We start from the raw sequence: 55,905 nt of genomic DNA, 5'->3' as shown, positions 1-55,905 counted from the left end.
CCGCCGCCGTTGACGAAGCGCAGGTCGGCGACGGCGCGCACGGCGCGCACGATCGCGGCCCTGCGCCGGGCCAGTTCCAGGGCCGAGCGGCGCTGGACCGCGCGCAGCAGGCGGCCGTAGAGGGGGCGGCCGGGCGGGTCGTCGCCGACCCCGGCGATCTGTGCCTCGTAGGCCATGATCCCGTCCAGGAGCAGCTCGGGCCTGGCCAGGACGGCGCGGGCCAGGGCCGCGGCCTGGGCGGGGGTGCGTACGGGGGAGCGGTGGGCGCCCACGCGGGCGCGCGGGCCGAGCGGCTGCCAGCTGGTGTCGATGTCCAGGCAGACCCGTACCGGAGGCGCGCCGGGTCCCCGGGAGGCGTCGGCGACGGCGGCGCTGATCAGGTCCAGGTGGGCGGTGTCGTCGACCATCAGGGTGACGGCGCGGGCGGCGGCGGGATCGCGGACGAGCCGGGCCAGGGCTCCCCGGTCCACGGTGGGGTAGGCCACGAGGACGTCGTCGCTCACCGGGTCGTCCCCGGTGGCCAGCCACAGCGCCTCGGGCAGGGTGAAGGCCATCACGCCCGCGTAGCCGGGCATGGCCAGGACGGTGCGCAGCAGTGCGCGGCTGCGCACGGACTTGCTGGCGACGCGGATCGGTGTGCCGTGGGCCCGGCGGGTGAGGGCGGTCGCGTTGGCGCGCAGGGCGGCCAGGTCGACCATGGCGAAGGGGGCGTCGAGTTCTCGGGTGGCGGCCTCGTACGTCTCGCTCAGGCTTGTCATGCCCTGAGAATGCCAGAACATGAATCCCTTTCATATTCCCCCAGGGAGAGGGCACCCGCCGGCCGCCCGGCGGCCGATATCCTTGGATGCCACGGCTGAGCAGCCGGTCCGATCCCGGGAGTGGTTCTTTCCATGAGTGAGCGTGAGTACGTCCTGACCCTTGCGTGCCCCGACAGCCGGGGTATCGTCGCCGCTGTGGCCAACCTGCTGTCCGACCACGGTTGCAACATCACCGAGAGTCAGCAGTACGGCGACCACTACACGGGCCGCTTCTTCCTGCGCATGCAGTTCGTGGCCGAGCGGGGCGGGAACGGGGTGGCCGGGGAGGACGTGCTGCGCGCGGCCTTCGCCGCCCTGGCGTCCGAGGTCGGCGGCGGCGACGCGTTCGTGGAGTGGACCCTCAGCCCCCGGGACGTGCGCCCGCGCGTGATCGTGATGGTGTCCAAGTTCGGCCACTGCCTCAACGACCTGCTCTACCGCCAGCGCAGCGGCCTGCTGGACGTCGACATCGCCGCGGTGGTCTCCAACCACCCGGATCTGGAGTTCCTGGCCGACTCCTACGGGGTGGACTTCCACCACCTGCCGATCACCGCCCAGACCAAGCACGAGCAGGAGGCGCGGCTGCTGGAGCTGGTGGACTCCCACGACGTGGACCTGGTCGTGCTGGCCCGTTACATGCAGGTGCTCTCCGAGGAGCTGTGCGCCAAGATGTCGGGCCGCATCATCAACATCCACCACTCCTTCCTGCCCAGCTTCAAGGGCGCCCGCCCCTACCACCAGGCGCACTCCCGCGGCGTGAAGCTGATCGGCGCGACCGCCCACTACGTCACCGCCGACCTGGACGAGGGCCCGATCATCGAGCAGGAGGTGTCGCGGGTGGACCACACGCACAGCCCCGAGCAGCTCACCGCGATCGGCCGGGACCTGGAGTCGGTGGCCCTGGCTCGCGCGGTCAACTGGCACGCGCAGCGCCGGGTCCTGCTCAACGGGGACAAGACGGTCATCTTCGGCTGAGGCCCGGCGCGGCCCGTGGCGACACGGGCCCGCACCTTTTTCGGACAGATGGGGGCGCCTTCGGGCGCCCCTTGCGTTTTCTTGCTCCTCCGTGGTTCCCCACGCGTTTTTGGGGCAGGAATGAGAGTACTCTTACCTCTTCTGATCAGCGAAAACACACTGTATGTCACTTGTCGACTACGTAGTGTTTGTATATGGTGTGATCAGTTCGCAACCTTCCAGCCGTTCAGGCGGAATGTCAACGGGGTTTCGGTCTGACATTCCGGAGGAGTGCGCCCGCGGCGCGGGCCGCTGTCCTCCGGGACCGGGGCCGCACCGCGGAACGCACGTAGGGGGACCAGTGACGGACACGAGGACCGAGGCCAAGGTGCCGGGGGCACGTGAGTCGGGCCGGAGCGAGGCCGGGAAGGAGGAGGGCGGGCGCACGCAGATCGCCGACGGCGTGGTCGCCAAGATCGCCGGTATGGCCGCCCGGGAGATCGGCGGCGTCCATGCCATGGGCGGGGGCACCTCCCGCGCCGTCGGCGCGGTCCGGGACGCGGTGACCGGCGGGAGCGAGCGGAGTTCGGCCTCGCGCGGCGTCTCGGTCGAGGTGGGCGAGCGCCAGGCGGCCGTCGATATCGACCTGGTCGTGGAGTACGGCGCCGCCATCCAGGACCTGGCCGCCGCCGTGCGGCGCAACGTCACCTCGGCCGTGGAACGCATGACCGGCCTGGAGGTCACCGAGATCAACATCCGGGTCGACGACATCCACCTGCCCGACGACGACCGCGAGGACGAGGGCGAGTCCGCGCCCCGGGTCCAGTAGCCGTGGCACGAGACGGGGATCCCGGAGAGCTGGCCCGGCGCTTGGCCGAGGAGGCCGCCGCCTTCCCGGACGTGGTGGAGCTGTCCTCGGGGGCCTTCGGAACCCTGGCCACCCCCGTCCCCGGCGGACGGGTGCCCGGGGTCGCGGTGCGCCCCGACAGCGTCGAGGTCGGGGTCGTGGTCCGCTTCGGGCGTCCCCTGCCCGAGCTGGCCGCCGAGCTACGCCGGGGCCTGGCCCCGCTCGCCGGGGGCCGGACGGTCCACATCAGTGTGGAGGACGTCGTCGCGGGCCTGGGGGACGGGGTCCGCGCGCGCGGTTGACACAGCAGCAGAGGCTGGACAAGAGGGGGAAGCCATGTGGCCCATCGTTGGCCTGGCCTACGGGACGGTACTGGGGCTCGCCGCCGCCTTCGGCGGGTTCACGGCCTTCGCGCTGGTCCTGATCCTGGGCTTGGCGGGGTTCGTCGCCGGCCGGGCGATGGAGGGCGAGATCGACCTCAACGCGATGTTCGCCCGGCGCTCGGCCTGACATGCGGGAGGCGGGCGTGAGGGGGGTGGGCACCGGCGCGGTGCCCCGACAGCGACAGCGGCCGTACGGGGCTCCGGCTCCGGGTCCGGACGCGCGGGGCCGCGACCCGGGCGGGCGCACCCTCATCGAGCACTCCGTGGTGGAGAAGGCCGCCGCCCGCGCCGTGCGGGAGGTACCCGGGGCGCTGGTGGTCCGCTCGCGCACGGCACGCGCCCGGGTGAGCGGTGAGGTCGTCCTGCTGCGGCTGCGGATCGGCGTCCACTACCCGCGCTCCGCCCGCGAGGTCGCCGGGCGGGTGAGCGGGCACGTCAGGCGCCGGATCGAGTACATCACCGGCAAGAGGGTTCATCACATCGACATCGAGATCGCGGAGTTGGTGCGCTGACATGACCACCGTGGAAGAGGCACTCGGACGCCCGGACCAGGGCGTCGACCGCAGGGCCAGGCGGGTGGCCGTCCACACGTTCCGTCCGCGGCGGTCCTGGCCCGCGGTGATCACGGGTTTCGTGATCCTCGTGGTGGCCGTCGTGGCCGCCGCCGAGGTGATCTCGGCGCTGGCGGGCAGTCCGCTGCGGCTGATCCCGGTCGGCGCCGCCACCGGTTACGCCGCCACCGCCACCTGGTCCAGCCCCTCGGTGCAGATCGCCTCGGCGGTCCTGGCGGTGATCGGCCTGACCCTGATCGTCCTCGCCCTGGCACCGGGGCGGGGGCGCTGGACCGCCCTACGCACCGACGACCCCGCCCTGGTGGTGGGGTTGACCCGGCCCGCGCTGCGCCGCGCGGTGGTCGCCGCCGTGCAGGACGTGAGCGGGGTGGACGAGGCGCACGTGACGGTGCGCGGCAACAGGATCCGGGTGCACGCGCGCACCGGGATGCGCGACGCGGCGGAACTGCCCACGGAGGTGACCGCGGCCGTGGAGCGGCGGTTGGAGGAGCTGGCGCCGCTGCGCAGCATGCGGATCGCCACCCACGTGCGGTACGCGGAGGGGTGACCATGGCTGGTGACAGGGCGCGCAGGTCGGCCCGGGGGAACCGCTGGGGACTGGCGGTCGTGGGCGTGCTGCTGCTCGCCCTGGGGCTGGCGTCGCTGGCGGCCGGGCGCGGGCTGTTCGGCGCGGACCTGGCCGACAGCGCGCTGCTCGGCCCGGGGACCCGGGAGGCGCTCTCCCAGCGGTGGGTGCCCTACGCGGTGGTCGCGGCGGCCTTCGTGGCCGGGTTCCTGGCCCTGCGCTGGCTCATGGTCCAGGGGCTCAACGACACCGTGGGGCGCCTGGTCCTGGAGCGGAGCGACGAGGGCCGGGTGGAGATATCCGAGAGCGTGGCCCGGGGCGCCCTGGAGCAGGAGATCGCCGAGTACCCGGGGGTGCGCCGCGCGCGTGCCCGCCTGACCGAGTCCACCGACGCCCCGCACCTGCGGCTGGCGCTGACCCTGGACGAGGACGCGGACGTGACCGGGATCTGGCTGCGGGTGAGGGCGGAGGCGCTGGCCAACCTGCGCCAGGCGCTGGACCTGGAGCAGGTGCCCGCCGTCGTGCGGATGTCGATGACCGCCCCGGCCAGGAACCCCCGGCGCAGCCTGGCGTGATCCGGCCCGCCGTCGCGGGTGCCTGTCAGCTTCACCACATGAGCCGAAAGACCTTCGTCAACCTGTCGGCCGCGAGCCTCGACGCCACCCGGGAGTTCTTCAGCGCCCTGGGCTTCGAGTACGACGAGGCCCGCTCCTGTGACTGGGCGCTGTGCGTGGCGGTCAACGGCGACTTCTCCGTCCTGTTCCTGGCCGAGCCCTACTTCGCGGACTTCGCGCCCTCGGGGGTGGCCGACCCCTCCGCCGGGAACGAGGTCGTCACCACCCTGGGCGCGGACAGCCGCGATGAGGTGGACCGCATGGCCGAGGCCGCCGCCGTGGCCGGGGCGACCGGGGCGGTCACCGCCGAGCAGACGGGGGTGTACTCGCGCTCCTTCACCGACCCCGACGGCCACCGCTGGGAGTTCCCGTACACGGACCCGGAGGCGGCGCCCTCCTGACCCGGGACCGTCCGAGCCGCGGTGTACCCCTGGGACATGGCTGGGACCGCGAAGCGGGACGGGGGAAGGGACCGGAAGGCCCTGGTCGCGGGACGGGCGGTGCGCCATGCTTCACCCATGGGTGAGGACCGTTGCCCCCACGACCTCCTGCCCGGCCAGTGCGGGCTGTGCCGACCCGTTCCCCGTGGGCTGGCCGAGCGTGTGACGGTCACACCGGGCGGGACGGTGTTCCACCTGTCCCGGCGCTGCGAAGCGCTGGTCGAGGGGCAGCGCAAGGCCGCGCGCATGGGTCTTGAGGTGCACGATCCGCAGGTGGTGCCCCTGGAACGGGTCGTGCACGACCGTCCGCCGTGTGTCCACTGCTTTCCCGACTACGCACCTGAGGGAACCAAGCTGTGCTGGGTGCGGCACGAGGGTGCCTGGTACAGGGGACTGATCACGCGCTGGCGCGGACGCGGCGCCGCCGGGCTCTGGGAGGCCGACGTGTCCTACGTGGTGGACGTCGCCCTTCTGGAGGCGGTCGTCGACGAGCGGCGGCTGCGTTCGCGCGAACCCGGGCAGGGGTCCCCCGGAGGCCGGGCCCCGGTCAGCACTCGATGACGTTGACGGCCAGGCCGCCGCGCGAGGTCTCCTTGTACTTGTCGTGCATGTCGCGCCCGGTGTCCCGCATGGTCTTGATGACCTTGTCCAGGGAGACGAAGTGGCTGCCGTCGCCGCGCAGTGCCATGCGCGCGGCGCTGATCGCCTTGACCGAGGCCAGCGCGTTGCGCTCGATGCACGGCACCTGCACCAGGCCGCCGATCGGGTCGCAGGTCAGCCCCAGGTTGTGCTCCATGGCGATCTCGGCGGCGTTCTCCACCTGGGCGGGGGTGCCGCCCAGCACCTCGGCCAGCCCGGCGGCGGCCATCGAGGAGGCCGAGCCCACCTCGCCCTGGCAGCCCACCTCGGCCCCCGAGATCGAGGCGTTCTGCTTGAACAGGATGCCGACCGCGCCCGCGGTCAGCAGGAAGCGCACCACGCCCTCGTCGCCGGAGCCGGGGCTGAAGTGCATGTAGTAGTGCAGCACCGCTGGCACGATCCCGGCCGCCCCGTTGGTCGGGGCGGTCACCACCCGGCCGCCCGCGGCGTTCTCCTCGTTGACCGCCAGGGCGTACAGCGTGATCCAGTCGCTGCCGCGCATGGGGTCGGAGTCCACGTTCGTCGGCGCCAGCAGGCCGGACTCGTCACAGTTGCCGCCCAGCTGCCGGTACAGGCGGTGCGCCCGCCGGGGCACCTTCAGCCCGCCGGGCAGGCTGCCCTCGGTGGTCACGCCGCGGCGCACGCACTGGCGCATGGCCGTCCACAGGGTGAGCAGACCGGCGCGGATCTCCTCGGGGGAGCGGCCGAAGGCCTGCTCGTTGGCGAGCATCACCGCGCTGATCGACATCCCCGTCTCCGCGCAGACGGCCAGCAGCTCCTCGGCGCTGTCGAAGGGGTGGGGGAGCACGGTGTCGTCCGGCTTGATCCGGTCCGCGCCCGCCGCGCGCTCGTCCACGACGAACCCGCCGCCCACGGAGTAGTAGACCTTGGCGGCGAGTTCGGCCCCGGAGGCGTCCAGTGCCGTGAAGCGCATCCCGTTCGGGTGGTCGGGCAGGCTCTCCTTACGGCGGAAGTCCACGTCCACGGCCGGGTCGAAGGCCACGGTCGGGCCGGAGGGGCCGCCCAGGGACAGGGTGCGCTCCTCGTGCACGCGGGCCAGGAGCGCGGGCACCGCGTCCACGTCCACATGCTCGGGGGTGTGCCCCATCAGGCCCAGGACCACGGCGGTGTCGCTGCCGTGGCCCTTGCCGGTCAGGGCCAGGGACCCGTACAGCTCGGCCCGTACCCGGGCCGTGCGGCCGAGCCGGTCGCCCAGTCCGGTCACGAACGTGCGGGCGGCCTTCATCGGGCCGACCGTGTGCGAGCTGGAGGGCCCGATCCCGATCTTGAACAGGTCGAACACGCTGATGGCCATGGCTGTCCTCCTCGTTGAGTACAGGGCCCGGTGCGCCGTGCGGGGCCCTGGAGCCCCGCACGGCGGAGCTCTACAGGTTCGGGTAGAGCGGGTACTTCGCGGTCAGGGCCCGTACGCGGGCGCTCAGGGCCCCGGCGTCGAACTCCGGCTTGAGCGCCTCGGCGATGACGTCGGCGACCTCGGCGAAGTCCTCGTCGCCCAGCCCGCGGGTGGCCAGGGCCGGGGTGCCGATCCGCAGACCGGAGGTGACCATCGGCGGACGCGGGTCGTTGGGCACCGCGTTGCGGTTGACCGTGATCCCGACCGAGTGCAGGCGGTCCTCGGCCTCCTGGCCGTTGAGCTCGGAGTTCACCAGGTCCACCAGGACCAGGTGCACGTCCGTGCCTCCCGAGAGCACCTTGACGCCGACCTCGGCCATGTCCGGCCGGGTCAGGCGCTCGGCCAGCAGCTTGGCGCCCGAGACCGTGCGGCGCTGGCGTTCGGCGAACTCCTCGCTCGCGGCGACCTTGAACGAGACCGCCTTGGCCGCGATCACGTGCTCCAGCGGGCCGCCCTGCATGCCGGGGAAGACCGCGGAGTTGATCTTCTTGCCCAACTCCGCCTTGGACAGGATCATTCCGCCGCGCGGGCCGCCCAGGGTCTTGTGCGTGGTGGTGGTGACCACGTCGGCGTGCGGCACCGGGTTGGGATGCAGCCCCGCGGCCACCAGACCGGCGAAGTGCGCCATGTCCACCATGAGCAGCGCGCCGACGGAGTCGGCGATCTTGCGGAAGCGGGCGAAGTCCAGCTGGCGCGGGTAGGCCGACCACCCGGCGACGATCATCTTGGGCCGGTGCTTCTCGGCCAGCGCCTCGACCTCGTCGTAGTCGACGGTGCCGTCCTCCTCGCGCACGTGGTAGGCCACCGCGTTGAGGATCTTGCCGGAGTAGTTGATCTTCATGCCGTGGGTCAGGTGACCGCCGTGGGCCAGGTCCAGGCCCAGGATGGTGTCGCCCGGCTTGAGCAGCGCGAAGTACACGGCCGTGTTGGCCTGCGCGCCCGAGTGCGGCTGCACGTTGGCGTGCTCGGCTCCGAACAGCGCCTTGGCGCGGTCGATCGCGAGCTGCTCGACCACGTCGACGTGCTCGCACCCGCCGTAGTAGCGGCGGCCGGGGTAGCCCTCGGCGTACTTGTTGGTCAGGACGGTGCCCTGCGCCTCGATGACCGCCTGGGGTGCGAAGTTCTCCGAGGCGATCATCTCCAGGGTGTCGCGCTGGCGGGCCAGCTCCGCGTCGACCGCGGCCGACACCTCGGGGTCCAGTTCGCCCAGTGTCTTGTTGAGCGTGTTGTCAGTAGCCATCGGGGGCCTACTCCTCGCCTTCGGTCAGCTTGGTGTACTCCTCGGCGGAGAGCAGGTCGGAGGGCTCCTCGGAGACCCGCGCCCGGAACAGCCAGCCGTCTCCGAAGGGCTCGGAGTTGATCTTCTCGGGCTCGTTCTCAAGCGCCTCGTTGACCTCGGTGACCTCGCCGCTGACCGGTGAGTAGATCTCGCTGACGGACTTGGTGGACTCCACCTCCCCGCACGACTCGCCGGTGGTGACCTCGCCGCCGACCTCGGGCAGCTCGACGAAGACGATGTCGCCCAGCGACTCGGCGGCGAACGAGGTGATCCCGACGGTGGCGATGCCGTCCTCCACCCGGACCCACTCGTGTTTGGCGGTGTAACCCAGCTCCGTGGGAACGCTCACTTCAACTCTCCTTGGAGGTGTTCGTTTTCCTGCCGCGCGCCCGTACGGCTGCCCGGCCCGGCCTACGCCCGGTCGCGCCCCGTCCGTGCAGGTCCCCCGTGGGGATCCCGCCGCACCGGGCGCGTGGGCCTTCGGGGTGTGAAGGCCCTGCTACGACCGCCGCTTGTAGAACGGCAGGTCGACCACGTCGACGTCCTCGCCCCGCCCGCGCACGTCCACGGTGAACGCGCCGGTGCCGGTGTCGAGGTCGCCGTCCACGTAGGCCATGGCGATGGGGCGGCCCAGGGTGGGAGAGGGCGCGCCACTGGTGATGGTTCCGACGGCGGTGCCGTCGCGGAGCACCTCCTGGCCCCTGCGCAGCGGGCGGCGGCCGCGCGCGAGGAGACCGATGAGGCGGCGGGGGCGGGCGGTGCGGGCGGCCTCCTCCAGGGCCGCGCGGCCCACGAAGTCGCCCTTGTCGAACTTGACCACGCGGCCCAGCCCGGCGTCGAAGGGGGTGAGGTCCGGGGTGAGCTCCTGGCCGTACAGCGGCATCCCCGCCTCCATGCGCAGGGTGTCGCGGGCCGAGAGCCCGGCGGGCACCAGGCCGTGCCCGGCCCCCCGCTCCATGAGGGCCTCCCACACGGCGGGGGCCCCGTCCGCGGGCCGGACGAAGATCTCGAAGCCGTCCTCGCCGGTGTAGCCGGTGCGGGCCAGCAGCACGGGCGTGCCGGCGACGGTGTGCTCGTACCCGGCGTAGTAGCGGATCCCGTCCAGGTCCGCGTCGGTCAGCGGCGCCAGGATCTCCACGGCGCGCGGGCCCTGGACGGCGATGAGGGCGTAGTCGGCGGACTCGTCGGCGACCTCGACGTCGAAGCCCGAGGCGCGCTCGGCCAGGGCGGAGGCCACCACCGGCACGTTGGCGGCGTTGGCCACGACGAGGTACTCCTCCTCGCCCAGCCGGTAGACGATGAGGTCGTCCAGGACCCCGCCGTCCTCGGCGGTGATCATGGTGTAGCGGGCCCGGCCCACCTTGACCTGGGACAGGTGCCCGACGAGGGCGTAGTCGAGGGCCTCGGCGGCCTGCGGGCCGGTCAGGCGGATCTCGCCCATGTGGGAGAGGTCGAACAGGCCGGCGGCCTCGCGCACCGCGGTGTGCTCGGCGGTCTCGCTGCCGTAGCGCAGCGGCATGAGCCATCCGGCGAAGTCCACGAGCGTGGCCCCCGCCTTCTCGTGGACCTCGCGTAGCGCTGTGGCGCGCGGCGCGGCTGCGGGCTCTGACATGGGTACTCCCGAGAGGATGGGCGTCGTGACATGCGTGGCGTTGCCATCCTCCCCCTCTGTCATCGGTGCCTGAGAGCTTCGCCACGTGATCGGCGTGGCTTGCACCTTCGGCGAGGGACGGCGCGTCCCTGCTTTCCAGAGTGGTCTCGCCCGTACGGTCCACTGTGCCTGAGAGGTTGTCTTCGGGGAGGGATTGCTCCTTCGGCGGCCCGCGCTGGATACGCGGGCACTCTCCCGTACGGGGTCAGCAACACGTTCAGCCTAGCAGCGGGCGCACACCCCGCCCAAGGGTGCCCGGGGCGCCCGGGGAGGGGCCCGGTCCGGTGCGGATAACGGACCCGACCCCGGCGCGGATCCGGTCCCGACACCCGCGCCGATCCCGCCTGTGGGACGGGGGCGCGGGTTAGCGTTGCCGGGACGGGCTTTCGTCGTGTGGAGGGATGGCGAGTGCGAACCGACGTCGAACACCGACAGCGCGGGGGAGGGGCGGCCCTTCGTGCGGGACTGGCCGCGGTGTGCGCCCTGGGCCTGGTGGCCGTACCGGCGTGCGCCGCGGCCGACCGGGACGAGGGGGCTTCCGGCTCAGGCGGCCCGGCCCAGGGCATGGCCGAGCCGCTGCCCCTGGTCCGGGGGGACGTGCCCGCCGTGGAGCGGGAGGAGTTGGAGACGGTGTTCTCCGAAGCGGGGGTCGTGGGCACCCTGGTGCTCTACGACGTGCGCGAGCGGACGGCCACGGTGGTCGACCCGGAGGAGGCCCGCGAGCGAGCGGCGCCCGCGGCCACCTTCGCCGTCCCGCACACCCTGATCGCCCTCCAGACGGGCGCGGTCGGGGACGTGGACGAGGTGCTCACCACCGGGGAGCCCGCGGCGCGGCGGGAGCGGGCCGCGAGTTTGCGCGAGGCACTGCCCGCCGCCGACCGGGACGTCTACCGGGAGGTGGCCCGCAGGCTGGGGCCCGAGCGGACGGCGGCCTGGCTGGACCGGTTCGACTACGGCAACCGGTCGGTGGGCGGCGCGGAGGACGCGGAGCGGTTCTGGCGGGAGGGCCCGCTGGAGATCTCCGCCCTGGAGCAGACTTCCTTCCTGGCCAGCCTGGCCCTGGGCGAGCTGCCCGTGGACACCGAGCACCGGCTGACGATCCGGGAGGTCTCCGCTGTGGAGGAGGGCGGGGACTACACCCTGTACGCCGTGCCCGAACGGGCCGCCGGTGGTGACGGCCCCGGCTGGTGGGTCGGCTGGGTCGAACGCGACGAGGCGCTGTACACCTTCGCGCTGCGGGTCGAGGCGGAGGAGGGGAAGGAGTCGCCCGAACGCCTGGGCCGCGAACTCCTCGTGCGGACGGAGGTCCTGCCCCCCGAGGCGGCGCGGAACTGACCCGGCCGTCCGGGGGCGGACCCGGCTGGTGCGGCGACGGGCGCTGGGCGGCCGGCCCCGGACGCACCGGTGGCCGGGAGGGCGCACCCCTCCCGGCCACCGGCGCGCGCGGTCCGCTAGTTCGCGTTCTTGCGCCGCTGGCGCACCGACTCGGCGAGCTGGGCCAGCACGTCGGCGGTGGTGTCCCAGCCCATGCACTTGTCGGTGATCGACTGGCCGTAGGTCAGGTCGGCCGGGTCGCCCAGCTTCTGGGCGCCCTCGACGATGAAGCTCTCCAGCATCACGCCGATGATGCCCTTCTGGCCCTCGGCGACCTGGGCGGCGATCGCGGCGGCCACGCCCGGCTGGCGCTTGTGGTCCTTGCCGCTGTTGGCGTGGCTGGCGTCGATCATCAGGCGGCGCGGCAGCCCGGCGCCCTCGATGACGTCCAGGGCGGCGTTGACCGGCTCGGCGTCGAAGTTGGGGCCGTTGCGCCCGCCCCGCAGGATCACGTGGCAGTCCGGGTTGCCGTCGGTCACGACCACCGAACCGGCGCCGGTCGGGTCCACCCCGAAGAAGGTGTGCGAGGCGGCGGCCGCCCCCACGGCGTCCACGGCCACCTGGACGTCGCCGTCGGTGCCGTTCTTGAAGCCGACGGGGGTGCTCAGGCCGCTGCTGAGCTGGCGGTGCACCTGGCTCTCGGTGGTGCGCGCCCCGATGGCGCCCCAGGAGACGACGTCGGCGATGTACTGAGGGGTGATGGGGTCGAGGAACTCGGTCCCGGCGGGCAGCCCCAGGGAGTTGATGTCCAGCAGGAGCTTGCGGGCGGTGCGCAGGCCCCGGTGCACGTCGTAGGTGTCGTCCAGGCCGGGGTCGTTGATCAGGCCCTTCCACCCCACGGTGGTGCGCGGCTTCTCGAAGTACACGCGCATCACGACGCACAGGTCGTCGCGCAGGGAGGGCGCCAGGTCGGCCAGGCGGCGGGCGTAGTCCATGGCGGACTCGGTGTCGTGCACCGAGCAGGGACCCACCACGACCAGCAGGCGGTCGTCATCGCCGTCCAGCACCCGTTTGACCTCGGCGCGCGCGTCCTCGACCAGGGCGCTGCGCTCGGGGCCCAGAGGGAGCTCGGCCAGCAGGTCCCGGGGGGCGATGAGTGGCTTGTAACTGGCCACCCGTGTGTCGTTCGTGGTCGGCATGGTGCTCCCCTTGGATCCTGTCTGTTCTTTTTCGCTGCCGTCGTGAAAGCTGCCGCCAAAACAGTAGCGTGCCGGGTCGCGCGCGGTGCGCGCGCGTCGCCATTCCACCGCGGACGCCGGTGACGGAAAACACCGGAAAGGCCGGGCGCCCCGAAAAGACGTCTCGCCATGTGGGACGGTTTCTGTGCGCGTCGCCCGTGGAGTTTTTCCGGAAGCGGTTCGCGCACGGCTGTGCGCGGACCGGTCGGCGGCCGTCGCCGGGCTCAGCCCTTCAGGCCCGGGAGGTCCTCCTCCCAGTACTCGCGCGGGTTGCGCGCGTCGTCGGTGACCGCACCGCGCTCCGCCTCGGCCTGGCGCAGCTGCACCCGACGGATCTTACCGGAGACGGTCTTGGGCAGGTCGGCGAACTCCAGGCGGCGCACCCTCTTGTACGGGGACAGGCGCTCGCGCGCGTAGGCCATGATCGACCGCGCGGTCTCGGAGTCGGGGGCCACCCCCGCGGCCAGAGCCACGTAGGCCTTGGCCACCGCCAGCCGCAGCGGATCGGGCGAGGGAACGACGGCGGCCTCGGCCACGTATTCGTGCTCGACCAGAACGCTTTCGAGTTCGAATGGTGAGATGCGGTAATCTGAGGCCTTGAACACATCGTCGGATCGGCCGATATAGGTAATGTAACCGTTCGAATCCCGACTGGCGATGTCCCCGGTGCGGTAGCGGCTCCCGCGCTTCACCTCACGGGTCAGCTCCGGGGAGTCGGCGTAGCCCTTCATCAGCCCCACGGGCTCCTCGGTGGTGTCCACGCAGATCTGTCCGGTGTCGGACGGTTCCTCGGTGGCCTGGTCCGCCAGCACCACGCTGTACCCGGGCATCTCCCGTCCCATCGACCCCGGCACCACCGTCTCACCGGGACCGTTGCCGAGCAGGATGGTGGTCTCGGTCTGCCCGAACCCGTCGCGCACGGTGATCCCCCACGCCTCGCGCACGCGGTCCACCACCTCGGCGTTGAGCGGCTCGCCGGTGGCCACGGCCTCGCGCAGCCCCACCTTCCAGGAGGCCAGGTCGGTCTGCAGGAACATGCGCCACACGGTGGGCGGTGCGCACAGGGTGTCCACCCCGCGCCGCACCACCTCGTCCAGCAGCCGCTCGGGGTCGAACCGGTCCTGGTTGACCACCAGCACCGTCGCCTCGGCGTTCCACGGCGCGAACACGCTGCCGTAGGCGTGCTTGGCCCAGCCGGGCGCGGACACGTTGAGGTGCACGTCGCCCGGCTGCACGCCCAGCCAGTACATGGTGGACAGGTGTCCCACGGGGTACGAGCGCTGGGTGTGGGTGACGAGCTTGGGCCGGGCGGAGGTGCCGGAGGTGAAGTACAGCAGCAGGGGGTCGTCCGGGTGCACGGGGTGCGGCGGGTGGAAGTCCAGCCCGGCGTGCTCGGAGTCGGCGTAGGCCAGCCAGCCCTCCACGTAGCCGACGCAGATCCGGGTCCAGTGCCCGCTCATCCCCGCGAACTTCTCCGTCTCCGCCGCCGAGCAGACCACGTGCGCGATCTCCCCGCGCTCCAGCCGGTCCATCAGGTCGGTCCCGGACAGCGCGGTGGCGGTCGGGGCGACCACGGCGCCGAGCTTGATCGCGGCGAGCAGGGTCTCCCACAGCTCCACCTGGTTGCCCAGCATGAGCAGGATCCGGTCGCCCGCGCGCACACCCTGGTTGTTCAGCCAGTTCGCCACCTGGCTGGAGCGCTCCGACATCTGCCGGTAGGTGTACCGGGCCTCGCTGCCGTCCTCCTCCACGATCCGCAGCGCCGTCCGGTCCGGGCGCCGCTCGGCGACCTCGTCGAAGTAGTCCAGCGCCCAGTTGAACTGCTCCGGGCGGGGCCAGGTGAACTCCCGGCGCGCCCGCTCCTGGTCCTCGCGGTGCGTGAGCAGCAGATCCCGTGCGGCGCGGAACTCCGCCGCACCCGCTTCGGCCTTCTCCCTCGACATCTGTGGCGACCTCCGGTTCAGGGGACAGGGCACCGGCCGCACCGACCGCCTCCGCCGCGCGCGGGGGCGGTGAACGGCTGTTGTCCCGCAGGTCCTACCCGGGATGGGCGGCCCCGACGCCTGGGCGGCGCGACCCTAGGATGGGTGGCCGTTGGTTGGAACGGAACCCCTCCGCCGGGGACCCCCCGGGGAGGCACGCGTTCGAGAAAGGCCCTTCGCCTGTGCGTACCCTGTACCCGCCCATCGAGCCCTACGACTCCGGGATGCTCGACGTGGGCGACGGACACCGCGTCTACTGGGAGCTGTGCGGCAACCCCGCGGGCAAGCCGGTGGTGTTCCTGCACGGAGGCCCCGGCGGCGGCTGCGGCCCCGACCACCGCAGGCTCTTCGACCCCGAGCGGTACCGGATCCTGCTGTTCGACCAGCGCAACTGCGGCCGCTCCACCCCGCACGCCAGCCAGATGGACACCGACCTGTCCACCAACACCACGTGGACGCTGGTGGGGGACATGGAGCGGCTGCGCGAGATGATCGGCGCCGAGACCTGGCAGGTGTTCGGGGGCTCCTGGGGCAGCTGCCTGGCGCTGGCCTACGCCCAGCGGCACCCCGATCGGGTCAGCGAGCTCATCGTGCGCGGCATCTTCACCCTGCGCGAGGACGAGCTGCGCTGGTTCTACCAGGAGGGCGCCTCGCACCTGTTCCCGGACCTGTGGGAGTCCTACCTCGCGCCCATCCCCGAGGAGGAGCGCGACGACCTCATCGCCGCCTACGCCCGCCGCCTGGAGTCCCCGGACCGGGAGGAGCGGCTGGCCGCGGCGCGCGCCTGGAGCGTGTGGGAGGGCTCCACCGTCACCCTGCTGCCCAACCCGGGGCTGCGCGAGCAGCACGCGGACGAGGACTACGCGCTGGCCTTCGCGCGGATCGAGAACCACTACTTCGTCAACGGCGGGTTCCTCGCTCCGAACCAGCTCATCGACGGTGCGGAGAAGATCCGGCACATCCCCGGCGTGATCGTGCAGGGCCGCTACGACGTGTGCACCCCGATGCGGACCGCCCACGACCTGCACCGGGCGTGGCCGGAGGCCGACTTCCACGTCGTGGACGACGCCGGGCACGCGTTCAGTGAGCCCGGGATCCTGCACCACCTGATCGAGGCCACCGACCGCTTCGCGGGCTGAGCGCCCGGAGGGGCCGCGCGGCGCGCCCGCGCGGCCCCTCCGGGCGCCGGTCAGTCCCGGTACCAGCAGGGGTCGGTGTCGATCCCCTCCAGCTGGGCGCGGGCCAGGTGGCGCGACAGGTTCCACGAGGCGAACCCGTCCTCCTCCTCCAGGCGGCTGTCCAGGAACATCAGCGGGCAGTGGTCCGGGTCCCGGGACAGCTCCAGCAGGGCGGGTACCGCGTCGGCGGACAGGCCGCGCAGGTACCAGGAGTCCCCGTCCGACATCCGCTCCTCCGGGGAGTCCCCCGTGATCTCCGTGCCCGTGTGGCTCTCGGCGATGCGCAGGTCCGGGTTGCCGTACGCGAACACGGCCAGGGCCGCACCGGTCAGCGCGACCGTGACGCGGGGCAGCCAGGCGGCCGAGCGGCCCAGGGTGTCGAGCGCCCCCGCCGCGAGGACCAGTCCGAACACCCCCGCGCTCCACAGGATCCACGCCTCGGCGGTGACCCGCAGCCGGGTCAGGCCGAAGGTGTCGATGTACAGCTGCAGGCGCATCATCGCCGAGGCCAGGATGACCAGGGTGAGCAGGCACAGGGCGCCCAGCAGGGCGTTGCGCAGGACGCGGGTGGCGGCCGGCCGGGAGGGCAGCAGGCGCACCGCCACCCCGATCACGCCCAGCACCAGGGCGCTCACGGTCACCAGCTGGAAGAAGCCCTGGCGGGCGTACTCGGCGTAGGTGACCCCCGCGACGCGCTGCACGTGGTCGTCGCCGCCGAACATCGCGACGGCCTGCACGGCGAGGAAGAGGGTGAACAGAGCGACCAGGGCGCCGAGCGGGATCGTCCAGACCCACACCGGGAGGGGCGGCTCCCCGGTGGGGGCGGCCGCCCCGGACACGGCCGGGGACCGGGCCGCGTGGTGGCGGCGGGCGGTCAGGACGGCGGCGCCGGTGAGGAGGACGGCCGCGGCCATGGCGAACAGGTCGCCCAGAAGGGTGAGGGTGAGGGGGCCGTCACCGGCCAGCGAGCGGAGGAAGTCCTCGATGTAGCTGGCGAACACCGCGTCGGCGAGGACGAACAGCAGGCCGAAGACGGTCAGCAGGACGGCCGTGACCACGGCGGTGAGCAGGACCGGCGCGACCATCCGCCGGTACCGGGCGCCGCGCAGCGGGGCGGTGAGGAACCCCGGGGTGGCGGGAAGGTTGCGGAACAGGGCCAGGGAGCCGGTGACGACGCCGACCGCGCCCCGGCGGGAGGCGGGGTTGCGCGCGGCGAAGGCCATCGAGGCGAGGAGGAAGGACGCGGTCAGGGTCCAGAGGAGCACCCAGCCCGCGTCGCGGAACACGGCGGTCAACAGCAGGACGGCGGCGAGCACGCCGTAGACCGCCGACCAGGTGTAGGCGTAGCGGTCGGGCCGGGGCTCGGGGGAGGGGGCGGGGCCCCGGGCGGGCGGTGCCGCGGCCTGCTCCGGCTTCGCGGCCTCCACCGGGTCCGCGGGGTCTCCTGGTTCCGCGGCCTCCTCCGCCTCCGCGGCCTCCTCCGCCTCCGCCTCCGCGGTTCCGTCGGCGGGCCGAGCCGACCCGGAGCCGTCCGGCTCGGGGGCCCCGGGCGCCGTCCGCGCGGCCTCCTCCGTTCCGCTCTCGGGGATGGCGGGGCGCACCATCAGCGCGGTGAGCGCGGTCAGCCCCGCCACCACACCGGTGATGGCCAGGCCGATCCCGGGCCGGTCGAGGGTGGCCAGCAGCGCGGCCACCACGCCGACGCCGAGCACGGCGGCCGGCAGCCAGCCGGGTGTCGGGGGCAGCGGTGCCCGGCGCGGCCGGTCGTACATCCGCTGGTACTGCTCGTACCGCTGGGCGTAGGTCATCGTCTGGGGCGCGGGACCGTGGTGGTACCCCGCGTGGGCCCGGGCCCCGGACGGCGGGTACGGCTCCGGAGGAGGCCCCGGCTGCCGGGGTGCTCCGGCCGCTCCCGGCGAGTCGGCCGGTGCCGGACCGCTCGCCGCCCGGTCGGCGGGGTCCGGGGCGGTCTCGCTCTCACTCTCGCTCACGACGCGTTCCTTTCCCGACGGCACCGAACGGTCCGGCGCCGTCAGGGGTGGGACTACCGCCGGTCCGCTTTGGTTGCGGGAGATGTCGGTTCTGTCGGGCGGACTCCAGGAGTAGGCGGGGCCGGAAGCTTCTGCGCCGGGCCCCGCCCGCCCTAGGGTCGGAGTGGCACACACCCTTCTTCCGCGCGAGGAGCCGACGACGATGCGAGTCCAGGTCGACTACGACCAGTGCGAGAGCAACGCCCTGTGCATGTCCGCCGCCCCGGAGGTGTTCGAGGTCCGCGACGACGACTTCCTCCACCTGCTGACCGAGGAGCCCGGCGCCGGGTCCCACGAGCGGGTCCGCCAGGCCGAGCGCCTGTGCCCCAAGCGCGCCATCACCGTGCTGGAGTGACCCCGGCGGCGGCCAGGGCCTCCTCCCACGTGGTCGGCTTCTCCAGCAGGCCCCGGTAGCGCATGGTCCTCGGCGTGGAGCGCAGCCCCAGCACACCGGTGAGCATCCCGTCCCGGCCGAGGAGGGCCACGAATTTTCGGTCCTCCGGGGAACCGTGCACGAAGGCGACCTCATCCGCCGGGGTACCCTGCCCCAGCAGTTGGATCTTCATCTTGTATTGGTCTGACCAGAAGTAGGGCACCGGGGTGAAGGGCGTGCGCCCCTCGCCCGCGAGCAGGTTGTGCGCGGCGGCCTCGCCCTGCTCGGCCGCGTTGGTCCAGTGCTCCAGCCGGACCCGGCCCCCGTAGCGCGGGTGCGGCCAGTTCGCCAGGTCGCCGACGGCGTACACGTTCGGAACCGAGGTCGCGGAGTAGGCGTCGCAGGCCACAGAGCCGTCGGGCCGCAGCTCCACCCCCGAACCCCGCAGCCACTCGGTGTTCAGCCGCACCCCGATCCCCACGACCACCAGTGAGGCCTCCACGGCCGAGCCGTCGGCCAGGCGGACCCGCTCCACCCGGCCCCGGCCCTCGAAACCGGTCACGCCCGTGCCCAGGCGCAGGTCCACGCCGTTCTCCCGGTGCAGCTCGGTGAGGACCCGGCCGACCCTGGGGTCCACCACGCGGGTCAGCGGCGTGGGAGCCGCCTCCACCAGCGTCACCTCCATACCCACCGCGCGGGCACTGGCCGCCACCTCGGCGCCGACGAACCCGGCGCCGACCACCACCAGGCGGCCCCCGGAGCCGAACGCGGCCCGCACCGCCTCGGCGTCGTCCAGCGTGCGCAGCACGTGCACCCCGGCCAGGTCGGTGTCGGGGCGGCGCGCCCGCGCGCCGGTGGCGATCACCAGACCGTCGTAGCGCAGCGCCCGCTCGGTGCCGTCCGGCCCCGCCACGCGCACCTCGCGGGCGGCGGTGTCCAGGCCCACGGCCCGGCTGCTGGGGCGGAAGTCAAGGTCGAGCGCGTCCACGGCCGCGTCCTCGCGCAGACGCAGCGCCCGGTGGCCCGCCAGCCAGCCCGGGCCGCCGCCCGAGGGGTCCAGCCCCACACCGGTCAGGACCTCCTTGGACAGAGGCGGTCGCGAGTAGGGGCGGTGCGCCTCCTCGCCCACGAGCGTGATCCGCCCGTCGAAGCCGCGCTCGCGCAGCGCCTCGGCGGTGTGCAGCCCCGCCATTCCGGCGCCGACGACGACGATGTCGTTCAGGGTGTCCCGCACGGTGCTTCCCTTCCGGTACTGGCCCCTCGGCCTGGTCAGAGCGGGCGGACCTCGCCCACGGGGGCGCCGCCCCCGAGGACGTCGACGCGCAACCGGTCACGGACGGGGGAGACGTCCACGCCGAGGGTCCTCAGGGCGTCGAGTGCGACCAGCGTACGCGCACGCTCTCCGGCGTCCCCGTCGCTGATCTTGACGGCGACGGCCTCGCCGGTGGCGGCGCTGAGCACGAGGACGCCGTCGGCGCCGATCTTGGAGACCAGCCCGGGCATCCGCGTCATGAGGTCGGTGTCGACGCGGTCGCTGCCCGCCACGTACAGCGGGTGCGCGCTCATGGCGTCCAGGACCGCGCGCTCGGGGCTGTCGGCGGGGGCGGTGCGCATCCGCCACAGGCCGCGGGCCAGCCCGGCGAGGGAGACGGCCAGCTGGGGCGCCCCGCAGCCGTCCACGGCGGTGTGCGCGACCGGTTCGCCGCACAGGTCCTCGATGGTGCGGCGGACCAGTTCCTGGAAGGGGTGCTCCGGCTCCAGGTAGTCCTTGGTGCTCCATCCCCCGGCCACGCAGGCGGCGAGCATCCCCGCGTGCTTGCCCGAGCAGTTCATCAGGACGCGCTCGGGCTCGCGGCCGGAGCGGACGAACTCCGTCCGGGCCCGCTTTCCGGAGGGGACGTCCGGCGGGCAGCCCAGGTCCTCGGCGGTCAGCCCGGCGGCGGCGAGGATCCGTTCGGTCTCGGCGACGTGGACCTCCTCACCGCTGTGGCTGCCCGCGGCCACGGCCAGGGCGGCTCCCTCCAGCGGCGCCCCCGCGCGCAGCATCGCCAGCGCCTGGAGGGGCTTGGCGGAGGAGCGGGGGAACATGGGCTGGTGGACGGGCCCGCGCGCGTAGGAGATCCGGCCGTCCGGGGACAGGCCGACGACCGCGCCGTAGTGGACGCTCTCCAGCATTCCGGAACGGACGACCTCCGCCAGGGGGACGTACTCGGGCAGCGGCCTCTGGGACATGCGGGTTCTCCTCGCCGTTGAGGTCGGGGTTGGGTGTGCGCGGAGTGTCCTGGTGGAAGAGGACACGAGTAGGAACGTTACATAATCCGCCGTTCTTCCGATCGCCCGGCGGGTGCGCGGGCGGCGCCGGGGCCGGGAACACGTGGGGAACCCCCCTTGCGCGCGTGCGCGCGGTCCGGTGTCGGACGCGGGGAGTAGGGTCTTGCCGTTGGACACCAGCACGAACAGCCGGTCGGCCCGGCGGGACGAAGGAGTGGGGCACGCGATGGGAACGCTGCGGACGGGCGCGCTGACCCGGCGCAGGGTCGGCATGCGGGCGGCGGACCTGGAGTACGCGGTGCTCGACATGGAGACCACCGGCCTCGAACCGGGCCGGGGCGCGCGCGTCGTGGAGGTCGCGGTGGTCCGCGTGCGCGGCGACGGCAAGCTGGTCGAGGAGTTCAGCACCCTGGTCGACCCCGGCGGCCCGGTGGGCGGCCAGGAGTTCCACGGGATCGGCGCCAGCGACACCGTCGGCGCCCCCGCCATCGCCCAGGTGGTGCCGCGGCTGACCGAGCTGCTCTCCGGCGCGGTGGTGGTCAGCCACAACCTCGACTTCGAACGGCGCTTCCTCGAGGCCGAACTCGTGCCCGCCGGCCTGCCGGGCGGCCAGGCCGGACTGTGCACGCTGCGCGCGCTGCGCTCCCAGGTGGAGCTGGACCGCTACTCGCTGCCCCGGGCCTCCCACCGCCTCAGCGGCGACTGGCCGACCGGCCAGCACACGGCCCTGGGCGACGCCCGCGCCTGCGCCAAGCTCCTCGCCGAACTGCTCACCAACGCCCCGGGCGAGCTGCGCTACAGCGGGCCCGCGCCCCGGCGCCTGGCGGTGCCGGAGCGGTCCGCCGCCGTCGGACCGGTGCGGTGGAAGCCGCGCACGGCCCCACCGCCCGGGGGCCTGCCGCCGCTGAGCCCCTGGCGGGCGAGCTGGCGGCCCCGGGAGCTGGACCCGGCGCTGTGCGGAGGGGCCTTCGACGAGGCCGACCGCGCCGCGGCCGAGACCGCCGCGCACCGCGACAGCCGCGCGCGCGAGCGGCTGGCCGTGGCCGCCGCCGTCACGGGGGGCATCGCGGCCACGGCGGCGGGCGGCCTGCTGGCACGCCTGGCGGCCGTGCGCGGCGCGGGGGCCTGAGCGGGGCGGGGCGCGGTGGACCGGGCCCCGGCCCCGCGTTCACCGGCGCGTGCTCACAGCCCGGACAGGGTGAGGAAGAAGGCCACGATGAGGGCGCTGCCGCCCACCGTGGTGAGCAGGGCCTTGCCCTGTTCGGTGAGCCGTGCCGACACCAGCCGCACGCGCGGGGGGACCGCCGCGCGCGGTGCGGCGGCCACGCCGCCGCGGCGGCCCGGACGCGGCGGCGCGGACCGTCCGGGCACGTAGCGGGGGACCTTGTTGAACATCGCGATCGACACCAGGGCGGCGCCGAGGAGGATCAGCACGAGCGACACGTCTGCGGTGGCCTCACACTCGGTCGAAGGGACGACCGCCCGCGGGGGACGGGCGGGGCACCGATTCTCGCCGATGTCGCCGTACTGTCGCGACGGAATATCGCCTTGCCAACGTTGTGGCGCGGATTAGGGGCTGGCCCTTATGACCGTCCGTTCAGGAGCCGACACACGGGGTGGGTGAAGCGGACGGCCGGGGCAGGACGGTGTCGACGGTTTCGGTCTCCACCCCCAGGGCGCGGAGCACGAACCGGGTGACCAGGGCGTGGGTCTCGTCCAGGCCGACCTCCCCGCTGACCAGCGGCAGGCGCTGGGAGCCCACCATGGACAGGGTCAGCCGCGCGGTGGGCTCGGCGGGCAGGGGGTCGAACTCGCCCGCGGCGGTGCCCTCCTCCAGGATCTCGGTCAGCAGGCGCTGCATGGGCGCCACGTGGGCGGCGAGCGCCTGGTAGGCGTCCGGGCCGAGGCTGGCCCCGAGTTCGGCGGCGGGCGGGTGGGGGTGGGCGACGATGCCCTCCAGCTGGAGGCGGACGAACGCCGACAGCCGCCGTGCCGCCGACACCCCCGAGGGCAGTTCGCGCCGGTACCGCTCGACGAACGCGCTGTTGACCTGCTCGGTGAAGGCCAGGAGCAGCGAGGGTTTGTCCGGGAAGTAGTTGTAGAGCGCGGTGCGGGTGATGCCTGCGGAGTGGGCCACGTCGGTCATGGAGATGCGGTCGATCCCCTGGGTCCGGATCAGCTCGTCCACGGCCTCCATGATGCGGTCCCGTGTGCGGGCACGGTGGGCTGCGATGGTCGGTGCCGTGATCTTGGGCATCCTCCTATGGTGTCACGGCGGCGGCGACCCCCGGCATGGTTCGGCGGTGCGGGGCCGGGGACACCCGGTGCCCTCGCGGGCGCTCCGGAACCCGTCAGGCGGCCCCGGGCGCGTGGATCCGGCCCAGGTCGGCGAACACCTCGGTGTTGAGCTGGTAGGCCAGCCGGGTCTCGGCCACCATCCGGGCGGCGGCGCCGTCGTCCAGGTCCAGGGAGTCCAGCCGCTCCCGGTACCCGGCGCGGAACCCGGGCAGGCCGCCCAGCCCGTCGAAGACGTAGAAGGCCACCCCGGCCTCGTCCGTCAGCCCGTAGGCCCGGGCGGCGGCGCGGCGGATGAACTGGCCGCCGGACACGTCGCCCATGTAGCGGGTGTAGTGGTGGGCGACGAACCCCGCGGGGTGGTCGGCCATCTGCGCGATGCGGGCCGCGTAGGTGCGGGTGGCGGGGGTGGGGGAGATCCGTGCGCGCCAGTCGGGGCCGAGCAGGTGCTCCAGGTCGCGGACCAGCGCGGGGACCCGCTCCAGTTCCGGGCGGTGGAACCTTCCGGCCACGGGGTCCTCCGCCAGGAGCCGGCCGGTCTCCTCCAGCGCGACGTAGGCGAAGTAGTGCTGGGCGACCATCGCGGTGTACCCGGCCAGGGGCAGCGTGCCGTCCATCAGGGCCTTGGCGAACCCGTGGTCCTCGGCGGCCCGGTGGTCGTCCCAGGTCGCCCTGCGCAGGCGGTCGGAGAAGGGTTCGGCGGAGTCGGGGGCGGCGGTCGTGGGGGCCTGGGCCGATGCGCTCATGCGTGGCGTCCGCCTTCCGTGTCGCGCTTTTAGTGACATCATGTCATTTAGAGTGCCGCTGTCAAGAGGGATACGACACACTGTCGTTAAGATCCGGACGAGTCGGGCGCCGCCCCGCGCGGGCCCCGCCGGGGCGGCGGGGCTGGTCGGGCCGGCGCCATGGTCCCCGGCCGCGGACCGCGCCGACCTGTGACTTCCGGGAGGTGTGATCAGGGATGTCGGATAGGCTCCGGGAGGATCCGGAGGCCGCCGTCCCGCTCCGAGGGTGCGCGTGGACGGCCCGGCACCGGACGAAGGGCCCGTCGGCACGCCCGTCCCCCACGGGGAACGGACCCGCCCCCGGGGACGTGTCGGCCGCGCGGTCGCGTCCCGCGGCGTCGGATGCTCCTCGTCACGGTCGCTGGTCAACAGGTCGCCGGGGCGATTATCGTTTGGGTGTCGTGCGGTCCGAACCGCCGGAAAGAGCCCCGGGTGTCCCCTCGGGGCCCTGCGGCGCGACAGAGCACCCCGAGGACCGGCAGACCAAGGGCGATGAGTGGATACCAGGAGAACAGGGCACGATCCCGTGACGGTGATCGGCGGGGGAGCGGCGCAGACCGCTCCCGCCAAGGGTGCTGCCCCGCGGGGCAGCACCTTCCTGGGCGACGACACGACCCTGAACGACCGGGTGGAGGCTGCTGTCGAATCCGTTGACGTCCTGCTGGTCGAAGACGACCCCGGCGACGCTCTCCTGGCCGAGGAACTGCTCGCCGACACCGCCCTGACCACGCGTATCACCTGGGTCTCCACCCTCGCCGAGGCCCGCGGGCACCTCAAGGACTTCCGCGGCTGCGTGCTGCTGGACCTCAACCTCCCCGACGCCTCGGGACTGGACCTGCTCCGCGAGGTCCTGGACGGTGCGCCGGGCGCCGCCGTCGTCGTCCTGACCGGGCTCGACGACGAGCACGAGGGCGTGGCCGCCGTCGCCGCGGGCGCCCAGGACTACCTCGTCAAGGGCCAGGTCGACGGCTCCCTCCTCGGCCGCAGCCTGCGCTACTCCCTGGAACGGCGCCGCGCCGACGAGAACGCCCGCCAGCTCCGCGAGGCGCGCATCCGCGCCCGCGAGAACATGCGCCTCGAACGCGGCCTGCTGCCCCAGGTCCTGCTCCAGCGCTCCCCCCTGGAGCACCGCGCCTACTACCGGCCCGGCCGCAAGCGGGCCCTGGTCGGCGGCGACTTCTACGACGCGGTCGAGAAGGACGGCACCACCCACGTCCTCATCGGCGACGTCAGCGGGCACGGCCCCGACGAGGCCGCCCTCGGCGTCAGCCTGCGCATCGCCTGGCGCGCCCTCATCATGGGCGGCGTCGCCGAGGACCGCGTCCTGCCCAACCTGGAGGCGATCCTGGTCAGCGAGCGCGCCCAGGAGGAGATGTACGCGACGCTGTGCATGGCCAGCCTGGACACCGGCGACGACCGGGTCAGGCTCCGCGTCCTGGGCCACCCCCCGCCCCTGCTCCTGGGCCCCGGCGGGTCCGTGGCCGAGACCCCGGCCACCCCGCAGCCCCCGCTGGGGGTATTCCCGGTCGAGCAGGGCGACACCGACGAGGTCGTGCTCCCGGTGGGGTCGACCATGCTCTTCTACACCGACGGCCTCGTGGACGCCTACGACGGCGCCCCGCCCGCGCGCCTGGAGGTGGCGGGCCTGCGCCGCATGGTCGACGGTGTGCTGTCCCGGGGCGTCTCCCTGCCCGACCTGCCCGAACACCTGGTGGACGAGGCCGAGCGCAGCAACGGGGGGCCGCTCCAGGACGACGTGGCGATGCTGCTCATCACCCACGGAGAGCCCGAGTGAGAACTGTCGGAGAGGGGACGGCCTTGGAGACCGAGAGATCCGGGCCGGACCCGGACACCGGCGTGCCCGGCGGTGTCGACGCCGCGCACTTCGTCAACGGCATCTGCCCCGGCCCGGACCGGCCCCCACGCAGTTCGTGGAGCCTGCGGCGGCGCGTCACCAGCCTGCTCACCGTGGTCGCCGTCATCCTGGTCGTGGCCGTCTCGGTCATCACCCTGGCCGCGCTGAACGCCCGCGACTCCCTCAACCTCCAGGTGCACTCCCTGACCCCGGCCGTGAGCGCGGTCGAGCAGACCCGCTCGGCCTACCTCACCCAGGACCACGCCCTGCGCGGCTACATCCTCACCCGCGACCGCGAGTTCCTCCAGCCCTACGTCGAGAGCCAGCTGACCCTGACCGAGCACCGGGCCACCCTGGCCCAGTTGGCCGAGGACAACCCCGAGGTCGCCGACGACGTCGACGCCATGCTCACCGCGGGGCAGGTGTGGACCGAGGAGTTCGCCGAGCCCGCCCTGGAGCAGGTCAACAGCGGCCAGGAGGTCTCCCAGGAGGACCTGCGCCGCGGCCGGGTGCTGTTCCTGGAGCTGAGCCGGGTCAGCGACGCCGCCTCCCAGAAGCTGCAGTCCGAGATCACCGAGGCCCGCGACGGCCTGGCCATGGCCACCCAGCAGGTCGTGGCCCTGCTGGTGCTGGTCGGCCTGGTGGTGGTGTTCCTGTCGGTGTTCCTGTGGGTCATGCTCCAGCAGTGGGTGCTGCGCCCCCTGGACGAGCTGGCCGGGCACATGCGCCAGGTCTCGGAGGGCTACTACGCGCACCGCATCTCCCTGCACGGGCCGCCGGAGATCATCCGGCTCGGCCGGGACGTGGACGCGATGCGCGAGCGCATCGTGCAGGACCTGGACGAGGTCGCCTCCGCGCGCCGCAAGCTCCAGGAGCAGTCCGCCCTCCTGGAGAACCAGACCGAGGAGCTGCGCCGCTCCAACCTGGAGCTGGAGCAGTTCGCCTACGTCGCCTCGCACGACCTCCAGGAACCGCTGCGCAAGGTGGCGAGCTTCTGCCAGCTCCTCCAGCGCCGCTACCACGGGCAGCTGGACGAGCGCGCCGACTCCTACATCGACTTCGCGGTCGAGGGCGCCAAGCGCATGCAGACCCTCATCAACGACCTGCTGGCCTTCTCCCGGGTCGGCCGGACCAGGAACTTCGGTCCGGTCCCGCTGGAGACGGCGCTGGACGACGCGCTCAGCAGCCTGTCCACCCGGCTGGAGGAGGCGGGCGCCGAGGTCACCTGGGACGCGCTGCCCACCGTGCAGGGCGACCGCACGCTGCTCACCCAGGTGTTCTTCAACCTGGTCGGCAACGCCGTGAAGTTCCGCGGCGAGGAGGACCCCCGGGTCCACATCAGCGTCAGGCGCGACGAGCACGAGTGGGTCTTCTGCTGCTCCGACAACGGGATCGGGATCGAACCGCAGTACGCCGAGCGCATCTTCGTGATCTTCCAGCGGCTGCACACCCGCGACAAGTACACCGGGACCGGTATCGGACTGGCGATGTGCAAGAAGATCGTGGAGTTCCACGGAGGGCGCATCTGGCTGGACACCGACACGGAAACCCCTGGGGCGACCGAAACCTCACCTGAGGGCAACTCCGGCCAGACCGGAACACGCATATGCTGGTCCTTGCCTGTTGACTCCGGGCAGGAGGACGAAACGGCTCCCGATCAGGGAACCGTCACCCCCGCTTCCAGCGATAGCGGAGTCGAGGGCACCGAGGACGCCGAGCCCCTCCCCGAGGACTCGGCTCCCACGGCCGCACGACAGTCCACGGGTGAGGGTGATCCGGGTCAGGACGGCGCCGAACCGGCCGACAGGTCCGACGGTGCCCGCTCCGCCCCGCCCGACACCGGTGGCGGTACGGTTCCACCCGGTCACCGGGCGGGGCCCTGAGCAGGGGTCTGAAGCTTGAGCGAGGTCATGTTGGTGCATCCCATTGAGGTGCTGCTGGTCGAGGACGATCCCGGTGACGTCCTGATGACCAAGGAGGCGTTCGAGGAACACAAGCTGGGCAACCGGCTGCACGTGGTCTCCGACGGCGTCGAGGCGCTGCGCTTCCTGCGCCGCGAGGGCGAGTACGCCGACGCACCCCGCCCCCACCTGGTCCTGCTCGACCTCAACCTCCCCCGCAAGGACGGCCGCGAGGTGCTGGAGGAGGTCAAGAACGACGAGGCCCTCGCGCACATCCCCGTCGTCGTGCTCACGACCTCCGAGGCCGAGGAGGACGTGCTGCGCAGCTACCGCCTGCACGCCAACGCCTACGTGCCCAAGCCGGTGGACTTCGACCAGTTCATCAGGGTGGTCCGGCAGATCGACGACTTCTTCGTCACCGTGGTGCGCCTGCCCAAGGGCTGACCGCGCGGCGGTCCTCCCAGGCCGCCCCGGCCGGCTCCGGCCCCCGGCGCGGGGGCACGGGGCCCGCCGTGCAGCACCAGGGCACGCGGCGGGCACGCCGACGCGGCGGCGGTCGCGACGGTGCGGGCGGTGTTCCAGGCCACCCACCGGTCCTCGAAGGCGGCGCGGACCGCGGCGGCGTCCTCGAGCAGCGCGGGATCGACCAGCCCCGCCGACCCCCGCGCCGCCCTCACCGCCATCGCCCACAACCCGCTGACCCTGCTCCTGGGCGATGTCCCGGTGGCGCTGAACCGGATGGCCGTGGCCTCACCGGAACTGGCCGGACTCCTCCTGCGACACGGACGCCACACCACCGGACCCCTGGTCGCGGCGTTCCTGAGCCGGTTGGCCGACCAGGGCCCGCTCCACATCGACGATCCCGAGGACGCCTTCCAGCTCCGCTACGGCCTGGTGGTCCGCGACCTCCAGATCCGGGCGCTGCTCGGTGAGCATCCGCCGACGGGACAGGACCTGCGCGTCCAAGCGCTCGACGCCGACCGCTTCCCGGCCCCCACCGCGCGCTGAGCCGACCACGCGGAAGCGCTCCCGGGGCCGCCCCCGCGAACGCGCGGGGGCACAAGCGCGTGGGGCGGTCGGTTTTTCGTTACGGTAAGGGGTATGAGCTTGCCGGAACCGCGTGATCCCGCTGGTCCCTACCGCATCAGCGTGGTGTGCCTGGGCAACATCTGCCGCTCGCCCATGGCCGAGAAGGTCCTCTCCGCCGACCTCGAACGGGCCGGGCTGAGCGAGCTGGTGGAGGTGGACAGCTACGGCACCGGCGACTGGCACGTGGGCGGCGGCATGGACCCGCGCGCGGCCTCCACCCTGCGCGTGCACGGCTACCTCACCCACCACACCGCCCGCCAGTTCGCCCACGATGTCCTGGCCACCCGCGACCTGGTCCTGGCCATGGACCTGGACAACGTCGACGAGCTGCGGCGCCTGGTCGACGAGTACGGGGGCCGGTACGGCTTCGACATGTCCCGCCTGCGCCTGTTCCGCTCCTTCGCCCCCGGCAGCGGCTCCCACCCCGAGGTCCCCGATCCCTACTACGGCGGCGACGACGGGTTCACCGCCGTGCTGAACATGGTGGAGGCCGCGGCCAAGGGCCTCACCGGCGAACTCGTCGCCCTGCTGAGGCGGTAGCACCTGTGGAGGGGGAACCGATCGTGCGGGCCTTCGGCGGCGGGGACGACGGCGACGGCTCCGGAGAGGGCCGCCGCCGGGACCCGGTCACCGGCACCATGGCCGAACGCCTGACCGCCCTGCTCGGCCGCGGGGTCCGGCGCGCCGCCCGCGCCGGGAGCAGCCACGACTGGGAGATCTCCTACGCCGAGCTCACCGACGGCACCCGGCTGTTCGTCAAGGCCCTGCCCCGCAACGCCCCGCCGAGCGGGGTGCTCACCGCCGAGGCCCGGGGGCTGGAGTGGCTGGGACGCGCCTTCGGCTCCCCGGCCGTGGAGGTGCTGGCCTGGGGCGAGCGCATCCTCGTCCTGCCCTGGGTGGCCGAGCGCGAGCCCACCGCCGAGGCCGCCGAGCGCCTGGGCCGCCAGCTCGCCGGAATGCACCTGACCGGGGCCGACAGCTTCGGCGCCGACTGGCCCGGGTACGTCGGACCCCTGCCCATGGACAACACCCCCTCCTCCGACTGGCCGCGCTTCTACGCCGAGCAGCGGCTGCGCCCCTACCTGCGCCGGGCGGTGGACCAGGGCTCGCTCACCCCCGCCGACGGCCGCGTGGTGGAGAGGGTGGTCGACGCGGTGCCCGACCTGGCGGGGGACCCCGAACCGCCCTCGCGCGTGCACGGGGACCTGTGGAGCGGCAACGTCCTGTGGCGGGGCCAGGACGCGGTGCTCGTCGACCCGGCCGCGCACGGCGGCCACCGCGAGGGCGACCTCGCCATGCTGGCCCTGTTCGGGCTGCCCCACCTGGAGCGCGTCCGCGACGCCTACAACGAGGTGGCGCCGCTGGCCTCGGGCTGGCGCTCGCGCGTGGCCCTGCACCAGCTGCACCCGCTGCTGGTGCACGTGTGCCTGTTCGGCGCCGCCTACCGCACCACCGCCCTGGAGGCCGCGCGCACCGCCCTGCGCGGCGGCTGAGGGCGGCGGGCCCCGGAAGGGCACACGGGCCCCGCGGTGAACGCGACGGGCCCCGGACGCCGCGCGGCGTCCGGGGCCCGGTCGGCGCGGGTCAGCCCTTGACGCTGCCCGCCAGCAGGCCGCGTACGAAGTAGCGCTGCAGCAGGAAGAACACCGTCAGCGGCACCACCATCGACACGAAGGCGCCCGCGGTGAGCCGGTGCCAGGCCTCCCCGCGCGTTCCGGCCAGTTCGGCGAGCCGGACGGTCAGCGGCGCGGTCGCGGTGTCGCCGCCGGTGAAGATCAGCGCCACCAGCAGGTCGTTCCACACCCACAGGAACTGGAAGATGCCCAGCGACACCAGGGCCGGGGTGAGCAGCGGCAGCACGATCCGGGTGAAGATGCGCCCGTGGCCGGCGCCGTCCACCCGGGCCGCCTCGAACAGCGACTTCGGCAGCTGCGAGACGAAGTTGTGCAGCAGGAAGATGCCCAGCGGCAGGCCGAAGATCGTGTGCGCCACCCACACGTTGGTGAAGGCCATGGCCCCGGTGAGCTCCCACGCGGGCAGCACCTGGACGCCGCCGACCGTCACCCCCTGCGAGAAGAAGCGCAGCAGGGGCACCAGCGACATCTGCAACGGGACGATCTGGAGCGCGAAGATGCCCAGGAACAGCCAGTCCCGGCCGCGGAAGTCGATCCAGGCCAGGGCGTAGGCGGCCAGCGCGGCCACGCCCAGCACGAACACCGTGGAGGGCAGCGTGATCACGAAGGAGTTCACGAAGTGGCTGGCCAGCTGCCCGTCGCTGGCGCTGCCGAACAGCACGTCCCGGTAGTTGTCCAGGGTCACCTCGGGGGAGGCGAAGAAGGTCCACCACCCGGTGGTGCGGATCTGCTCGGCGGGCCGGAACGAGGACACCAGCAGGCCCGCGGTGGGCACCGTCCACACGAACGCGATCACCAGGGCCGCGAGGCTGGCCGCCGAGCCGCTCAGGCGGCGGCGCACCCGGGAGGCCGCGCCCCCTCCCGGCCTGCGTGTGGGACGCCCCGGGGCCTCGGCGACGACGGGGGTCGTCGGAGTGGTCGTCATGCCAGCTCCCTTGCCTTGCGATTACGGCGGATCTGCACCACCACCAGCGGGATGACCAGGACGAACAGGAACACCGCCAGGGCCGACCCCTGGCCGATCTGGCCCTGTTGGAAGGCCTGGCTGTACATCTCGTTGGCGATCACGCTGGTGCCGTAGTTGCCGCCGGTCATGGTGCGGACGATGTCGAAGACCTTCAGGGTCTGCACCGTGATGGTGATGAGCACGACCAGCAGGGTGGGCCAGACCGCGGGCAGCGTGATCCGGGTGAACAGCTGCCAGGCGTTCGCGCCGTCGATGCGGGCGGCCTCGACCGTCTCGGCCGGGATGGCCTTGATCGCCGCCGAGAGCACGACCATCGCGAAACCGGCCTGCACCCAGATCAGCACCAGGATCAGCAGGAAGGTGTTGAGCGGCTGTTCGAGCAGCCACAGCCGCGGCTCCCCGCCCAGCCAGACCACGATCTGGTTGAACAGCCCGTACTGCTCCTGGTCGGCGGGCCGGTAGGCGAAGACGAACCGCCAGATGATGCTGGCGCCGACGAACGAGATCGCCATCGGCATGAACACCAGCGACTTGGCGACCGACTCGAACCGGGAGCGGTCGATGAGCACCGCGTACAGCAGCCCGATGGCGGTGGCCAGCAGGGGCGCGAACAGCACCCACAGCAGGGTGTTGCGCAGCACCAGCAGGATCTCGGGGCGCTGGAACATCCAGACGTAGTTGGCCAGTCCCACGAACTCGCTGCCGGAGCGGTCGTAGAAGGACAGCATGGTTGTGCGCAGCACCGGGTAGACGAGCCCTCCGAGCAGGAGGAGCAGGGCCGGTGCGAGGAAGAGGAACGCCTGCCAGCGGTCACGCCGGGTGCGCGGCACGTCCACCAGGACGAGCATCAGCCCGATGACGCCCAGGAAGGCGGCGATCCCGATGAGCATCCACACGATCTTGGGAAGCTCGTACAGGAACGAGTACTCCATGGAGACCCCTTGTTCGGTCTACAGGGGAGACGGGGCCCGGCCGGGTCGGGCCGGACCCCGCGGAAGGGGACGAAGGGCGGTCAGCCGGGTCTAGGGCCAGGCCGACTCGATGGTCTCCAGGACGTCGTCGGTGGAGGTGCCGGTGACCCAGTCGACCATGCCGTTCCAGAAGACGTTGGTGCCCACCGAGGAGGGCATGGAGTCACTGGCGTCGAAGTGGAAGACGGTGTCCGGCGAGAGCAGGACCTCGGCCGCGAACTGGGACGCGGGGTCCTCGATCACGGAGATGTCCATGTTCTGGTTGGCCGAGACCCAGGCGCCCTGCGAGGCGCGGCTGTTGGCGTACTCCGGGGTGGACAGGTACTCGTGCACCGCCGCGACCTCGGGCCGGTCGGCGAAGGGGACGGCGAACTCGCCGCCGCCCATGACCGGGACCTCGGCGCCGGCCTCCAGCGGGGGCAGGACGAAGCCGTAGACGTCGCCGTCCTCGGCCACCGTGACGCCCTCCTCGAACTGGGCCGAGTAGAACGAGCCCATCAGGTACATCGCGCAGCCGCCGTCGAGCAGGGGCAGGCCCGCCTCCTGGAAGGAGGTCACCGCGATGCTCTCCACGCCGCCGAAGGTGCCGTTGACGTAGTCGGGGTTGCGGATGATGCCGTCGGCCAGGTCGAAGGCCTCGGCGACCTGCGGGTCGTCGAAGGGGATGTCGTGGGCGATCCAGTCGTTGTAGGCGTCGGTGCCCGAGGTGCGCAGCAGCGCGTTCTCGATCCAGTCCGTGCCCGGCCAGCCGGTGGCGTCACCGGACTCGAAGCCCACGCACCAGGGCTTGGTGCCCGAGTCGGCGATCTCGTCGCTCAGGGCCACCATGTCGTCCCAGCTCTCGGGGACCTCGTAGCCGTTCTCCTCGAAGAAGGCGGGGGAGTACCACACCATCGACTTCATGTTGGCGCCGTAGGGGGAGCCGTACAGCTCGCCGTCGAAGGTGGCGTAGCCGCGCCAGTCCTCGCCCCAGCCCTCCTCGACGTTGGCCCGCACACCGTCGGCCACGGGAACGGCGTGGCCGTCCGACACGACCCGCTCCAGCAGACCGGGCTGCGGGATCAGGGCCAGGTCGGGAGCGTTGCCGCCCTCCAGGCGGATGGGCAGCTGGGCCTCGAACTCGCCGCTGCCCTCGTGCTTGATGTCGATCCCGGTGCACGCCTCGAAGTCGGCCCAGGAACGGTCCATGCGCTCGGCCTCCTCGTCGCGGATGGACGAGTAGATGTCGACCGTGCCCTCGACGTCGCTCCACTGCTCGAAGGGGGAGCAGTCCACGTCGGAGGCGTCACCGGTGCCCCCGCCGCCGCCCTCCTCACTGAGGAACGCGCAGCCCGAGGTCACGAGGAGCAGGCTTCCGGCGGTCGCCGCGGCGGCCAGCTGCGTGCGGCGCGCCGTGCGGTCTGGTCTGAGCATGGGGGCTTTCTCCCTCTGATCCGGGTGGCCGACGGGGTACCGCCGGGCGGGTCCGTGTGACCCAGGGCATGCCGGAACTCGATCGAAGCCGCTCCAGGTGAAAATGTCTACATCGTTCGCAATATCTTTCGTAACGATGACGAAACGTGCTGTTCAGGGAGGCGAAGGCTTCCGCCGGGAGGTGATCGCGCCCGGGAAGGCAACCTACCTTCCCCGGCGTGCGGCTCCACGCCGGCCAGGTCCTAGATTGGAGGGCATGGCTGACGTACCGAGCACACCCGACAGCGACGGACCCGAACTGCACGTCGCCCTCATCGGCTACGGCAAGGGCGGAGAGGTCTTCCACGCGCCGCTGATCGACGCGGTCCCGGGACTGCGCCTGTCCGCGGTCGTCACGGGCAACCCCGACCGGCGCCGGGCCGCCGAGGCGCGCTACCCCGGTGTCACCGTGTACCCGAACGTCGCCGAACTGTGGGCCGACGCCGACCGCTACGAGATCGCGGTCGTCACCACGCCCAACGACACCCACGCGCCCCTGGCCCAGGCCGCCCTGGAGGCGGGCATGGCCGTGGTGGTGGACAAGCCGTTCGCGCTGACCTCCGAGCAGGCCCGCGAGCTCACCAGCCTGGCGGCCAAGCTGGACCGGGTGCTCACCGTGTACCAGAACCGCCGCTGGGACGCCGACTTCCTCACCCTGTGGAAGCTCATCGAGGAGGGCTCCCTGGGCCGGGTGCACCGGTTCGAGTCCCGCTTCGAGCGCTGGCGGCCGCAGGCCAAGCAGACCTGGCGCGAGAGCGGTGGGGTGGAGGCCGGGGCCGGTATCCTCTACGACCTGGGACCGCACCTCATCGACCAGGCCGTCAACCTCTTCGGCCCCGTCGCCTCGGTCTACGCCGAGGTCGACACCCTGCGCGAGGGGGTCCACGCCGACGACGACGTGTTCCTGGCGCTCAACCACGCCCGGGGCACCCGCTCCCACCTGTGGATGGGCGCGCTCAGCGCCCAGGGCGGGCCCCGCTTCCGGGTGCTGGGCAGCGAGGGGGCGTTCACCACCTGGCCGATGGACGGCCAGGAGGCCCGGCTCACCGCGGGGGAGCGGCCCGACGCCCCCGACTGGGGCGTGGTGCCCGAGTCGGACTGGGGCGTGCTCGGCGTGGACGGCGACACCCGCCCGGTGCCCAGCGAGCGCGGCGCCTACCAGGAGTTCTACGCGGGGGTGCGCGACGCCGTGGGCGAGGGCGAGCCGCTGCCGGTGGACCCGCACGAGGTGATCCACGGCCTGGAGGTCATCGAGGCCGCCCGGCGCAGCGCCCGCACGCGCTCGGTCGTCGAACTCTGAGCCCGGGACCCGCAGGTGGGCCTATGTTGGAGGTAGGCCCCCTGGCGGGCCTTCCGCCGACGAACGCCGAAGGAGACGCGCCGTGGCCCAGGTCCTCGTGGTCGCCGACGACCTCACCGGTGCCAACGCCACCGGTGCCAGGTTCGCCCGCACCGGGATGCGGGTGGCCACGGTGACCCCCGAGCACGTCAGCCGGGTGGCCGGGGACTACGACGTGGTGGTGGCCAACCTGGACAGCCGCCACGTGCCGCCCGAGCAGGCCGCGGACCTGGTCACCGACGTGGTCGAGGCCGTGTGGCCGGTGGGGCTGGTGGTCAAGCGCACCGACTCCACGCTGCGCGGCAACGTCGGCGCCGAACTGGAGGCCACCTACGAGGCCGTGCGCGAGCGGGTGGAGCCCGGCACCCGGGTACGGGTCCTGTTCACCCCGGCCTTCCCCGGGTCGGGGCGCATCACCGAGGACGGGTTGCAGTTCCTCAACGGGCTGCCCCTGGAGCGCACCGAACTCGCGCTGGACCCCCTGTGTCCGATGACCACGAGTTCCGTGGCCGACATCCTCGCCGCGCAGACCGACCTGGCCGTGCGGCACGTGCCCGTGCGCCAGGTGACCCAGACGATGCTCACCGCCGAACTCCTGGCCGGGGACGAGCCCGTGGTGGTGTGCGACGCCAGCACCGAACAGCACCTGACCGACATCGCCGAGGCCGCGGCCGCCGCGCACCACGACACCGGCGTCGTCTGGGTGGCGGCCGACCCCGGGCCCACGGGGGCGCTGCTGGCCTACGCGCTGCGGCTGCGCGGCCAGGCGGGCTCGCGCGGGCCGCTGCTGGGGGTGGTGGGCAGCACCACCGAGCTGACCCGGCGCCAGCTGGCGACCGTGGCCCGCACCGGGGCCGTGCGGTTCGTGGACGTGGACGCGGTGGCGCTCAGCGGGGACGGCGGCCACGCGGACGAGGTCGCCGAGGAGCTGACCGGGCAGCTGACCTCCTCGGGCTTCCCGGAACTGTGCGTGCTCCGGGTGGTCACCACCTCCGAGCGCGTCCGGGAGCTCCCCCCGCAGACCCGGGCCGAGCTGCCGGGGCGGATCGCGCGCCTTGTGGCGGACGTGGTCAACGACATCGCCGACACCACGGGAGCGACCGCGCTGCCCAGCGGCCTGTACCTGAGCGGCGGGGACCTGACCGCGAGCCTGCTGGACGCCCTGGACGTGCACGCCTTCGACGTCGGCGGCGAGGTGGTGCCGCTGGCGGTGCACGGCAACCTCAGCGGCGGGCCGCTGGACGGCACGCCCGTGGTGGCCAAGGGCGGCCTGGTGGGGGACGACATCACGCTGGTGGAGTGCCTGGCCAAGCTGCGCCGGGCGGTGCAGACGCGCCTGCACCAGGTGCACTCGGAGGTGTCGGAGCACGTGGTGCCGACCCTGCTGCGCGACACCGTCTGACATCCGGGGCCCTGACGACCGGATGGTGGTCAGTGCCCCGGATGTTCGGTCAGGGGGGTCCCGGGTCGAAGATGGCGTGGGTGCCCACCCGGCGCCAGATCACATGCGGCTTGCCCGGAAAGCGCTCCTCGCCGTACTGCCAGGTGGCACGGCCGCCGGGCGCCCAGGTCATCTCGTACACCCCCGGTGCACCCTGTACACCCTTGACCCGTAGTCCGGGGCGAAACCGTCCTTTCTCCATATCAGGCGCGAACTCGGTGGTGACCACCGCGCGGAAGCGCTGTGCCTGCTCTCGGCTCAACATCTTGAAGTCGGCCCTGGAACGGGGGGTCGTGGCGAACGTGGCCAGTGCTCTCAGCGCTCCTCGTCTTCCGGAGCGTCGAACATCGACTCCGCGTCCTCGAACTCCTCGGTACGTCCCTTCGCGATCTGCTCACTCGCCTCACGTTCGCCCTGCTGCCAGTCGTGGTCCCAGAACCACGCTTGGTCGGTCGGCACGGACGTCATACCCCTGAGAGTGACCTGACCGTTTTCCCCGATGGCGAACTCGACCTCGTCGCCTTCGCGGATGTGCAAGGCCTCGGCGACCTCGCGGGGCAGGGTGACCTGGTTCTTGCGACGCATCACCGCACGTCGACGTCTCGCTTTCGTGTCGCTCACAGTGGGCCTCCTCTGGTAAGTCGTGTTCCCGGCTTCCCCTCCGGTGGCACGAATCCAGGATGCCGCTGGAAGTCAGATAGTTCGACTTTCCTACCGGGCTGTGTGCGACGCGGAGATGACGGACTCAGCGGCCCAGGACGGTCTCCCGGTCCAGGTGTGACAGCTTCTCCGGGTTGCGCACGGTGTAGAGCCCGGTGACGAGGCCGTCGTCGACGCGTATCGCCACGACGCTGTCGATCTCACCGTTGTCGCGCAGCAGCAGGGCGGGGCCGCCGTTGATCCGCACCGGCTCGGCCGACATTCCGGCAGGGATCCTCTTCAGCCCGCCGGTGAGCAGACGGGCCACCCGGTCGGTGCCCACGACGGGCCGCGGCATGGCCTGCGCCACCCCGCCGCCGTCGGCCAGGGCCACCACGTCCGGGGCCAGGACGTCGAGCAGACCCTGGAGGTCGCCCGTCTCGACCGCCCGCTGGAAGGCCGCGAGGGCGTCTCGGCCCTCCCGTGAGGAGACGGTGCCGCGCGGTCGGCGGGCGGCCACGTGCCTGCGTGCCCGGTGGGCGATCTGGCGGACCGCCGCGGGGCTCTTCTCCACGGCCTCGGCGATCTCGTCGTAGCCCACGTCGAACACCTCGCGCAGCACGAACACCGCCCGTTCCACCGGGGTGAGCGTCTCCAGTACCAGCAGCATCGCGATCGATGCGCTGTCGGCCAACTCGACGTCCTCGGCCACGTCGGGTGAGGTCAGCAGGGGTTCGGGCAGCCAGGGGCCGAAGTAGGACTCTTTTCGCCTGGCGAGCGTGCGCAGCCGGGTCAGGGCCTGCCTGGTGGCGATCCGGGCCAGGTAGGCGCGCTGGTTGTGCACAGTGTCCAGGTCGACGCCCACCCACCGCAGCCAGGTCTCCTGGAGGACGTCCTCGGCGTCGGAGGCCGAGCCGAGCATCTCGTAGGCGACCGTGAAGAGCAGGTTCCGGTGGGCCACGAACGCCTCGGTGGCGGGGTCCTTGCCGTCCGTGTCGAATGCGTGCTCGCTCATGCCCGGCTCCCGCCTGTCCGCTCGATCCGCCTGTGCACGAGACGCCGGTTCCCGCCGTCCTGTGACACCCCATCACGGTGGCCTGGGCCACACGCTTTCCGGTGTCACAAGCGCCCGGGCGGCGGCATCCGGTGTTCGTCAGGGCACCTGGACGGTGCGCGCACCACGCGGAAGGACGATGTCATGGAACCCCGTTTCGACCTGATGGGCAACCAGGTCGGTGCCAAGATCAGCAAGCACCTCGCCGGCGTCAACGTGCTGTTCCAGCAGTCGACGCTACCCAAGGCCACCCGGGAGCTGGTGATGCTGCGTGCCAGCCAGATCAACGGCTGCGGCGTGTGCGTCGACTTCCACACGAAGGAGGCGGCGGCCGCCGGCGAGGAGGCGGTCCGGCTGCACCTGGTCGCCGCCTGGCGCGACTCCACCGTGTTCACCGAGGCCGAGCGGGCCGCGTTGGCGCTCGCCGAGGAGGGGACCCGGATCGCGGACGCCCATCCGGGGGTGTCCGACGAGACCTGGGCGCGGGTGCGCGAGCACTACGACGATGACGAGATCGCCGTTCTGGTCGCACTGGTCGGCATGATCAACACGGCCAACCGGCTCAACGTGATCCTGCGCAACCCCGGCGGTTCCTACGAGCCCGGCATGTTCGCCAGGATGACGAGCTGACCGCGGCACGCGGCCCGGCCCGGAACGATTCCGGGCCGGGCCCCGCGTGCCGGGGCGGCGTCAGCCGCGCGCGACCGCGAGGAAGGCGTTGGGTTCCGTGAGGGGCATGCGTTCAGCCCGGGGGCAAACCCGTCAGCCAGGGCGGGGTGTACCCGGGTAGAGCCCGGCCTGGTTGGGAAGGCGCCCGGGGCCGAGGGTGGAGAGCGTCCCTGACACGCACACACCTTCGGGAAGTGAACCATGAGCGCCACGTTGTTCGACGAGGGCCTGCTGGAGACCATCGCGGCCGAGCCGGAGCGCCCGCTGCTGTTCGTCAACGCCACCGTGCACACGCTCGACCCGGTGATCGGCGACCTGACCGGCGCCGACCTCCTCCTGGGCGAGGAGGAGATCGTCGGCGTCGGCACCGGCCTCCACACGGCGGCCGAGGACGACGGCGCGGTCGTCCTGGACTGCACCGGCCTGACCATCGTTCCGGGCGTCCTGGAGAACGACACCGTCGCCGGACTGAGCCGGCGCCCCTCCGACCGGGTCGGCACACTGGCTCCCGGGAACCCGGCGACCTTCGCCGTGATCTCGGGACACCCCGCCGGGAAGCCGGCCCTGGAACGGGTGATCTGGCGCCCGGAACAGGCCGCCGCGATCGTCATCGACGGCGAGATCGCCCTGTTCAACGGCCGCCGTCTCACCGAACCCGGAACCGAGCTGGGGCCGCGACGGAGCCCGGCCGACAGCCCGTACCTGGGCATGTGGATCGACGAGACCGGTTTCATCCACCAGGAGTTGACCGCGGACGGCCGCTACGACGAGGCGCGCGGCGGACGGCCCCATGCCTACCAGGGATCGTTCTGGACCGAGGGGGACCGCATCGTCTACCGCGACGACCTGGGGTTCTGGGCCTATGGCCGTTTCGTCGACGACGTGCTCCACCACGCGGGCTACGTCTTCCACCGCCGCTGACCACATCCGCCAGGCGAGGAGGGCCGTGAGCGGCGGGTCGGGGAGGGCGTCCCGCGGTGCGATGGGCGTACCCGGATCCCGGCCCGGCTCTTCTGCCCGTGGCCCGGCTCCAGACCGGGGCGGAGGCCGGGTTCACCTCTTCGAAGACAGTTCTTTGTCCTCAGTCAACTGTTGTCGTTCGGGGCCGATTCCGGCCACGCCCGCCCGGTTCCGCCACCCCGTGCCGCATGTGGCGCCTTCTCGGCCTACGGACGTTCAGCGCCACTCCTGTTCGGCGGCGGGGGTCGTGCCCCTACCACTCCCTCAGGTTCTAAACCTATCGGGCGCTTCTTTCACTCAGAGTAACGGCCTTCACCTTGGGCTCATGGTGATCATGGTGTGGCGGTACGTAGCGTGGCCGGTGCCTGACGCACCCGGAGGCGGACCTCTCGAAGCTGGGGCCGCCAGATCCGGGTGTCCCCGAGTACGCCCCCGATTCTGGGAGACCCCCTCGTGAGAAGGCATATCCCCTTGTCCCTGACGGCTGCCACGGCCGCCTCCGCCCTCGTTCTGGGTCTGCTGTCGGCGCCCCCGGCCCTGGCCGACGTCGACCCCCACTCCCCGGCCGACCGCACGGTCCCGGTCCCTGAGACCTTCGAACCCGGCCAGGCCCGTACCGATCCGGTGGGCGGCGCACCCCCCGAGGAACCCTGGACCCCGCCCGGAGCCGAACCCGAGGCCGGAGTCCAAGGCCGCGCGGAGAGCCCCGAACCCCGGGTGTGGACCTGTGCCAGCGACCCCGACCGCGGTATCCAGCACTGGTACCCCTTGGAGCGCCATCAGATCAGTGACCGCCTGGAACTGGCCGTCAACACCCACAACGGCGACCTGGTGGTGCGCCACCGCGACCTGACCGTGGCCGGGACCGGGCTGGACCTGTCCGTCTCCAGCTTCTACAACTCCGTGTCCTCTGACGGCAGCTGGTTCCTGTCCCACGGCCAGGACGTGGGACTGGACATCTACAGCAACAGCGTCATCTTCCGAGGCCCCTCCGGGTACTGCGAGGCCTTCGAGGTCGAGGAGGACGGCTCCTTCACTCCGCCCCCGGGGTTGAACGCCGAACTGGAGGAGCTGGCCAACGGCCAGTACGCGCTGACCTTCCACCGCGGCGAGTACGAGGACCAGGTGTGGACCTTCACCGCCCACGGGTGGCTGTACTCCCAGGCCGACCGCAACGGCAACACGAACCGGATGCGCTATGACAGCGACGGCAACCTGGTCTCAATAGTGGACACCCAGGACCGGGTCACCACCGTCGACTGGGAAAGCGGCCCCACCCCCACCATCACCGACCCCACCGGTGAAACGGCCACCTCCCACACCTGGAACGAGGGGTACGACACCTCCACCCTCACCGACCGGGCGGGCCAGGACATCACCTTCGGCCACGACAACAACCGACTGGTTTCCATCACCGACGCCACCGGCGCGACCTGGAAGATCACCTACAACGACGAGAACCAGGTGACCAGCCTGACCGCCCCCGACGGTTCGGAGGCGGGGGCCACCACCTCCTACGACTACGCGGAAAGCGGCTGGTCCAACCCCGAAACCACCGTCACCGACCCCGAAGGCGGCACCTCGACCCTGGAGTTCGACAACCGGGGTCGGCAGACCTCGGCCACCGACCAGGTGGGCAACACCCGCTCCCAGACGTGGACGGCGAACTCGGACGTGGCCACCACCACCGACGCGTTGGAGGCGTCGGTGACCTATGACTACGACGCGTTCAACAACCTCATCGGTACCGAGTTGCCCACCGGGGCCGAGACCTCGGTGGGTTACACCGACACCGCCAACCCGGCCAAGCCCACCAGCGTGACCACCCCGGACGGGGACACCCTGGAGATGTCCTACGACTCGCGCGGCAACCTGACCTCCGCCGAGCAGGAGGAGATGGGCATCGAGGTCGCCGACATCTGGTACCACCCCAACGGTCTGGTGGAACAGGTCACCGACGCCAACGGCAACGCCACCCTCTACTCCTACGACCGCGCCGGGAACATGACGCTGATGTCCGAGCCCGGGCCCCTGGGCACCATGGAGTTCGGCTACGACGCCCTGTCGCGGGTCACCGAGGTCACCGACGGCAACGGCACCACCCTGGTGTACGGCTACGACCGCCTCGACCGCATCGTGTCCATCAGCCACGACGGGAAGCTGCTCCAATCCATCGCCTACGACGGCAACGGCCGCCAGGTGGCCCGGCACACCGACCGGGTGAGCGTGGAGCACTCCTACAACGGCCGCGGCGACCTGCTCAAGACGGTGCGCACCGACTCGGCAGGGAGCGAGACCACCACCTACACCTACGACGCCGCGGGCAACGTCACCGAGATGGTCGAGCACGGCAAGAGCACGACCTACGCCTACGACGCGGCGTTCCGCCTGACCTCGCTGACCGACCACACCGGCGCCGAGACCACCTTCACGAACGACGACAACGGTCGCCGCACCGGCATCGAGCACCCGGACGGGGCGAGTGAGGAGCGCACCTATGACGCCTCGGGTCGGTTGACCGGGATCACCACCACCGGAGCGTCCGGGCAGACGTTGCTGGAGGCCTCCTACTCCTGGGACAACGACGGTTCCGACAGCGATCAGTTGCAGTCCCGCACCATCCAGGGTGACACGGAGAACTTCACCTACGACGGCCTCAACCGGCTCACCAGCGACGGAGAGGTGGACTACACCTACGACGACGTGGGCAACCTGCTCTCCGCGGGCGGGGAGGAGTTCTCCTACAACGACGCCGACCAGGTCACCTCGGCCCGCGGAGAGACGGTGGAGCACGACGGGGCCGGGAACATGACCACCCGCGGGGACCGCCGGTTGGAGTACAGCCCCACCAACCAGTTCCTCCAAGCCGACGAAGGCTCCTCGCTGGCCACCAGCATCAGCTACGACACCACCGACCAGACCCAGATGCGCGGCATCACCGACGTGCACAACGGGAACCGGATCGAGCGGCAGCTGTCCAACACCGCTCTGGGGGTCACCAACATCGCTTCCCAGGGGGACCGGACCAGCTTCGTGCGCGACCCGAACGGTGAGCTGATCTCCATGGTGGCCTGGGACGGCAACGAGCGCTTCCACTACACCACCGACCACCAGAACACGGTCCTGGCCCTGACCGCAGAGGGATCCGAGGCCGGGGAGCCGGACGCGGTCTACGACTACACCCCCTACGGCGAACAGTCCTCTGAGACCCTGGAAGGAACCAGGGCGGCGAACCTGAACCCGTTCGGGTTCACCGGCGCCTACCAGTTCCAGGACGGCACCACCCACCTGGGCCACCGGTTCTACGACACGACCACCCTCAACTTCACCCAACCGGACCCCTCCCGGCAGGAGCTGAACAACTACGCCTACGCCCAGTGCGACCCGATCAACAACACCGACCCCACCGGACTGCAGACCATCATTCCGCCTTGCGCGCTCGCATGGGGGACTTTGGCTATCTCGACGGGTAGTTTGATTGTGTCTCTCACGGGCACGGTCCCCACCGGAGGCGCATCTGTTGCTGGAGTAGTCCTTTCTATAGCTGGGTTCTGGGGGTCCTACGAAGGCGTCCGCACCACCTGCTGAAAACAGACAGAAGACACCATGGATGCAGATGAGCGAAAGCCAAGTTCACGCTAATGCCCTTCGCGCGATAAGGTGGAGAATCTTCGGTGTGACCCTTGGAATGATTGGCATGTTAATTGCCGTGCCACTCTTCTGGGGTCAGGGGAGCATGGTACTCGCAGTCGCGTGCGGCCTCGTACTCCTGGGGTTCGTCATCGTCCTCAGCTTTCACATTCGCAACCTAGTGAATATCAGGAAACATAAGAGTGGAATATAGCACCAGAAGTTCGTCCCAGTCTTCGCCGTAATAAAAAATGAACCCCTAGCGGGTGGTGTCACCTGGTGGCATCACCCGTTCAGGCTTCGGGGGTTCAGTGTGCCGAATTGCGTCCGTTTGGTTTCGCTTGCGCCTACCGGTTCCAGGGCAGGACGACCAACCTGGGCCACCGGTTCTACGACACGAACACCCTCAACTTCACCCAGCCGGACCCCTCCCGGCAGGAAATGAACCTCTACGTCTACGCCATGGGCAACCCGGTCAACAACACCGATCCGCTCGGTTTGATGACCGAGGCTGAGGCAGGAGCGACGATCGAGGCGGGGCTCGCCGGTGTTGCCGCCGGCGCGCTCTTCGGAGCCGGATGCATGGCCACGGTCACCTGCGGTGCGGCCCTGGTCGTGATCCCGGCCTTCTGGGCGGCCGGCGGGGGCGCCGCCGGGGCCGCTGTCGCGGGAGGGTCCCAGCAGGAGATCGAGGACGGTATGTGGTCGGGCTTGGCCACCGGTGCGATCGGTGCGCCTCTCGGGCCCTACGGGACGGTGTGGAGCGCTGTGTCACTGACCACAAGCAGCTGAGCTGACATGCTGCGGGACCGTCTGACTGCGCGTACGCACATCGTCATGACGGTCCCGCGGTTCCACGGCTCTCTTTCCCCTGTTCCGGGAAGGGGAGCCGGGACTGTGGAAACCAGTCTTGGAGAGGATGAGGCACGTGTATGGAAGGTTCCCCGAAAAACCGGCTCGGAAAGAGCCGCGTACCCTTCTCGGGTTCAGGGTGATGAGTCTTCTCCTGTGCCTGTCCCTGGCGGTGTGGAGATGGTGGGAAGGAGATCTCACCGGGCTCCTCATCCTCCTGGTGTTCGCTGCCGCCATCTTCCTCTTCTGGATACTTCCGCGCCTCATGCAGCTTCGACGCACGAAAGGAGACGCGGACACGGATGGCGGTCGGTGAGTGGAGAGGCGGAGCGACCGTCATCGGCGGCGCAGGAGCTCTGCTCGCTTCGGGTATCTCGTCCATACCGCTTCCGGGGTGCTACTGGAGGGACGGCATCGCAGCTGCTCTCATATCGAGTCTTCCCTGTGGCCGCGCCGAAGTCCTGTCTTCCGTTCGAAACGAAGAACGAGGGAAGGCCCTGGATTTCCATGGGGTGGCTGGTGGGTGCGGCGATGAGCACCGCGGTCGATTCGTTGGTCCCCTTCGGGTCGACCGGCACCCGGCAGTTCCAGGCGGGACCGCGTAACCGGGTCATTTGCCCTACTTCTCTTCGATGCCGGCACCGCTTCGGGGAGGACACCGTGACCGTGCAATCGCTGAGAGGCCTGCGCAGCGCCCTGGACGGGCCCCGTGCGGGCCCCGACGCGCGTCGGCCGGAGGATGCCGAGCGCCGCGTTCTGACCGGGCCCGTCACTCCTCGGGCGCGCAACTGACCAGATATGTCCGCACCGTCTCTGGGGAGGTCCATGTTCGGGTTGGCGGGTTCGGCCACCGTCCTTCTGATGTCACTGCTGCTGCTCCACAAGTCGGTCCAGGAGTACCGGGGGAGGACGGTGGGCGGATGGCGTATCCGGGTCGCGGTCACCCTCGGCTTCGCGGCCTTTGTCTTTGTCTGCCTGTCCGTGTTGTTCGAACTGGAATGAGTCCCGCCCGCGCCGGCCCTTCCCGGGGATCCGCACGTGCCGGTGCCCCCCCCGGGGCGGGTCAGGCGGCTTCGGGCCGGGCGGTGAGGTGTTCGGCGGCGAGGGAGCCAAGGAGTTCGGCGAGGGTCTGGGGGTATTCCAGGGGGCCCATGTGACCGGCGCCGGGGATCTCGCGGACCTCGCGGCAGTCCTTGAGCAGCGAGCCGATGTGGTGGGCGTGCCAGGGCGGGGTCAGTTTGTCCTCCGTTCCCACCAGCACCACCGAGGGCACCGAGATCCGCCGCGCGGTCTCCTCCGCCTCCAGCGTGCTGATCACCCACCCCCAGGAACCCCGGGGCACACAACCGCAGGCGTGCACCATCCGCATGCACAGCCGCACCATGCGGGGGTCCGCCTTCTTACCCATCACCATGGACTTCAGCACCGCGGTGGCCACGGGGTTGCGCGGCCCCAGGGGGAAGGGCGCCCTGAGGAAGACCCGGGAGCCGAGGGTGCCCAGCGGGCCGGGCAGCGGAATCGCGGTCGAGCGCTCGCACAGCTGCGTGCACCCGGTGTTGGTGAGCAGCACCGCGGCGGCCTTCTCCTGGAAGACCGGGTGCGCACCGGCGGCCATGATGGTCATCCCGCCCATGCTGTGCCCGGCGACCACCGCTTTCTCGCCGGGAGGAACGGTGGCCTCCAGCACCGCGCACAGGTCCTCGGCCAGCTTCGCCGCGCCGTACCCGGCGCGGGTGAGCGGGGCCTGGGTGCGGCCGTGGCCGCGCTGGTCGTAGAGCACCACCCGGAGGGAGGGGTCGAGCTCGCGCACCACCGGGCCCCAGGAGGCCAGGGACGTCGCCCAGCAGTGCGCCAGGACCACGGTCGGTCCCGTGTCGGGGCCGCGCACCTCGGCGTGCAGCAGGGTTCCGTCGGCCGAGCGGACCCGGAGTTCCCGGGCCCGGTTCACGTGTTGGAGTGCCATGACACCTCTCAGTCGGACTCGTCGAGGTCGACGCGGGGGACCGCGAAGGGCGGGCTGCCCGCCCCGTTGACGGGGTGGCCGCCCCAGAGGTTGGCCTCGTCCAGCGTCCCGGCGCCCTCGAAGCCGTCGGGGGTGCGTACCACCACGGTACGCGCGCCTTCGCGAAAGGCCCTGCTCACCTCGGGGCTGGGGGAGAGCCTGCCGCGCCACCGGTAGTCGCCGGTCAGCGGGGAGAAGTGCCCGGCGAGGTGCGCGTCGACCTCGACGGCGCCGCCGTCGTCGGGCAGTACCACGGTGACCGGGCCCCGGTACTCCTCCTCGTCGTCACCGAACCCGCTCACGGGCCACCTCCCGGCGCAGGTCGTAGTTGTGCGGGTCGAACCAGCGCGTGCGCAGCGCGAAGTCCCAGGTGAAGGTGGGCCAGAGGGTGGTGTTGCGGCCGTTGGCGTTGAGGTACCAGCTGTCGCAGCCGCCGGTCACCCAGACGGTGCCCTCCATGGAGCGGTTCACCATGGAGTTGTAGGCCTCCTGGGCCTCGGGGCGCACGTCCAGGCGGTCGAGGCGGTTGCGGCACAGGTACTTCAGGGCCTGCATGGTGTACCTGATCTGGGCTTCGATCATGAAGACCTGCGAGGTGTGCCCCAGACCGGTGTTGGGCCCGGCGAGCACGAACAGGTTGGGGAACCCGGCCACCGTGGTGCCGCGGAAGGCCTGGGCGTCCGAGCCCCAGTGGTCGGCCAGCGAGGTGCCCTCGGGGTTGAAGATCCGCCGCGCCACCGGCGGTTCGGTCACGTGGAACCCGGTGCCGAGGATGATCGTGTCCACCTCGTGCTCGGTCTCGGTCCCCGAGGCGTCCCGGGTGACGGGACCGTTGGCGCGGATCTCGGTGATCCCGTCGGTGACCACGTCGACGTTGGGCCGGGCCAGCGCCGGATAGTAGTCGTTGGACATGAGGATGCGCTTGCAGCCCGCCCGGAAGTCCGGGGTCAGCTTCGCCCGGAGCTCGGGGTCCTTCACGCTGCGGTGGATGTTGGCCCGGCCGAGTCGTTCGACGACCGAGAGCAGTCTGGGGTCCTTGGCGAAGCCGAGGACGTAGGTCTCCCGCCCCCAGTAGATGCTCTTGCGCGCGATCTGCTGGGTGAGCGGGATGTTGCGGTACAGCCAGCCCTCGAGCCTGGTGATGTCGCGGTCGTGCCGGAACATCACCCACGGCGCGGTGCGCTGGAACAGCGTGAGCCTGCGGGCCCCGGGCTGGATCCGGGGCACGAACTGGATCGCGGAGGCGCCGGTGCCGATCACGGCGATCCTCCGGTCGCGCAGGTCGTGGCCGTGGTCCCACTCGGCGGAGTGGAACAGCTTCCCCTCGAAGGTCTCCAGGCCCTTGATGTCGGGGTAGGAGGGGTCGGCGAGCGGCCCGGCGCCGCTGACGAGGAACTGGGCGGTGACGGTGCCCCGGCTGGTCTCGATCCGCCAGCGGTTCCCGTCGGGCTCCCAGTGCGCGGAGGTCACCTCGTGGCCGTAGCGCACGTGTTTGTCGACGCCGTACTCCCCGGCGACCCTCTTGATGTAGGCGAAGATCTCGGGCTGGGGGGAGAAGGTGCGGCTCCAGTGGGGGTTGGGCGCGAAGGAGAAGGAGTACAGGTGAGAGGGGACGTCGCAGGCGGCTCCGGGGTAGGAGTTGTCACGCCAGGTGCCGCCGACGTCCTCGGCCCGCTCCAGAACCACGAAGTCCCGCAGACCGGCCTGCGTGAGCCGGACGGCCATCCCGATCCCGGCGAAGCCGGACCCGATGACGGCCACCCGGAAGTGGGGTGGTGCTTCGGTCACGTGTGGATTCCCTTCGTGCGAACCGGTGGGAGGTCCCCCGGGGGCGTGGCGCGTTTCGCCCCCGGGGGATCCGCCGCCCCGAAGGCTCGGCGCGGGTGCCTTCGGGGAGAGGGCTCCCGGGGACGCGGCGCGTTTCGTCCCCGGGAGGTGTGACCGCCGCCGGGAGGGCGTGGCGCGTTGCGCCCCCCTCGGCGGCGGGGTCTGATCAGCCGAGCAGCCCGGCCTTCCTCCAGAAGTAGCGGCCCAGCCCGGAGATGGCCCCGGCGGTGTCCAGGGTGGCCACCACCTTGCGGGCCGCCCAGGTCTTGGTGCCGATCCAGTGCGGGTTGCGCTGGGCGACCCGGTAGGCCTCCCTGGGGTCCAGCCCCACCTGCGCGTACACCTTGGGGTTGATCAGCCGGGTGGCGGAGTAGTAGGTGACCAGGCCCAGGATGATCCGGCTGTAGGCCCGGTTGAGGGGGCCGCGGGTGGCCCAGTCGCGCTGGAACTCCTCGCGGGCGTAGCGCATGTGCCGGGCCTCCTCCACCACGTGGATGCGGGAGACCGAGCGCACCAGGGGCAGGATCTGCTCGTCGGGCACGGCCTCGCGCTGGATCTGGTCCAGGACCTCCTCCACGAACAGGGCCCCGGCGAAGATCAGCGGGCCGTGCGCGATGGTCTTGAAGAGGTTGCCGAGCATGTGGGCGGCCGGGTCGAGCTTGTGCGTGTGCCAGCCGAGCTTGCCGACCATCTTGGCGAACATCACCGTGTGGCGGCACTCGTCGGCGATCTCGGTGTAGGCGTACTGGACGTGGTTGGTGGCGGGGTCGTTGTGGTAGGCGTGGCGCACCAGCATCTGCATGAGGATGGTCTCGAACCAGATGCCGATGGTGGCGACGCTGGCCACCTCCAGGCGGGAGAGCTCCTTGCGCTGCTCCTCGCTGAGCCGCTCCCACAGGTAGGTGCCGTAGAGCGAGACGCGCTCGGGGCGGATACCCCACATGTCCCTGTCGACGGGGGCGTCCCAGTCGATCTCCACGAGCGGGTCGAAGGAGGCCTTCGCCGATCCGCGGAGCAGCCGCTTGGCGATGTCCTCGCGGTCGGTGAGCTTGGGCTTGGCGGTGATCTCTGCGGTCATCTCTCTCCTCCTCAGGACGCGACCGGTCCGCGGTGGCGGTCGTGGAGTCCCCGGGCGATCTCCGCGTCGCCGAAGGCGCCGTCCGACAGCAGCAGGCCGATCTGGAGCGACACGATCTGTTCGGTGGTGCCGGGGAAGTACCGGAACAGGTGGAGTCCGGCGGTGCCGAGCGCGGTCGAGGCCACGTCGCGGGGGGGCCGCCGGGCCCCGGCCGCGCGGACCACCGCCATGACGGTGTCGCGTTCGCGCTCGGCCGGGACGAGGCCGTCGAGAGCGACCCCGGTGGCCCGGGAGCTGTCGTGGATGGGCGTGTCGACGTAGCCGGGGTAGACGGTGGTGACCCCGACGTGGGTGCCGTACTCGGCGCGCAGGCAGTCGGCGTAGGCGGTCAGCGCCCGTTTGGAGACCGTGTAGGCCCCGGCGAAGGGCAGTTGCAGGTTGGACAGCAGGGAGGCGGTGACGATCACGCGCCCCCTGTCGCGGAGCAGGGCGGGCATGGCGGCGGCGGTGACCCTCCAGGCGCCCAGGAGGTTGACCTCCAGCGCCTGGTGGACGTGCGCGTCCGGCGCCCGGCCGATGTCCACGGCCGGTCCCACCCCGGCGAAGTGGACGAGCAGGTCCAGGCGGCCGCCGAGCTGGTCCAGCGCCTCGGCCACGCCCTGGCGTACCTGCCCGTCGTCGGTGATGTCGCAGCCGATGACGCCGGGGGCGGGTTTGCGGTCGAGGCCGACGACGTTCACCCCGAGGTGGCGGAGGACGGCCGCGGTGGAGCTGCCGAAGGCCCCGGAGGCCCCGGTGACGAGGGCGTTCCGGCCGGGCAGCCGCCGCAGGTGGCGTGGCGGGGGGGTCCTCATGTGATCTCCTCCACAGTCATTGCCGGAACGTTACAACGAGCATTGTCACAATGCAACGGGGGAAGGCCAGGAATTTACTGACGAGTAGGGTTCGCGGGTGTCCCTAGGCTTGACCCATGGCCGAATACCGCATTGACGAACTCGCCCGGCTCGCCGACACGACGGTGCGCAACGTCCGGGTGTACCAGGACCGGGGCCTGCTCGCCCCGCCGCGCCGCGAGGGGCGCGTGGGCATCTACTCCGAGGCGCACCTGACGCGCCTGCGGCTGATCGGCCAGCTACTGCGGCGCGGCTACACCTTCGCCAACATCGGGGAGATGTTCCGGGTCTGGGAGCGCGGCGGCGACCTGTCCGACATCCTGGGCTTCGAGTCGGCCATAGGGGACGCCTGGAGCGACGAGATCGCCGACTACCTCACCCTGGGCGACCTCAAGGAGCTCTTCGGCCGGGGCGTGACCCCGCGGACCGTCAAGCGCTCCCTGGACCTGGGCGTGATCGAGCGCGACGGGCTGCGCTTCCGGGTGCCCAGCCCCCGGCTGCTGCACGCCGGGGTGGAGCTGGTCAGGCTGGGCATGAGCGTGGACGCGGTCCTGGACATCGCCGAGAACCTGCGGGAGAAGGTGGGCGGGGTCGCCGAGCACATGGTCCGCCGGGTGGCCGACCACATACTCGCCGAGTACGCCCCCGGGACGGTGGTCCGCAGCGAGGAGACCGCCGAGATGGCCGAGCTGATCCGTCGCGTGCGCCCCCTGGCGCAGCAGGCCGTGGACGCCGTGCTGGCCCAGGAGATGGCGGACAAGCTCACCACCGTCATGGGCGAGCACTTCGCCCTGGCCATGGAGTACCTGGAGAAGGAGGGCGGGGACGGCGAGCGCGAGGACGTGACGGGCTCAGCCTGAGGACCCGGAACGCCGCCGTCCCGGGTCCCGGGCCGGCGGGGCTCACCCCCGGTCCTCGCCTCCGACCGTCCCGACGGGCCGCTCCTGCGCAGTGCCCGACGCGAGTTCGGCGGCGTCGGCCGTCACCTTCGCCACCGCCTCCTCCCCGGTGGGCTTGGCGGAGTCGACCACGGTCAGGGGCAGCGGGGCGGTGAAGCGCAGTTCGGCGTAGGCTCCGGCCGGAACGGCCGGTGCGCGCGGCGGGACCGGCGCCACCCGCCGGTAGGCCTCGCCCTGCTCCGGCCGGGGGTCCTCCTCGCCCCTGTTGGGCCACATCGCCATCGCCCGCTCGGCCTGGGCGGTGATGGTCAGCGACGGGTTCACCCCCAGGTTCGCGGTGACCGCCGACCCGTCCACCACGTGGATGTCCGGGTACCCGTACAGCCGGTGGTAGGGGTCGATGACGCCGGTGTCCGGGCTGTCGCCGATCGGGCAGCCGCCCAGGAAGTGCGCGGTCATCGGAACGTCGAACACGTCCCCCCAGGTTCCGCCGGGGAACCCGTCGATGCGCTCGGCCAGCCTGGTCGCCGCCTCCTGGCCCGCCGGGATCCAGGTCGGGTTGGGCTCCCCGTGGCCCTGCCGGGAGGTCAGCTTCCTGCCGCCGAACAGCCCCCGCCGCAGGGAGGTGGTCAGCGAGTTGTCCAGCGACTGCATGACCAGTCCGATGATGACCCGCTCCGACCAGCGCCGGTTGGAGAAGCTGCGCGCGAACACGTGGGGGCGGCGCGCGGCCAGGCCGAGGAAGCGCAGCCAGCGGGGGATCCGGCCGCCGCCGGGCACCTGCATGGCGGTGAGCAGCCCCATCGCGTTGGAGCCCTTGCCGTAGCGCACCGGCTCGATGTGGGTGTTCTCGTCCGGGTGGATCGAGGACGTGATCGCCACCCCCTGGGTCAGGTCCTCGGGCGGCGGAACGTGGCGGCTCATGGCGCCGACGAGCGCCTCGGAGTTGGTGCGGGTGAGGGATCCCAGGCGCGCCGACAGGCGCGGCAGCGCTCCGGAGTCGCGCATGCGGTGCAGTAGGGCCTGGGTGTTGTAGGTCCCGGCCGCCACGACGACCTGGCGGGCGGTGAACGTGCGGGCGTTGGCGCGCCTGCGGGGCGCGTCGGTGCGCACGGTGTCGGCCGCGTACCCGCCGCCGGGCAGCTCGCGCAGGCGTTCCACGGTGGTCAGCGGGTGCACCTCGGCGCCGTCGCGCTCGGCGAAGTAGAGGTAGTTCTCGGTGAGGGTGTTCTTGGCCCCGTGGCGGCAGCCGGTCATGCACTCCCCGCACTCGCGGCACGCCCGCCGCTCGGGCCCCGCCCCGCCGAAGTAGGGGTCGCCCACGGACTCCCCGGGGCCGCCCCGGTTGCCCGCGCCGTCCCGGCCGTCGCCGAAGCACACGCCCACGGGGGTCAGGCGGAAGGTGTGCCCGACGCCCATGTCCTCGGCGATCGCCTTCAGGTGAACGTCGGAGGGGGTGACGGTGGGGTTGGTGCGCACGCCGAGCATGCGGCGGGCCTGGTCGTAGAACGGCGCCAGCTCCGACTTCCAGTCGGTGATGTGCCGCCACTGCGGGTCCTCGAAGAAGGGGTCCATCGGGTGGTAGAGCGTGTTGGCGTAGTTGAGGGAGCCGCCGCCGACCCCGGCTCCGGCCAGGATCATCACGTCGCGCAGCAGGTGGATGCGCTGGATCCCGTACATGCCCAGGCTCGGAGCCCACAGGAAGTTCTTCACGTCCCAGGAGGAGGACGGCAGCGTCTGGGGGGTGAAGCGGCGCCCGGCCTCCAGGACGCCGACGCGGTAGCCCTTCTCGGTGAGGCGCAGGGCGCTCACCGAGCCGCCGAACCCGGAGCCCACGACGAGGACGTCGTAGTCGAAGCGGTCGTCGGCGGGGCGGGGGCGGGGGGCGGGGGGTTCTTGCTTGCGCTCTGGGGGCACGGCTGGTCTCTCTCCAGGTCGGTTACGGCAGGCCCGTAGTGCGCCGGATACGAGTCCGCAACATCGAATGCGCCATCTAGAAATGTGACAACAGTTATTGTAATGTTCGTCACTACCGCCGAGTAGGGTGTGTTCCATGTAACACGCGCGGTGTGCCTCGGCGCAAGTTCCGCTTCCCCCTCGCCGCCCCAGCGCGGCGGAACACTGGAGGTACTCATGCCCAAGGCTTCCGGAGAGGCGCCCGAGGCGTCCCAGGACGCGCCTGAGCAGCTGGAAGGCGGGGGCGGCACCGTCTGGCGCAGATTCGCCCTCGTCGCCGTCCCCGGGTTCGCGGCCGCCGCCGTCCTCGGCGGGATGACCACCCAGGGACTCCTCGCCGCCTCCTTCGCGGTGTCCGGTGACAGCTTCAAGATGTCCGCCGACCAGCTCGTCGGCACCGGCTTCACCCAGTACGGCGACGACGCCGTCTCCGTCGACGGCTCCGGCCGCGCGGTCGGCCTGTCCACCGTGGACACCGCCCAGCTGGACAACCTGTGCATGTCCTCGCTGTGGGACCTGTCCGTCGGCCAGGCCACCCTGGTCATCCGCGCCGGTGAGGCCGCGCCGGTCCGGGGCGACAACCTGGTCCTGGACATCGAGCAGCTCCGGGGCAACGCCGAGTTCGACTCCATCGAGATCGGCCGCGACGCCAGCACCCTGGACAAGGCCGACGGCGGCCAGGGCCCCGCGGGAGGGTTCGGCCTCCAGGCCGACACCATCACCGTCACCGACATGGAGCTGACCACGTGGGCGGTCACCTCGGGATCCCTGAACCTGACCGGGCTGAGCCTGGCGGTCAGGCCCGGCGACCACGAGTGCTTCTGATCCCATGGCGAGCGCACTGACCCCGCTGAGAGCGGGATGGGGACGCTTCCGGAGCTGGCGGCGCGGCCGCCCGTTCTGGGGCGGGATCCTCCTCGTCGCGGCCGGGATCGAGCTGCTGGTCGCACCGGCCGCGCAGACCCTGATCCTGCCGATCGACCTCATCATCTACGCCGGGATCGCCGGGGTGTCGGGCACCCTCATCGCCCTGCTGCTCGTCACGCTGGGCGTGCTGAGCTGGCTGCAACCCGCCCAGCACTACTTCTTCGGCGTGGTCGGACTGCTCCTGGCCCTGGTCTCCTTCGTCACCTCCAACTTCGGCGGCTTCGCCGTCGGAATGCTGCTCGGCATCGTCGGCGGCTCGCTCGTGTTCGCGTGGGCGCCCGTGGTCCGGCGGCGCCGCCGCTTCCGACGCGCGGGTGCACCGGAGGAGGCGGTGCCGACCGGGGTCGGTACCGCCTCCCCGGCCGGTGAGCGGCCCGAGGAGCTGACCGAAACCCGGGCCGGAACCGGTGCCGTCGAACCCGCGGCCGCCCAGGCCGAGACCGTCACCGATCCCCGGGGCGGAACCCGCCCCCTGCTCGCCCTGACCCTGCCCCTGGTCGCGGCCCTGACCCTGGCGAGCGCGCCCGCGCCCACCCTCGGCTGGCCCTGGGACGACTGGTTCTCCTCCCCCGACGAGGAGCAGGAGCAGCCCGCCGACGAGCCCTCGCCGTCACCCTCCGGGAACCCCTCCGCCGACCCGGCCCCCGGGGACCGGCCCACCGCGCCGGACGCCGACGAGGAGTCCCCCGGGCAGGACGCCGGCGGGGACCCGGAGGAGGGGGAGACGGGCGGGGAGGACGAGGAACGGACGGAGGGGGACGGGGAGGAGGGCGACCCCGAGGACTGCGAGCTGCGCACCGGGGAGTCGGCCCTGGCCGAATCCGAGGAGGAGTTCCTGGAAGCGGTCCGCGCCTGCCAGGCCGCCCGGGACGAGGACCAACTGCCCGCGGTCGCGGTGGAACGGGAGTACGACTGCTCCCAGGGGTCGGTCCGCACCTCGGGCCTGACCGCCGACCGCCTGACGATGAGCGGCGCGCGCTACGAGGGCGTCGTGGAGTGCCCGACCCTGGACGGTCCGCGCAGGTACATCCGGCTGTCCATGAGCCGGGCCGACTTCGCCGGCGCCGAGCTGTGGTTCGAGGACGCCGGAACCCGGATGAGCCTGGGGCTGCCCACCATGACCATGGACGGGCGCGTCCAGATGCACATCACCCGGATGCACGTGCGGCTCCTGGGGATCCCGCTCACCTTCACCCCGGACTTCCCGCCCCCGCTGCTGCTGCCGTACATGATCGTCACCGGGGTGGACGTGGACAATCCCCTGGCCACCACCGACCTCATGAACATCCCCGACCTCAACGGGCAGTACGGCGGCGCCTGACCGTCCCGCCGCGACGGCGCCGTGCCGGACGCCGTCGCGGCGGGCGACGACACACGGGAGGCCCGGCCGCCTCGGCGTCCGGGCTTCCCGGCGGTCGACCGCCCCGCCGCCGACGGACTACCAGTTGTTGGCGATCAGCCGGCTCGGCCGTCCCACGTGCGAGACGTAGAGCGCGTCGCGGGCCCGCGTGCAGGCCACGAACAGCAGCGTCCGCTCCTGCTGGACGGCGTGCTCCAGCGCCACCTGGTCGCCGTCGGCGGCCTCGACCGCCGCCTTGGGCGGCACCAGGTGGTCGCTGACCCCGACCAGCGCCACGCAGCGGAACTCCTGGCCCTTGAGCCGGTGCATCGTCCCCACGCGCACCGCCTCGGCGCGGCCGCCGTCCTCCAGCCGCGCGGTGCGGATGCCGCGGGCCTCCAGCTCCTTGGCGATGCCGCGCACCACCCAGTGGTTGCGCCCGGCCACCGCGATCTCGGCGGGGTTGACCCCGGCCTCCAGCCACACCCGCACCCAGTCGCCCAGCGCCCGCAGCTCCTCGGCCCGGTCCTCGCAGCCGCGCACCACCGGAGCGGGGCCGCGGAGCAGCGAGCGGTACCCGGCCAGGGTGTCGGCGTCGTCGTCCATGCCCAGGGCCGCCCGGTGGCCCAGGATCGGCATGCTCCAGTCCAGGATCTCCTGGGTGACCCGGTAGCCCACCCGCAGCCGGTGGCCGCGCCCGCGCACGTTGATGCCGAGCGAGGCCAGCGACACCCGGTTGTCGGACACCCGCTGGTGCGGGTCCGCGACGATGAACAGGTCGTCCGCCCCCTCGGGGACGGCGGCGCGCAGCATCCGCCACTGGGCCGGGTGCAGGTCCTGGGCCTCGTCGACCACCGCGTGCCGGAACAGCGGCTGCCCCCGGTCCAGCACGCGGGCCGCCTCGGCGGCC

General features: G+C 72.0%; 56 protein-coding genes and 1 riboswitch (2 of these 57 cut by a window edge). Of the genes, 30 read left to right on the top strand and 26 right to left on the bottom strand.

Translation table 11 applies throughout. The features are described 5' to 3' along the window. Nucleotides 1–758, bottom strand: partial view of an alanine racemase gene (locus tag FYW95_RS11375; protein ID WP_159943026.1) — the 5' portion only. It extends 463 nt beyond the left edge of the window; the window shows 758 of its 1,221 coding nt (coding positions 1–758); its start codon is at nt 756–758; its stop codon lies off the left edge, out of view. 132 nt (nt 759–890) lie between these two features. Here FYW95_RS11375 and purU point away from each other — a divergent pair, with 132 nt between their 5' ends. From purU to FYW95_RS11335, 9 genes are all read left to right on the top strand, one after another. Beyond that, entirely contained in the window at nt 891–1,772 is an 882-nt protein-coding gene (purU, locus tag FYW95_RS11370; RefSeq protein WP_159943025.1) for a formyltetrahydrofolate deformylase, read from the top strand. 340 nt (nt 1,773–2,112) lie between these two features. Further along, the gene (locus tag FYW95_RS11365) at nt 2,113–2,580 is read left to right on the top strand and encodes an Asp23/Gls24 family envelope stress response protein (protein ID WP_159943024.1); all 468 of its coding nucleotides are present in this window, start codon (nt 2,113–2,115) and stop codon (nt 2,578–2,580) included. A gap of 2 nt (nt 2,581–2,582) precedes the next feature. Continuing rightward, complete coding sequence (locus tag FYW95_RS11360; protein ID WP_159943023.1) at nt 2,583–2,900, top strand: hypothetical protein; 318 nt, start codon at nt 2,583–2,585, stop codon at nt 2,898–2,900. Nucleotides 2,901–2,934: 34 nt separating this feature from the next. Beyond that, nucleotides 2,935–3,108, top strand: a complete 174-nt coding sequence (locus FYW95_RS27680) for a hypothetical protein (protein ID WP_201294814.1) — start codon at nt 2,935–2,937, stop codon at nt 3,106–3,108. Nucleotides 3,109–3,124: 16 nt separating this feature from the next. Then, nucleotides 3,125–3,493, top strand: a complete 369-nt coding sequence (locus FYW95_RS11355) for an Asp23/Gls24 family envelope stress response protein (protein ID WP_159943022.1) — start codon at nt 3,125–3,127, stop codon at nt 3,491–3,493. A 1-nt stretch (nt 3,494) separates the two neighbouring features. Next, entirely contained in the window at nt 3,495–4,100 is a 606-nt protein-coding gene (locus FYW95_RS11350; protein ID WP_159943021.1) for a DUF6286 domain-containing protein, read from the top strand. A gap of 2 nt (nt 4,101–4,102) precedes the next feature. Beyond that, on the top strand, nt 4,103–4,693 hold the full coding sequence (amaP, locus tag FYW95_RS11345; RefSeq protein WP_159943020.1) for an alkaline shock response membrane anchor protein AmaP: 591 nt from the start codon (nt 4,103–4,105) through the stop codon (nt 4,691–4,693). A 38-nt stretch (nt 4,694–4,731) separates the two neighbouring features. Next, nucleotides 4,732–5,133, top strand: coding sequence for a VOC family protein (locus FYW95_RS11340; RefSeq protein WP_159943019.1), 402 nt, complete (start codon nt 4,732–4,734; stop codon nt 5,131–5,133). Between the two features lie 117 nt (nt 5,134–5,250). Then, the gene (locus tag FYW95_RS11335; RefSeq protein WP_159943018.1) at nt 5,251–5,733 is read left to right on the top strand and encodes a hypothetical protein; all 483 of its coding nucleotides are present in this window, start codon (nt 5,251–5,253) and stop codon (nt 5,731–5,733) included. On the opposite strand, the gene FYW95_RS11330 is transcribed toward FYW95_RS11335, so the two are convergent. From FYW95_RS11330 to gcvT, 4 genes are all read right to left on the bottom strand, one after another. After that, on the bottom strand, nt 5,720–7,126 hold the full coding sequence (locus FYW95_RS11330) for an L-serine ammonia-lyase (RefSeq protein WP_159943017.1): 1,407 nt from the start codon (nt 7,124–7,126) through the stop codon (nt 5,720–5,722). The two genes, FYW95_RS11335 and FYW95_RS11330, sit on opposite strands and share 14 nt — an antisense overlap. Nucleotides 7,127–7,196: 70 nt before the next feature. Further along, nucleotides 7,197–8,465 (bottom strand): serine hydroxymethyltransferase, encoded by a 1,269-nt coding sequence (gene glyA, locus FYW95_RS11325; protein WP_159943016.1) that lies wholly within the window; start codon nt 8,463–8,465, stop codon nt 7,197–7,199. Nucleotides 8,466–8,472: 7 nt separating this feature from the next. After that, entirely contained in the window at nt 8,473–8,853 is a 381-nt protein-coding gene (gene gcvH, locus FYW95_RS11320) for a glycine cleavage system protein GcvH (RefSeq protein ID WP_159943015.1), read from the bottom strand. Nucleotides 8,854–9,003: 150 nt separating this feature from the next. Beyond that, nucleotides 9,004–10,116, bottom strand: a complete 1,113-nt coding sequence (gene gcvT, locus FYW95_RS11315) for a glycine cleavage system aminomethyltransferase GcvT (protein ID WP_159943014.1) — start codon at nt 10,114–10,116, stop codon at nt 9,004–9,006. Nucleotides 10,117–10,261: 145 nt separating this feature from the next. Continuing rightward, nucleotides 10,262–10,363: riboswitch (glycine riboswitch) on the bottom strand. A gap of 200 nt (nt 10,364–10,563) precedes the next feature. Here gcvT and FYW95_RS11310 point away from each other — a divergent pair. Next, complete coding sequence (locus tag FYW95_RS11310) at nt 10,564–11,490, top strand: penicillin-binding transpeptidase domain-containing protein (RefSeq protein WP_236567832.1); 927 nt, start codon at nt 10,564–10,566, stop codon at nt 11,488–11,490. A gap of 116 nt (nt 11,491–11,606) precedes the next feature. On the opposite strand, the gene FYW95_RS11305 is transcribed toward FYW95_RS11310, so the two are convergent. Further along, nucleotides 11,607–12,668: a 3-deoxy-7-phosphoheptulonate synthase gene (locus tag FYW95_RS11305; protein WP_159943013.1), complete on the bottom strand. Its 1,062-nt coding sequence runs from the start codon at nt 12,666–12,668 to the stop codon at nt 11,607–11,609. A 263-nt stretch (nt 12,669–12,931) separates the two neighbouring features. Further along, nucleotides 12,932–14,650 carry an AMP-binding protein gene (locus tag FYW95_RS11300; protein WP_159943012.1) on the bottom strand — a complete coding sequence of 573 codons (1,719 nt, stop codon included), beginning with the start codon at nt 14,648–14,650 and terminating at the stop codon, nt 12,932–12,934. Between the two features lie 221 nt (nt 14,651–14,871). Here FYW95_RS11300 and pip point away from each other — a divergent pair, with 221 nt between their 5' ends. Further along, entirely contained in the window at nt 14,872–15,828 is a 957-nt protein-coding gene (gene pip / locus FYW95_RS11295; RefSeq protein ID WP_159943011.1) for a prolyl aminopeptidase, read from the top strand. Between the two features lie 50 nt (nt 15,829–15,878). On the opposite strand, the gene FYW95_RS11290 is transcribed toward pip, so the two are convergent. Continuing rightward, nucleotides 15,879–17,858, bottom strand: a complete 1,980-nt coding sequence (locus tag FYW95_RS11290; RefSeq protein WP_236572170.1) for a DUF4153 domain-containing protein — start codon at nt 17,856–17,858, stop codon at nt 15,879–15,881. Between the two features lie 202 nt (nt 17,859–18,060). Here FYW95_RS11290 and FYW95_RS11285 point away from each other — a divergent pair, with 202 nt between their 5' ends. Beyond that, the gene (locus tag FYW95_RS11285; protein ID WP_159943010.1) at nt 18,061–18,252 is read left to right on the top strand and encodes a ferredoxin; all 192 of its coding nucleotides are present in this window, start codon (nt 18,061–18,063) and stop codon (nt 18,250–18,252) included. Here the strand turns inward: FYW95_RS11285 and FYW95_RS11280 are convergent. Both FYW95_RS11280 and FYW95_RS11275 read right to left on the bottom strand, forming a co-directional pair. Next, nucleotides 18,236–19,504: an NAD(P)/FAD-dependent oxidoreductase gene (locus FYW95_RS11280; RefSeq protein WP_159943009.1), complete on the bottom strand. Its 1,269-nt coding sequence runs from the start codon at nt 19,502–19,504 to the stop codon at nt 18,236–18,238. The two genes, FYW95_RS11285 and FYW95_RS11280, sit on opposite strands and share 17 nt — an antisense overlap. Nucleotides 19,505–19,539: 35 nt before the next feature. After that, on the bottom strand, nt 19,540–20,502 hold the full coding sequence (locus FYW95_RS11275) for an asparaginase (protein WP_159943008.1): 963 nt from the start codon (nt 20,500–20,502) through the stop codon (nt 19,540–19,542). Between the two features lie 265 nt (nt 20,503–20,767). On the opposite strand from FYW95_RS11275, the gene FYW95_RS11270 reads away from it, so the two are divergent. Beyond that, a complete protein-coding gene (locus FYW95_RS11270; protein WP_159943007.1) occupies nt 20,768–21,670 on the top strand; it encodes a 3'-5' exonuclease in 903 nt (300 codons plus the stop codon). A gap of 53 nt (nt 21,671–21,723) precedes the next feature. On the opposite strand, the gene FYW95_RS11265 is transcribed toward FYW95_RS11270, so the two are convergent. The 3 genes from FYW95_RS11265 to FYW95_RS11255 all read right to left on the bottom strand — a co-directional run bounded on the left by FYW95_RS11265 (nt 21,724) and on the right by FYW95_RS11255 (nt 23,582). Then, the gene (locus tag FYW95_RS11265) at nt 21,724–21,984 is read right to left on the bottom strand and encodes a hypothetical protein (protein ID WP_159943006.1); all 261 of its coding nucleotides are present in this window, start codon (nt 21,982–21,984) and stop codon (nt 21,724–21,726) included. 154 nt (nt 21,985–22,138) lie between these two features. Then, the gene (locus FYW95_RS11260; protein ID WP_159943005.1) at nt 22,139–22,798 is read right to left on the bottom strand and encodes a TetR/AcrR family transcriptional regulator; all 660 of its coding nucleotides are present in this window, start codon (nt 22,796–22,798) and stop codon (nt 22,139–22,141) included. 94 nt (nt 22,799–22,892) lie between these two features. After that, nucleotides 22,893–23,582 (bottom strand): biliverdin-producing heme oxygenase, encoded by a 690-nt coding sequence (locus tag FYW95_RS11255; protein WP_159943004.1) that lies wholly within the window; start codon nt 23,580–23,582, stop codon nt 22,893–22,895. Nucleotides 23,583–24,147: 565 nt separating this feature from the next. Between FYW95_RS11255 and FYW95_RS11250 the strand changes: the two genes are divergently transcribed. From FYW95_RS11250 to FYW95_RS11225, 6 genes are all read left to right on the top strand, one after another. After that, nucleotides 24,148–25,416 carry a PP2C family protein-serine/threonine phosphatase gene (locus tag FYW95_RS11250; RefSeq protein WP_159943059.1) on the top strand — a complete coding sequence of 423 codons (1,269 nt, stop codon included), beginning with the start codon at nt 24,148–24,150 and terminating at the stop codon, nt 25,414–25,416. A gap of 23 nt (nt 25,417–25,439) precedes the next feature. Beyond that, nucleotides 25,440–27,359 carry a sensor histidine kinase gene (locus tag FYW95_RS11245; protein ID WP_159943058.1) on the top strand — a complete coding sequence of 640 codons (1,920 nt, stop codon included), beginning with the start codon at nt 25,440–25,442 and terminating at the stop codon, nt 27,357–27,359. A gap of 27 nt (nt 27,360–27,386) precedes the next feature. After that, a complete protein-coding gene (locus FYW95_RS11240) occupies nt 27,387–27,821 on the top strand; it encodes a response regulator (RefSeq protein ID WP_159943057.1) in 435 nt (144 codons plus the stop codon). A gap of 129 nt (nt 27,822–27,950) precedes the next feature. After that, nucleotides 27,951–28,385: a TetR/AcrR family transcriptional regulator C-terminal domain-containing protein gene (locus FYW95_RS11235; protein ID WP_236567830.1), complete on the top strand. Its 435-nt coding sequence runs from the start codon at nt 27,951–27,953 to the stop codon at nt 28,383–28,385. A 93-nt stretch (nt 28,386–28,478) separates the two neighbouring features. Next, nucleotides 28,479–29,006: a low molecular weight protein-tyrosine-phosphatase gene (locus FYW95_RS11230; RefSeq protein WP_159943002.1), complete on the top strand. Its 528-nt coding sequence runs from the start codon at nt 28,479–28,481 to the stop codon at nt 29,004–29,006. Between the two features lie 5 nt (nt 29,007–29,011). After that, on the top strand, nt 29,012–29,959 hold the full coding sequence (locus FYW95_RS11225; protein WP_201294813.1) for a fructosamine kinase family protein: 948 nt from the start codon (nt 29,012–29,014) through the stop codon (nt 29,957–29,959). Nucleotides 29,960–30,050: 91 nt separating this feature from the next. Here FYW95_RS11225 and FYW95_RS11220 read toward each other — a convergent pair whose 3' ends face one another. The 3 genes from FYW95_RS11220 to FYW95_RS11210 all read right to left on the bottom strand — a co-directional run bounded on the left by FYW95_RS11220 (nt 30,051) and on the right by FYW95_RS11210 (nt 33,451). Next, nucleotides 30,051–31,025, bottom strand: a complete 975-nt coding sequence (locus tag FYW95_RS11220; RefSeq protein WP_159943001.1) for a carbohydrate ABC transporter permease — start codon at nt 31,023–31,025, stop codon at nt 30,051–30,053. Continuing rightward, nucleotides 31,022–31,999, bottom strand: coding sequence for a carbohydrate ABC transporter permease (locus FYW95_RS11215; RefSeq protein WP_159943000.1), 978 nt, complete (start codon nt 31,997–31,999; stop codon nt 31,022–31,024). The genes FYW95_RS11220 and FYW95_RS11215 overlap by 4 nt, the downstream gene beginning before the upstream one ends. Before the next feature lie 90 nt (nt 32,000–32,089). Continuing rightward, nucleotides 32,090–33,451 (bottom strand): ABC transporter substrate-binding protein, encoded by a 1,362-nt coding sequence (locus FYW95_RS11210; protein WP_159942999.1) that lies wholly within the window; start codon nt 33,449–33,451, stop codon nt 32,090–32,092. 256 nt (nt 33,452–33,707) lie between these two features. Here FYW95_RS11210 and FYW95_RS11205 point away from each other — a divergent pair, with 256 nt between their 5' ends. Both FYW95_RS11205 and FYW95_RS11200 read left to right on the top strand, forming a co-directional pair. After that, nucleotides 33,708–34,790, top strand: a complete 1,083-nt coding sequence (locus tag FYW95_RS11205; RefSeq protein ID WP_159942998.1) for a Gfo/Idh/MocA family oxidoreductase — start codon at nt 33,708–33,710, stop codon at nt 34,788–34,790. An 82-nt stretch (nt 34,791–34,872) separates the two neighbouring features. Continuing rightward, nucleotides 34,873–36,231, top strand: coding sequence for a four-carbon acid sugar kinase family protein (locus FYW95_RS11200; protein ID WP_159942997.1), 1,359 nt, complete (start codon nt 34,873–34,875; stop codon nt 36,229–36,231). A 49-nt stretch (nt 36,232–36,280) separates the two neighbouring features. On the opposite strand, the gene FYW95_RS28630 is transcribed toward FYW95_RS11200, so the two are convergent. The 3 genes from FYW95_RS28630 to FYW95_RS11185 all read right to left on the bottom strand — a co-directional run bounded on the left by FYW95_RS28630 (nt 36,281) and on the right by FYW95_RS11185 (nt 37,924). Continuing rightward, a complete protein-coding gene (locus FYW95_RS28630) occupies nt 36,281–36,412 on the bottom strand; it encodes a hypothetical protein (protein ID WP_255459463.1) in 132 nt (43 codons plus the stop codon). Nucleotides 36,413–36,585: 173 nt separating this feature from the next. Next, nucleotides 36,586–36,891, bottom strand: a complete 306-nt coding sequence (locus FYW95_RS11190) for an AbrB/MazE/SpoVT family DNA-binding domain-containing protein (protein WP_236567829.1) — start codon at nt 36,889–36,891, stop codon at nt 36,586–36,588. A gap of 124 nt (nt 36,892–37,015) precedes the next feature. Further along, the gene (locus FYW95_RS11185) at nt 37,016–37,924 is read right to left on the bottom strand and encodes an RNA polymerase sigma-70 factor (protein ID WP_159942995.1); all 909 of its coding nucleotides are present in this window, start codon (nt 37,922–37,924) and stop codon (nt 37,016–37,018) included. 183 nt (nt 37,925–38,107) lie between these two features. Here FYW95_RS11185 and FYW95_RS11180 point away from each other — a divergent pair, with 183 nt between their 5' ends. From FYW95_RS11180 to FYW95_RS11160, 6 genes are all read left to right on the top strand, one after another. Continuing rightward, a complete protein-coding gene (locus FYW95_RS11180; RefSeq protein ID WP_159942994.1) occupies nt 38,108–38,593 on the top strand; it encodes a carboxymuconolactone decarboxylase family protein in 486 nt (161 codons plus the stop codon). A gap of 240 nt (nt 38,594–38,833) precedes the next feature. After that, nucleotides 38,834–39,553 (top strand): Atu4866 domain-containing protein, encoded by a 720-nt coding sequence (locus FYW95_RS11175; RefSeq protein WP_159942993.1) that lies wholly within the window; start codon nt 38,834–38,836, stop codon nt 39,551–39,553. A 510-nt stretch (nt 39,554–40,063) separates the two neighbouring features. Beyond that, nucleotides 40,064–43,180, top strand: coding sequence for an RHS repeat-associated core domain-containing protein (locus FYW95_RS11170; RefSeq protein ID WP_236572169.1), 3,117 nt, complete (start codon nt 40,064–40,066; stop codon nt 43,178–43,180). Nucleotides 43,181–43,543: 363 nt separating this feature from the next. Next, nucleotides 43,544–44,014 carry an RHS repeat-associated core domain-containing protein gene (locus FYW95_RS27675; RefSeq protein ID WP_236572168.1) on the top strand — a complete coding sequence of 157 codons (471 nt, stop codon included), beginning with the start codon at nt 43,544–43,546 and terminating at the stop codon, nt 44,012–44,014. A 720-nt stretch (nt 44,015–44,734) separates the two neighbouring features. Then, the gene (locus tag FYW95_RS28625) at nt 44,735–44,866 is read left to right on the top strand and encodes a hypothetical protein (RefSeq protein ID WP_255495380.1); all 132 of its coding nucleotides are present in this window, start codon (nt 44,735–44,737) and stop codon (nt 44,864–44,866) included. A 69-nt stretch (nt 44,867–44,935) separates the two neighbouring features. After that, nucleotides 44,936–45,076 (top strand): hypothetical protein, encoded by a 141-nt coding sequence (locus tag FYW95_RS11160; RefSeq protein WP_159942991.1) that lies wholly within the window; start codon nt 44,936–44,938, stop codon nt 45,074–45,076. 61 nt (nt 45,077–45,137) lie between these two features. On the opposite strand, the gene FYW95_RS11155 is transcribed toward FYW95_RS11160, so the two are convergent. From FYW95_RS11155 to FYW95_RS11135, 5 genes are all read right to left on the bottom strand, one after another. Then, nucleotides 45,138–46,037, bottom strand: coding sequence for an alpha/beta fold hydrolase (locus FYW95_RS11155; RefSeq protein WP_201294812.1), 900 nt, complete (start codon nt 46,035–46,037; stop codon nt 45,138–45,140). 8 nt (nt 46,038–46,045) lie between these two features. Then, nucleotides 46,046–46,378 (bottom strand): DUF4873 domain-containing protein, encoded by a 333-nt coding sequence (locus FYW95_RS11150; RefSeq protein WP_159942990.1) that lies wholly within the window; start codon nt 46,376–46,378, stop codon nt 46,046–46,048. Continuing rightward, nucleotides 46,362–47,864, bottom strand: coding sequence for a flavin-containing monooxygenase (locus FYW95_RS11145; protein ID WP_201294811.1), 1,503 nt, complete (start codon nt 47,862–47,864; stop codon nt 46,362–46,364). Before FYW95_RS11145 ends, FYW95_RS11150 begins: the two co-directional genes overlap by 17 nt. A gap of 205 nt (nt 47,865–48,069) precedes the next feature. Then, nucleotides 48,070–48,981: an AurF N-oxygenase family protein gene (locus FYW95_RS11140; protein ID WP_159942989.1), complete on the bottom strand. Its 912-nt coding sequence runs from the start codon at nt 48,979–48,981 to the stop codon at nt 48,070–48,072. A gap of 11 nt (nt 48,982–48,992) precedes the next feature. Then, nucleotides 48,993–49,835 carry an SDR family NAD(P)-dependent oxidoreductase gene (locus tag FYW95_RS11135; RefSeq protein WP_159942988.1) on the bottom strand — a complete coding sequence of 281 codons (843 nt, stop codon included), beginning with the start codon at nt 49,833–49,835 and terminating at the stop codon, nt 48,993–48,995. A 116-nt stretch (nt 49,836–49,951) separates the two neighbouring features. On the opposite strand from FYW95_RS11135, the gene FYW95_RS11130 reads away from it, so the two are divergent. After that, on the top strand, nt 49,952–50,734 hold the full coding sequence (locus tag FYW95_RS11130) for a MerR family transcriptional regulator (protein ID WP_159942987.1): 783 nt from the start codon (nt 49,952–49,954) through the stop codon (nt 50,732–50,734). Nucleotides 50,735–50,776: 42 nt separating this feature from the next. Here FYW95_RS11130 and FYW95_RS11125 read toward each other — a convergent pair whose 3' ends face one another. Beyond that, a complete protein-coding gene (locus FYW95_RS11125) occupies nt 50,777–52,690 on the bottom strand; it encodes a GMC oxidoreductase (RefSeq protein WP_159942986.1) in 1,914 nt (637 codons plus the stop codon). A 216-nt stretch (nt 52,691–52,906) separates the two neighbouring features. Here FYW95_RS11125 and FYW95_RS11120 point away from each other — a divergent pair, with 216 nt between their 5' ends. Next, nucleotides 52,907–53,554, top strand: coding sequence for a DUF6230 family protein (locus FYW95_RS11120; protein WP_159942985.1), 648 nt, complete (start codon nt 52,907–52,909; stop codon nt 53,552–53,554). A gap of 4 nt (nt 53,555–53,558) precedes the next feature. Then, nucleotides 53,559–54,977, top strand: a complete 1,419-nt coding sequence (locus FYW95_RS11115) for a DUF6114 domain-containing protein (protein WP_159942984.1) — start codon at nt 53,559–53,561, stop codon at nt 54,975–54,977. A 117-nt stretch (nt 54,978–55,094) separates the two neighbouring features. On the opposite strand, the gene FYW95_RS11110 is transcribed toward FYW95_RS11115, so the two are convergent. After that, on the bottom strand, nt 55,095–55,905 hold the 3' end of the coding sequence (locus tag FYW95_RS11110) for a UvrD-helicase domain-containing protein (protein ID WP_159942983.1). 1,028 nt of this gene lie beyond the right edge of the window; the window shows 811 of its 1,839 coding nt (coding positions 1,029–1,839); its start codon lies beyond the right edge, outside the window; the stop codon is at nt 55,095–55,097.

It is taken from the genome of Nocardiopsis sp. FR4 (assembly GCF_009830945.1).
Lineage (GTDB): Bacteria > Actinomycetota > Actinomycetes > Streptosporangiales > Streptosporangiaceae > Nocardiopsis.
The sequence above is the reverse complement of the archived record's forward strand: the minus strand, read 5'-3'. Positions and strand labels throughout refer to the sequence as shown.

What these genes read in the sequence shown, in the direction of transcription:
- FYW95_RS11335 (WP_159943018.1), top strand. Translation starts at nt 5,251, where the DNA reads ATGGGTGAGGACCGTTGCCCCCACGACCTCCTGCCCGGCCAGTGCGGG.
- FYW95_RS11240 (WP_159943057.1), top strand. Translation starts at nt 27,387, where the DNA reads ATGTTGGTGCATCCCATTGAGGTGCTGCTGGTCGAGGACGATCCCGGT.
- FYW95_RS11305 (WP_159943013.1), bottom strand. Translation starts at nt 12,668, where the DNA reads ATGCCGACCACGAACGACACACGGGTGGCCAGTTACAAGCCACTCATC.
- FYW95_RS11330 (WP_159943017.1), bottom strand. Translation starts at nt 7,126, where the DNA reads ATGGCCATCAGCGTGTTCGACCTGTTCAAGATCGGGATCGGGCCCTCC.
- FYW95_RS11180 (WP_159942994.1), top strand. Translation starts at nt 38,108, where the DNA reads ATGGAACCCCGTTTCGACCTGATGGGCAACCAGGTCGGTGCCAAGATC.
- gcvT (WP_159943014.1), bottom strand. Translation starts at nt 10,116, where the DNA reads ATGTCAGAGCCCGCAGCCGCGCCGCGCGCCACAGCGCTACGCGAGGTC.
- purU (WP_159943025.1), top strand. Translation starts at nt 891, where the DNA reads ATGAGTGAGCGTGAGTACGTCCTGACCCTTGCGTGCCCCGACAGCCGG.
- FYW95_RS11130 (WP_159942987.1), top strand. Translation starts at nt 49,952, where the DNA reads ATGGCCGAATACCGCATTGACGAACTCGCCCGGCTCGCCGACACGACG.
- amaP (WP_159943020.1), top strand. Translation starts at nt 4,103, where the DNA reads ATGGCTGGTGACAGGGCGCGCAGGTCGGCCCGGGGGAACCGCTGGGGA.
- FYW95_RS11230 (WP_159943002.1), top strand. Translation starts at nt 28,479, where the DNA reads ATGAGCTTGCCGGAACCGCGTGATCCCGCTGGTCCCTACCGCATCAGC.
- FYW95_RS11140 (WP_159942989.1), bottom strand. Translation starts at nt 48,981, where the DNA reads ATGACCGCAGAGATCACCGCCAAGCCCAAGCTCACCGACCGCGAGGAC.
- FYW95_RS11175 (WP_159942993.1), top strand. Translation starts at nt 38,834, where the DNA reads ATGAGCGCCACGTTGTTCGACGAGGGCCTGCTGGAGACCATCGCGGCC.
- FYW95_RS11160 (WP_159942991.1), top strand. Translation starts at nt 44,936, where the DNA reads ATGTCACTGCTGCTGCTCCACAAGTCGGTCCAGGAGTACCGGGGGAGG.
- FYW95_RS11275 (WP_159943008.1), bottom strand. Translation starts at nt 20,502, where the DNA reads ATGTCCCAGAGGCCGCTGCCCGAGTACGTCCCCCTGGCGGAGGTCGTC.
- FYW95_RS11220 (WP_159943001.1), bottom strand. Translation starts at nt 31,025, where the DNA reads ATGACGACCACTCCGACGACCCCCGTCGTCGCCGAGGCCCCGGGGCGT.
- FYW95_RS11285 (WP_159943010.1), top strand. Translation starts at nt 18,061, where the DNA reads ATGCGAGTCCAGGTCGACTACGACCAGTGCGAGAGCAACGCCCTGTGC.
- FYW95_RS11255 (WP_159943004.1), bottom strand. Translation starts at nt 23,582, where the DNA reads ATGAGCGCATCGGCCCAGGCCCCCACGACCGCCGCCCCCGACTCCGCC.
- FYW95_RS11115 (WP_159942984.1), top strand. Translation starts at nt 53,559, where the DNA reads ATGGCGAGCGCACTGACCCCGCTGAGAGCGGGATGGGGACGCTTCCGG.
- FYW95_RS11205 (WP_159942998.1), top strand. Translation starts at nt 33,708, where the DNA reads ATGGCTGACGTACCGAGCACACCCGACAGCGACGGACCCGAACTGCAC.
- FYW95_RS11260 (WP_159943005.1), bottom strand. Translation starts at nt 22,798, where the DNA reads ATGCCCAAGATCACGGCACCGACCATCGCAGCCCACCGTGCCCGCACA.
- FYW95_RS27680 (WP_201294814.1), top strand. Translation starts at nt 2,935, where the DNA reads ATGTGGCCCATCGTTGGCCTGGCCTACGGGACGGTACTGGGGCTCGCC.
- FYW95_RS11340 (WP_159943019.1), top strand. Translation starts at nt 4,732, where the DNA reads ATGAGCCGAAAGACCTTCGTCAACCTGTCGGCCGCGAGCCTCGACGCC.
- FYW95_RS11215 (WP_159943000.1), bottom strand. Translation starts at nt 31,999, where the DNA reads ATGGAGTACTCGTTCCTGTACGAGCTTCCCAAGATCGTGTGGATGCTC.
- FYW95_RS11120 (WP_159942985.1), top strand. Translation starts at nt 52,907, where the DNA reads ATGCCCAAGGCTTCCGGAGAGGCGCCCGAGGCGTCCCAGGACGCGCCT.
- FYW95_RS11185 (WP_159942995.1), bottom strand. Translation starts at nt 37,924, where the DNA reads ATGAGCGAGCACGCATTCGACACGGACGGCAAGGACCCCGCCACCGAG.
- FYW95_RS11300 (WP_159943012.1), bottom strand. Translation starts at nt 14,650, where the DNA reads ATGTCGAGGGAGAAGGCCGAAGCGGGTGCGGCGGAGTTCCGCGCCGCA.
- FYW95_RS11155 (WP_201294812.1), bottom strand. Translation starts at nt 46,037, where the DNA reads ATGGCACTCCAACACGTGAACCGGGCCCGGGAACTCCGGGTCCGCTCG.
- FYW95_RS11350 (WP_159943021.1), top strand. Translation starts at nt 3,495, where the DNA reads ATGACCACCGTGGAAGAGGCACTCGGACGCCCGGACCAGGGCGTCGAC.
- glyA (WP_159943016.1), bottom strand. Translation starts at nt 8,465, where the DNA reads ATGGCTACTGACAACACGCTCAACAAGACACTGGGCGAACTGGACCCC.
- FYW95_RS11270 (WP_159943007.1), top strand. Translation starts at nt 20,768, where the DNA reads ATGGGAACGCTGCGGACGGGCGCGCTGACCCGGCGCAGGGTCGGCATG.
- FYW95_RS11135 (WP_159942988.1), bottom strand. Translation starts at nt 49,835, where the DNA reads ATGAGGACCCCCCCGCCACGCCACCTGCGGCGGCTGCCCGGCCGGAAC.
- FYW95_RS11210 (WP_159942999.1), bottom strand. Translation starts at nt 33,451, where the DNA reads ATGCTCAGACCAGACCGCACGGCGCGCCGCACGCAGCTGGCCGCCGCG.